General features: G+C 60.1%; 49 protein-coding genes and 1 pseudogene (2 of these 50 running past the window's edge). 27 read left to right on the top strand and 23 right to left on the bottom strand.

Annotated features, from left to right (window positions below):
- On the top strand, positions 1–433 hold the 3' portion of the coding sequence (locus tag AKV04_RS21565) for a metallophosphoesterase (RefSeq protein ID WP_054008435.1). 299 nt of this gene lie to the left of the window's left edge; 433 of the gene's 732 nt are visible here — the last part of the coding sequence; its start codon lies off the left edge, out of view; it ends in the stop codon at positions 431–433.
- 3 nt (positions 434–436) lie between these two features.
- Here the strand turns inward: AKV04_RS21565 and AKV04_RS21560 are convergent, their stop codons facing one another.
- From AKV04_RS21560 to AKV04_RS21535, 6 genes are all read right to left on the bottom strand, one after another.
- Positions 437–628 (bottom strand): DUF2783 domain-containing protein, encoded by a 192-nt coding sequence (locus AKV04_RS21560; RefSeq protein WP_054008434.1) that lies wholly within the window; start codon positions 626–628, stop codon positions 437–439.
- Between the two features lies 1 nt (position 629).
- The gene (locus AKV04_RS21555; protein WP_054008433.1) at positions 630–2,168 is read right to left on the bottom strand and encodes an FAD-dependent oxidoreductase; all 1,539 of its coding nucleotides are present in this window, start codon (positions 2,166–2,168) and stop codon (positions 630–632) included.
- 4 nt (positions 2,169–2,172) lie between these two features.
- A complete protein-coding gene (locus AKV04_RS21550; protein ID WP_054008432.1) occupies positions 2,173–3,123 on the bottom strand; it encodes an MBL fold metallo-hydrolase in 951 nt (316 codons plus the stop codon).
- Positions 3,124–4,389, bottom strand: coding sequence for a fumarylacetoacetase (fahA, locus tag AKV04_RS21545; protein ID WP_054008431.1), 1,266 nt, complete (start codon positions 4,387–4,389; stop codon positions 3,124–3,126).
- Positions 4,390–4,489: 100 nt separating this feature from the next.
- Positions 4,490–5,851, bottom strand: a complete 1,362-nt coding sequence (gene hmgA, locus AKV04_RS21540; protein WP_054008430.1) for a homogentisate 1,2-dioxygenase — start codon at positions 5,849–5,851, stop codon at positions 4,490–4,492.
- Positions 5,852–5,960: 109 nt separating this feature from the next.
- A complete protein-coding gene (locus AKV04_RS21535) occupies positions 5,961–7,088 on the bottom strand; it encodes an MFS transporter (protein WP_054008429.1) in 1,128 nt (375 codons plus the stop codon).
- Positions 7,089–7,179: 91 nt separating this feature from the next.
- Between AKV04_RS21535 and AKV04_RS21530 the strand changes: the two genes are divergently transcribed.
- Genes AKV04_RS21530 through bktB form a run of 3 tightly spaced genes read left to right on the top strand, consistent with a single transcriptional unit; the run spans position 7,180 to position 9,391 of the window.
- Positions 7,180–7,602 carry a MarR family winged helix-turn-helix transcriptional regulator gene (locus AKV04_RS21530; RefSeq protein WP_054008428.1) on the top strand — a complete coding sequence of 141 codons (423 nt, stop codon included), beginning with the start codon at positions 7,180–7,182 and terminating at the stop codon, positions 7,600–7,602.
- The gene (maiA, locus tag AKV04_RS21525; protein WP_054008427.1) at positions 7,599–8,210 is read left to right on the top strand and encodes a maleylacetoacetate isomerase; all 612 of its coding nucleotides are present in this window, start codon (positions 7,599–7,601) and stop codon (positions 8,208–8,210) included. The genes AKV04_RS21530 and maiA overlap by 4 nt, the downstream gene beginning before the upstream one ends.
- Positions 8,211–8,230: 20 nt before the next feature.
- Positions 8,231–9,391 carry a beta-ketothiolase BktB gene (gene bktB / locus AKV04_RS21520; protein ID WP_054008542.1) on the top strand — a complete coding sequence of 387 codons (1,161 nt, stop codon included), beginning with the start codon at positions 8,231–8,233 and terminating at the stop codon, positions 9,389–9,391.
- A 42-nt stretch (positions 9,392–9,433) separates the two neighbouring features.
- Here bktB and pbpC read toward each other — a convergent pair whose 3' ends face one another.
- The gene (pbpC, locus tag AKV04_RS21515) at positions 9,434–11,476 is read right to left on the bottom strand and encodes a penicillin-binding protein 1C (protein ID WP_054008426.1); all 2,043 of its coding nucleotides are present in this window, start codon (positions 11,474–11,476) and stop codon (positions 9,434–9,436) included.
- On the bottom strand, positions 11,473–16,890 hold the full coding sequence (locus AKV04_RS21510) for an alpha-2-macroglobulin family protein (protein WP_054008425.1): 5,418 nt from the start codon (positions 16,888–16,890) through the stop codon (positions 11,473–11,475). The genes pbpC and AKV04_RS21510 overlap by 4 nt, the downstream gene beginning before the upstream one ends.
- Positions 16,891–17,097: 207 nt before the next feature.
- On the opposite strand from AKV04_RS21510, the gene AKV04_RS21505 reads away from it, so the two are divergent.
- On the top strand, positions 17,098–19,641 hold the full coding sequence (locus AKV04_RS21505) for a hybrid sensor histidine kinase/response regulator (RefSeq protein ID WP_054008424.1): 2,544 nt from the start codon (positions 17,098–17,100) through the stop codon (positions 19,639–19,641).
- Here AKV04_RS21505 and yaaA read toward each other — a convergent pair.
- Genes yaaA through AKV04_RS21490 form a run of 3 tightly spaced genes read right to left on the bottom strand, consistent with a single transcriptional unit; the run spans position 19,638 to position 22,818 of the window.
- Positions 19,638–20,411 carry a peroxide stress protein YaaA gene (gene yaaA / locus AKV04_RS21500; protein ID WP_054008423.1) on the bottom strand — a complete coding sequence of 258 codons (774 nt, stop codon included), beginning with the start codon at positions 20,409–20,411 and terminating at the stop codon, positions 19,638–19,640. The genes AKV04_RS21505 and yaaA overlap by 4 nt on opposite strands.
- Before the next feature lie 34 nt (positions 20,412–20,445).
- On the bottom strand, positions 20,446–22,491 hold the full coding sequence (gene recQ, locus AKV04_RS21495) for a DNA helicase RecQ (RefSeq protein ID WP_054008422.1): 2,046 nt from the start codon (positions 22,489–22,491) through the stop codon (positions 20,446–20,448).
- A gap of 39 nt (positions 22,492–22,530) precedes the next feature.
- Positions 22,531–22,818: a YggT family protein gene (locus AKV04_RS21490; RefSeq protein WP_054008421.1), complete on the bottom strand. Its 288-nt coding sequence runs from the start codon at positions 22,816–22,818 to the stop codon at positions 22,531–22,533.
- 126 nt (positions 22,819–22,944) lie between these two features.
- Between AKV04_RS21490 and AKV04_RS21485 the strand changes: the two genes are divergently transcribed.
- The 7 genes from AKV04_RS21485 to AKV04_RS21455 all read left to right on the top strand — a co-directional run bounded on the left by AKV04_RS21485 (position 22,945) and on the right by AKV04_RS21455 (position 29,010).
- Positions 22,945–23,478, top strand: coding sequence for an acyl-CoA thioesterase (locus tag AKV04_RS21485; RefSeq protein ID WP_054008420.1), 534 nt, complete (start codon positions 22,945–22,947; stop codon positions 23,476–23,478).
- A 67-nt stretch (positions 23,479–23,545) separates the two neighbouring features.
- Entirely contained in the window at positions 23,546–24,916 is a 1,371-nt protein-coding gene (locus AKV04_RS21480; protein WP_054008419.1) for an MFS transporter, read from the top strand.
- Positions 24,913–25,800, top strand: a complete 888-nt coding sequence (gene mepA / locus AKV04_RS21475) for a penicillin-insensitive murein endopeptidase (RefSeq protein WP_054008418.1) — start codon at positions 24,913–24,915, stop codon at positions 25,798–25,800. Before AKV04_RS21480 ends, mepA begins: the two co-directional genes overlap by 4 nt.
- Positions 25,773–26,669 carry an esterase-like activity of phytase family protein gene (locus AKV04_RS21470; protein WP_054008417.1) on the top strand — a complete coding sequence of 299 codons (897 nt, stop codon included), beginning with the start codon at positions 25,773–25,775 and terminating at the stop codon, positions 26,667–26,669. The genes mepA and AKV04_RS21470 overlap by 28 nt, the downstream gene beginning before the upstream one ends.
- 97 nt (positions 26,670–26,766) lie before the next feature.
- Complete coding sequence (locus AKV04_RS21465) at positions 26,767–27,387, top strand: queuosine precursor transporter (RefSeq protein ID WP_054008416.1); 621 nt, start codon at positions 26,767–26,769, stop codon at positions 27,385–27,387.
- Between the two features lie 265 nt (positions 27,388–27,652).
- Positions 27,653–28,075 (top strand): alternative ribosome rescue aminoacyl-tRNA hydrolase ArfB, encoded by a 423-nt coding sequence (gene arfB / locus AKV04_RS21460; protein ID WP_054008415.1) that lies wholly within the window; start codon positions 27,653–27,655, stop codon positions 28,073–28,075.
- Positions 28,072–29,010 carry a phosphotransferase enzyme family protein gene (locus AKV04_RS21455; protein WP_054008414.1) on the top strand — a complete coding sequence of 313 codons (939 nt, stop codon included), beginning with the start codon at positions 28,072–28,074 and terminating at the stop codon, positions 29,008–29,010. The genes arfB and AKV04_RS21455 overlap by 4 nt, the downstream gene beginning before the upstream one ends.
- Here the strand turns inward: AKV04_RS21455 and pncB are convergent.
- From pncB to pncA, 4 genes are all read right to left on the bottom strand, one after another.
- A complete protein-coding gene (pncB, locus tag AKV04_RS21450) occupies positions 29,007–30,299 on the bottom strand; it encodes a nicotinate phosphoribosyltransferase (protein WP_054008413.1) in 1,293 nt (430 codons plus the stop codon). The two genes, AKV04_RS21455 and pncB, sit on opposite strands and share 4 nt — an antisense overlap.
- The gene (locus tag AKV04_RS21445) at positions 30,233–30,751 is read right to left on the bottom strand and encodes a response regulator (protein WP_054008412.1); all 519 of its coding nucleotides are present in this window, start codon (positions 30,749–30,751) and stop codon (positions 30,233–30,235) included. Before AKV04_RS21445 ends, pncB begins: the two co-directional genes overlap by 67 nt.
- Positions 30,745–32,445 (bottom strand): hybrid sensor histidine kinase/response regulator, encoded by a 1,701-nt coding sequence (locus AKV04_RS21440; RefSeq protein WP_054008411.1) that lies wholly within the window; start codon positions 32,443–32,445, stop codon positions 30,745–30,747. Before AKV04_RS21440 ends, AKV04_RS21445 begins: the two co-directional genes overlap by 7 nt.
- A gap of 64 nt (positions 32,446–32,509) precedes the next feature.
- Complete coding sequence (pncA, locus tag AKV04_RS21435) at positions 32,510–33,118, bottom strand: bifunctional nicotinamidase/pyrazinamidase (RefSeq protein WP_054008410.1); 609 nt, start codon at positions 33,116–33,118, stop codon at positions 32,510–32,512.
- 114 nt (positions 33,119–33,232) lie between these two features.
- On the opposite strand from pncA, the gene trhO reads away from it, so the two are divergent.
- The gene (trhO, locus tag AKV04_RS21430; protein WP_054008409.1) at positions 33,233–34,135 is read left to right on the top strand and encodes an oxygen-dependent tRNA uridine(34) hydroxylase TrhO; all 903 of its coding nucleotides are present in this window, start codon (positions 33,233–33,235) and stop codon (positions 34,133–34,135) included.
- A 26-nt stretch (positions 34,136–34,161) separates the two neighbouring features.
- On the opposite strand, the gene AKV04_RS21425 is transcribed toward trhO, so the two are convergent.
- Positions 34,162–34,938: an IclR family transcriptional regulator gene (locus AKV04_RS21425; RefSeq protein WP_054008408.1), complete on the bottom strand. Its 777-nt coding sequence runs from the start codon at positions 34,936–34,938 to the stop codon at positions 34,162–34,164.
- Positions 34,939–35,023: 85 nt separating this feature from the next.
- On the opposite strand from AKV04_RS21425, the gene AKV04_RS21420 reads away from it, so the two are divergent.
- From AKV04_RS21420 to AKV04_RS27635, 7 genes and pseudogenes are all read left to right on the top strand, one after another.
- Positions 35,024–35,926 (top strand): 2-dehydro-3-deoxygalactonokinase, encoded by a 903-nt coding sequence (locus tag AKV04_RS21420; protein WP_054008407.1) that lies wholly within the window; start codon positions 35,024–35,026, stop codon positions 35,924–35,926.
- Positions 35,923–36,528, top strand: a complete 606-nt coding sequence (locus AKV04_RS21415; protein WP_054008406.1) for a 2-dehydro-3-deoxy-6-phosphogalactonate aldolase — start codon at positions 35,923–35,925, stop codon at positions 36,526–36,528. The genes AKV04_RS21420 and AKV04_RS21415 overlap by 4 nt, the downstream gene beginning before the upstream one ends.
- Entirely contained in the window at positions 36,525–37,376 is an 852-nt protein-coding gene (locus AKV04_RS21410) for an SMP-30/gluconolactonase/LRE family protein (RefSeq protein ID WP_054008405.1), read from the top strand. Before AKV04_RS21415 ends, AKV04_RS21410 begins: the two co-directional genes overlap by 4 nt.
- Positions 37,377–37,469: 93 nt before the next feature.
- Positions 37,470–37,790 (top strand): annotated as a pseudogene (locus tag AKV04_RS27940) (beta-galactosidase).
- Positions 37,790–38,260, top strand: coding sequence for a beta-galactosidase (locus AKV04_RS27325; RefSeq protein WP_235815729.1), 471 nt, complete (start codon positions 37,790–37,792; stop codon positions 38,258–38,260). The pseudogene AKV04_RS27940 and the gene AKV04_RS27325 overlap by 1 nt, the downstream one beginning before the upstream one ends.
- Positions 38,176–38,409 carry a beta-galactosidase trimerization domain-containing protein gene (locus tag AKV04_RS27320; RefSeq protein WP_235815736.1) on the top strand — a complete coding sequence of 78 codons (234 nt, stop codon included), beginning with the start codon at positions 38,176–38,178 and terminating at the stop codon, positions 38,407–38,409. The genes AKV04_RS27325 and AKV04_RS27320 overlap by 85 nt, the downstream gene beginning before the upstream one ends.
- Positions 38,410–38,457: 48 nt before the next feature.
- Positions 38,458–38,586, top strand: coding sequence for a hypothetical protein (locus tag AKV04_RS27635; RefSeq protein ID WP_268871813.1), 129 nt, complete (start codon positions 38,458–38,460; stop codon positions 38,584–38,586).
- 379 nt (positions 38,587–38,965) lie between these two features.
- On the opposite strand, the gene AKV04_RS21400 is transcribed toward AKV04_RS27635, so the two are convergent.
- Complete coding sequence (locus tag AKV04_RS21400; protein WP_054008403.1) at positions 38,966–40,570, bottom strand: alpha-glucosidase; 1,605 nt, start codon at positions 40,568–40,570, stop codon at positions 38,966–38,968.
- Positions 40,571–40,713: 143 nt separating this feature from the next.
- Between AKV04_RS21400 and AKV04_RS21395 the strand changes: the two genes are divergently transcribed.
- The 3 genes from AKV04_RS21395 (at position 40,714) to AKV04_RS21385 (ending at position 44,275) form a co-directional block, all read left to right on the top strand.
- Complete coding sequence (locus tag AKV04_RS21395; RefSeq protein ID WP_054008402.1) at positions 40,714–41,961, top strand: MFS transporter; 1,248 nt, start codon at positions 40,714–40,716, stop codon at positions 41,959–41,961.
- 21 nt (positions 41,962–41,982) lie between these two features.
- On the top strand, positions 41,983–43,152 hold the full coding sequence (locus AKV04_RS21390) for an MFS transporter (protein ID WP_054008401.1): 1,170 nt from the start codon (positions 41,983–41,985) through the stop codon (positions 43,150–43,152).
- Positions 43,153–43,252: 100 nt separating this feature from the next.
- Positions 43,253–44,275 (top strand): aspartate-semialdehyde dehydrogenase, encoded by a 1,023-nt coding sequence (locus AKV04_RS21385; RefSeq protein WP_054008400.1) that lies wholly within the window; start codon positions 43,253–43,255, stop codon positions 44,273–44,275.
- Between the two features lie 130 nt (positions 44,276–44,405).
- On the opposite strand, the gene AKV04_RS21380 is transcribed toward AKV04_RS21385, so the two are convergent.
- Positions 44,406–46,352, bottom strand: a complete 1,947-nt coding sequence (locus tag AKV04_RS21380; protein WP_054008399.1) for an oxidoreductase — start codon at positions 46,350–46,352, stop codon at positions 44,406–44,408.
- Positions 46,353–46,470: 118 nt separating this feature from the next.
- On the opposite strand from AKV04_RS21380, the gene AKV04_RS21375 reads away from it, so the two are divergent.
- Positions 46,471–47,043, top strand: a complete 573-nt coding sequence (locus tag AKV04_RS21375) for a helix-turn-helix domain-containing protein (RefSeq protein WP_054008541.1) — start codon at positions 46,471–46,473, stop codon at positions 47,041–47,043.
- Positions 47,044–47,082: 39 nt separating this feature from the next.
- Here the strand turns inward: AKV04_RS21375 and AKV04_RS21370 are convergent, their stop codons facing one another.
- Together AKV04_RS21370 and AKV04_RS21365 are read right to left on the bottom strand one after the other, a co-directional pair.
- Complete coding sequence (locus tag AKV04_RS21370; RefSeq protein WP_054008398.1) at positions 47,083–47,541, bottom strand: tetratricopeptide repeat protein; 459 nt, start codon at positions 47,539–47,541, stop codon at positions 47,083–47,085.
- A gap of 92 nt (positions 47,542–47,633) precedes the next feature.
- Complete coding sequence (locus AKV04_RS21365) at positions 47,634–48,971, bottom strand: aspartate aminotransferase family protein (protein ID WP_082351783.1); 1,338 nt, start codon at positions 48,969–48,971, stop codon at positions 47,634–47,636.
- Positions 48,972–49,088: 117 nt separating this feature from the next.
- Here AKV04_RS21365 and AKV04_RS21360 point away from each other — a divergent pair, with 117 nt between their 5' ends.
- On the top strand, positions 49,089–50,750 hold the full coding sequence (locus AKV04_RS21360; protein ID WP_054008396.1) for a mucoidy inhibitor MuiA family protein: 1,662 nt from the start codon (positions 49,089–49,091) through the stop codon (positions 50,748–50,750).
- Between the two features lie 19 nt (positions 50,751–50,769).
- On the opposite strand, the gene AKV04_RS21355 is transcribed toward AKV04_RS21360, so the two are convergent.
- Together AKV04_RS21355 and AKV04_RS21350 are read right to left on the bottom strand one after the other, a co-directional pair.
- Entirely contained in the window at positions 50,770–51,525 is a 756-nt protein-coding gene (locus tag AKV04_RS21355; protein ID WP_054008395.1) for an isocitrate lyase/PEP mutase family protein, read from the bottom strand.
- A 149-nt stretch (positions 51,526–51,674) separates the two neighbouring features.
- Entirely contained in the window at positions 51,675–52,880 is a 1,206-nt protein-coding gene (locus AKV04_RS21350) for a winged helix-turn-helix domain-containing protein (RefSeq protein WP_054008394.1), read from the bottom strand.
- Positions 52,881–53,057: 177 nt separating this feature from the next.
- Between AKV04_RS21350 and AKV04_RS21345 the strand changes: the two genes are divergently transcribed.
- On the top strand, positions 53,058–54,293 hold the full coding sequence (locus tag AKV04_RS21345) for a cation:proton antiporter domain-containing protein (RefSeq protein ID WP_082351792.1): 1,236 nt from the start codon (positions 53,058–53,060) through the stop codon (positions 54,291–54,293).
- An 89-nt stretch (positions 54,294–54,382) separates the two neighbouring features.
- A complete protein-coding gene (gene gfa, locus AKV04_RS21340) occupies positions 54,383–54,955 on the top strand; it encodes an S-(hydroxymethyl)glutathione synthase (RefSeq protein WP_054008392.1) in 573 nt (190 codons plus the stop codon).
- A 185-nt stretch (positions 54,956–55,140) separates the two neighbouring features.
- On the opposite strand, the gene AKV04_RS21335 is transcribed toward gfa, so the two are convergent.
- A protein-coding gene (locus tag AKV04_RS21335; protein ID WP_054008391.1) for an efflux RND transporter permease subunit crosses the window boundary here: on the bottom strand, positions 55,141–57,671 show its 3' portion. Its footprint extends 580 nt past the window's final position; the window shows 2,531 of its 3,111 coding nt (coding positions 581–3,111); its start codon lies off the right edge, out of view; it ends in the stop codon at positions 55,141–55,143.

Genomic DNA, 57,671 nt, shown 5'->3' with positions numbered 1-57,671 from the left:
GATCGGCGGAGCGGCAACTTTGGAATCCTACGGCGTGAAAAACGCCGCCGATCGCCCGCTGGCCCCGGTGCATGCCGAGGCTGTGGCCGCCGTGCCCGAGGCTCATCTGCAATTCCTCGAATCCCGCTCGACGTACTACCAGCGCGGCGGGGTAATTTATGTCCACGCCGGCATCCGTCCCGGCATCCCGATTGAGCAACAGACCGAGGATGACTTGGTCTGGATCCGCAAAGGGTTCCTTGAAGACACCCGCGATTTTGGCGCGCTCATCGTGCATGGCCATACCGCGCTGGATGCCCCAATGCATTACGGCAATCGGGTCAATATCGACTCGAGCGCTGCTTACGGTGGGCCCTTGACGGCGGTGGTTCTGGAGGGTCGTGAGGTGTTTAAACTGACCATAGCCGGACGCGTGGCGTTACTGCCGGAATAGGGTTTAGCTCCCCGCCTTTGCCAGGGCCAAAGCCTGAGTTAATACCTCAGCGTCGCCGATGTGATTGGCCAAAATCAACACAAGCCGCGCGTTCATGGCATGACTTTCTGCCTCAGGCAGACCCCGATGCGCAGCTAGAAGGTCGGCGTAAAAGCCGTCTGAATCTGCAATATTTGTTTTGGTATTCAATATCATCTCAGCCTTCCCAACTTTGCTCCAAGGCTGCTTCTATCTCAGCTGCCGAGGCCGAAAGCCAGCGCGCCGCAACCACCTGATCGGGCCTGATCAAGTAAACCGCCTGTGGCTGATCGCCCAGATAGCGCCTACGGATCATATCCGTCAGCACAGGCTTTACCACTCGTATGCCGAGCTCTGGGGCATCGCAGCCCAACACCAACAGCACGAAATCGCGCCCTAAAGCCTCGGTCATCCAACCGTTTTTCAGTGGCGCATCTGGTGCCACAGCCCCCGGTCGCGCGCCTACCGGAAGATCGGCATCGGGCGCATCCAGCGGATAAATACAGGGCTTCGACAATCGCCCAGAATTCACCATTGGCCGCGCAAAATCTGCCCGTGCCGCAAGGTGCAAAACCGCATCGCGAAACAAGCGCTCTATGCCCGCTTCCGGCGACATAAAGCGCGTTGAGCGGCTGGAATTCAGCAAATTTTCATCCGCGCCGTAGCACCGTTCGCGATCATACCCCTGTAGGGTTTCAGGTGCAGCCGCACCGTTTATCACCGCCGCCAGCCGCCAACCGAGAGCGTCGACATCGCCCAAGCCGCCATTTCCGCCTCGCGCGCCGAAGGGCGAAACGACATGCGCGCTGTCGCCTACGAACAAAATCTGATTATGAACAAAGTTTCGTAAACGTCGGCATTGGAAGGTGTAGACGCTGACCCAATCCAGCTTGAAATCGGCGTGACCCACCACTTTCTCAATACGCGGGATGACATTCTCGGGCCGCTTCTCGACTTCGGGGTCAGTGTCCCAGCCAAGCTGAAGATCTATTCGGTAAATATTATCCGGCTGCTTGTGCAACAGCGCTGATTGACCGGGATGGAAGTTCGGTTCAAACCAAAACCAACGCTCGCTGGCGAAATCGCCCTGCATTTCAATGTCGGCGATCAGAAAGCGTTCTTCGAACAATTCGCCGTCAAACTCCAACCCCATCATTTCCCGGATCGGACTACGCGCGCCGTCGCAGGCTATCACCCAGTCGGCCTCCAACATGTAGGATCCGTCCGGGGTTTCCACCGTAATCGAGACGAAATCCGCATTCTGATCCACAGAAATCACCCGATTTTTCCAGCGCAGGTCAATGTTCAATTCCTGTGCCCGCTGCACCAGATATTCCTCGACGAAATACTGCTGCAGATTCACAAACGCGGGCATCTTATGCCCGTCCTCGGGCAGCAGATCAAAGTTGAACACCTCTTTATCGCGGTGAAATGTGCGCCCCACTTTCCATGTCACTCCTTTTGTGACGGATCGTTCACCTACACCAAGCCTATCCAGAATCTCAAGCGAACGCTTGCTCCAGCAGATCGCCCGAGACCCGACTGAGACCACATTGTTGTCATCCAGTACCGTCGCCAGCACGCCATGATTTGCCAGTTCAATCGCCATCGCCAACCCAATCGGACCAGCGCCAACAATGATCACTTTGTGACGCGGCTCGGGCGCCATCAATCCAGAAGGTGCAACATAATCAAAGGGTTGATGCGCATAAGCCATCACATTACCCCTGCAAGTCTGCCCACATCTGGCGGTCACGTTCAGCCGTCCAGACGCGAGGTGTCGCTATCCCGCGTGCCTCGTCAAAAGCGCGCGCGACGTTGAACGGCAAGCAGTGTTCATAGATTGCAAAATTTGCGAACTTAGAGTCACATTCAGCCCGCACCGCGTTCCAAGCCTCTTTCAAGCTGCCCCCGCGCGCCGCCACTTTTGCCGCCGGTCGGTAGGTGCTTTGCACAAAATCAGCGGTCGAGGCGATGGCTTTGCCCACCATTTCGCGCCCTATCAGCGCATCTCCACGCCCCGGCGCAATCGCCACCGGATCGAAGGCCGCAATGTTCTCCAAAGTGTCGATCCAATCGGCAAAATGCCCGTCGCCGCAGTAGCAGGCCGAGTGATACTCGACGATATCGCCGGTAAACATCACCTCGGAATCTGGCACCCAAACCACCGCATCCCCTGCGGTATGCGCACGGCCCAGATGCATGATGTCGACGCGGCGTTTGCCCAAGTAGACCGTCATCTGATCGCTAAATGTGGTGGTCGGCAGGGTCAGTCCGGGGATCTCCTCATGCCCTTGGAACAGTCGGGGAAAGCGGCCAAATTCGCTTTGCCAATCCTCTTGTCCGCGTTCCATCACCATGCCGCGCGCAGCACCAGACATGATGATTTCCCTTGCGTTATAAGCACTTGCACCCAGAACGCGTACAGCGTGATAATGCGTCAGTACCAAGTGGCTGATCGGTTTGTCGGTGACGGACCGGATACATTCCACTACTTTGCGTGCCAGTCGTGGCGTCGCTTGCGCCTCAATCACCATCACCGACTCATCGCCGATGATCACACCGGAATTCGGATCACCTTCGGCAGTGAAGGCGTATATTCCGTCACCGATTTCGACGAATGAGGTCTTTTTTTCGGTCAGATCGCCCTGCGATGCAAACGCCTTAGTCATTCAATTCTTCCTTGCATAGAGGTCCGCGAAGGCCGGGATCACCTTGCCCGAACACGCGCCAAACCCGATCCGATATCCGTCTCCCAGCGCAACTCCGCGTAGGGTCAACGTGTCATTGTCCTCGATGAAGCTCCGAGTCCCGCCGGCAATCGCGAAGGGCTCTTTGCCACCCCAAGACAGTTCCAGAAGGCTGCCCCGGCTGTCCTTGGTGGTGCCTGAAATCGTGCCTGATCCCAGAAGATCTCCGACATTCATTGGGCAGCCAGAGGTCGTGTGATGCGCCAGTTGCTGCGGTGCAGAGTAGTACATTTCCGCATAGTTGGTGCGGCTGATGATGGCTTCAGAACCACCTTCAGGCGTAAGTCCAACCTCTAGCGCGACGTTGTACAGCATCGGTCCCGGCTCTTGCAGATGCGGCAGAAGTGGGACTTCACGCGGCGGGGTCGTGGTGCGGAACGGCTCTAGCGCCGCTTTCATCACGATCCACGGGCTTAAGCTGGTGGCGGTGGCTTTGGCCTGGAATGGGCCGAGCGGTTGATATTCCCAAGCTTGAATATCTCTGGCAGACCAATCATTTAGCAAAACATAACCGAAGATCATCGCGTCGGCTTCAGCCACCGTCACTGGCAGGCCATGCTCGGAAGCTTGCCCAACAATCGCGCCGATTTCCAATTCGATATCGAAGCGGCGTGAAGGCGCAAAGATCGGCAGGTCAAACTCTGGGCCTTTCAACTGGCCCCAAGGGCGGCGGACTTCGGTGCCGGAAACCACGACCGACGAGGCGCGGCCATTATACCCGATCGGCATATGCAGCCAGTTCGGGGGCAGTGCATTTTCTGCGCCGCGGAACATGGTGCCGACATTGGTGGCGTGGTGACGGCCAGCGTAGAAATCGGTGTATTCGGCGACAATGAAGGGCAAGTGCAGCGCGGCGGCCCCCATCGCCACCAGATGATCTTCGACCACCCAACGCTTGCTGGCCCCTTCGATGAGCATTGCGGTGACGTGGGCGCGAAACTCGGCCCAGATGCTGGGGCCAGCCTCCATAAATTCATTCCAAAATGGCACGTCGAACAGCGGGTGATCGGTTAGCTTTAGCAGGCCTTCGGCTTCCAAAGCGCTCACATCGAGAATGAAGTCACCGATGGCCACACCGCAGCGCGCCGGTTCATCGGCAAGGGAAAACACACCGCAAGGCAGGTTGTTCAGCGGGAAGTCGGTTGTCGCGGAATTCGCGCTTTCCACCCAAGATTTCAGCAGTTTCATTGCGCGCTCTCCCATGCTTGCGGCCCAAAGCCTAGGGATGCGGGCAAGCCGATGTGGCTGTCAAGTCGGCAGAGTTTTCCTACCAGTGAAACCACAGCTCTCATTTCACCCCCGGCGTGCCATCGAATTTCTTCGCCAGACTCTCCCAACAGTCGATGTAATCATCCTGTAGCGGAGCTTCTTTGGCGGCGAAGGCAGTCAGATGTTGCGGGAAGCGGGTCTCAAACATGAAGGACATGGTTTCCTCTAGCTTTTCGGCCTTCAATACCGCGTTTGATGCGCCCTCGAATGCCTGTTTGTCTGGGCCATGCGGTAACATCATGTTGTGCAGGCTCATCCCGCCAGGCACAAAGCCTTTGGGTTTCGCGTCGTAGATGCCGTAGATATTGCCCATCAATTCCGACATAATATTCTTGTGATACCACGGCGGGCGGAAGGTATCTTCAGCGACCATCCAACGTTCGCGGAACAGCACAAAATCAATGTTTGCGGTGCCCTCAACGCCCGAAGGCGCGGTCAGAACCGTGAAAATCGAAGGATCTGGATGATCGAACAGAATAGCGCCGACCGGGCAATAGGTGCGCAGATCGTATTTCACCGGAGCATAATTGCCATGCCACGCCACCACGTCCAGCGGACTGTGGCCGATGCGGGTGCGGTGGAACTGGCCGCACCATTTCACAACCACCGAGGACGGCACTTCGCGGTCTTCAAACGCTGCTACCGGGGTCTTGAAATCGCGCGGATTGGCCATGCAATTTGCGCCAATCGGTCCGCGTCCGGGCAATGTGAACTTTTGTCCGTAATTCTCGCAGACAAAGCCGCGACAGGGGCCTTCCAGCACCTCAACCCGATACACCAGCCCGCGCGGGATCACGGCGATCTCCTGCGGCTCTAGGTCAATCACGCCCAATTCCGTGCAAAACCGCAGGCGACCCTGCTGCGGGACGATCAAAAGCTCGCTATCGGCGCTGAAGAAATACTCATCCTGCATCGACTGGGTGACGAGGTAAACGTGGCTCGCCATGCCGACTTGGGTGTTCACATCGCCCGCCGTGGTCATTGTGTGTATACCGGTAATCCACGTCAGCGCAGCGTCGGAGTGCGGCACTGGGTCCCAGCGGTATTGTCCGAGTGAGATCACATCCGGGTCGATATGCGGAGCGGATTTCCAATAAGGAATATCAATTTTTTCAAAGCGATGCGTGTGTTTCACCGAGGGACGGATGCGGTAGCACCATGTCCGCTCGTTCTGGTGGCTCGGCGCGGTGAAGGCAGTGCCGGACAGCTGCTCGCCATAAAGCCCATAGTTGCATTTCTGCGGAGAGTTCATGCCCTGCGGCAACGCGCCCGGCAAAGCCTCGGTTTCAAAGTCATTGCCGAAGCCGGGCATGTAGTGGGCGTGCGTGCCTACCGGTGTCACAGCGCGGGTCAATCCCGAGGGCAGGCTTTGGGTATTCATGGCGGCCTCGCGGTGCAGAATCGGGTTTAACCTATGGCAGGAAAATATTGTTGCAAGTGCAACGATGTCAAGAGGGATATCCGCCATCAGAAAAATTCACTAATGGAGGTTAGCTGTTCATAGAACGCAGATTGGCCAAAGCGCCAAGCGACAGCAGGCCAGTGGTGCAGGCGACCACCCAGAAAAACCCGCGCTGGCCCATGGTTTCCAGAAACGGCGACATCAGCAGCGGCGCAAAGACCCCGCCCACGAGGCCAGCGCCGATGATGGTGGGGGCGACGCGGGCATTGTTGCCCATCTTGCGGGTGGCAGTGACGTATTCTGTGGGGAAGAACATGCCCGCGCAGAAGCCCAAGCCGACAAAACCCACGCCGGGCAGCCATAAGGCGGCGATCAGGGCCGAGATACAGGCCCCGGCCAGCGATAGGGTGAACAGCGTGAAGGCGGGCAGCAGTCCTGCCATGAACATCAGGCAAAGACGGGCGGCTAGGAAAGCAAGGAAGAACGCCGACAGCAGTTGGGCTGCCAAGGTCTCGGATAGGCCCGCGTTGATCAGGGCAGTGGGGCCAAGCCCGGTCAGGCAGGCCTCAACGCTGATCGCCACCGCACCGAAGAGCAGGATTGGCAGGTTCAGCCGGAATGGTGTGGCTGAGTCGCTGGCCACCACCGTCGCATCGCGCCCTGCAGGCCCGGCACAGGCGGTGATCACCACGCCGATCACGGCGCAAATGGTAAAGCTGAGTACCGCATCATTGCCCAAAGCCACGAAGACCAGTGGCGCGCCAATGGCTCCGATGCCGAAAGTCGCGTTCAATAGGCTGAGCATCGCTGGCCCGCGTGCGCCAAACGCCCGCAGCATCCGCGGGTTAAACACCACCGTGGCCGCCCCATAACCCGCGCCGAACAGCACTGCCCCCAGCACCGTCAGCGCCCAACTGGCCCCCAGCGCCATCAGTGCCGCACCCAGTGTCATCGCCATCACCACATGCCGGGGCGTCGCGCGCGCGCCAACAAAGAACATCGTCCCCACACCGATCGAACACCCGATCCAATGCGCCGAAATCAGCAGCCCTGCCGTGCCGATATGGATATCAAATCCGCGCGCAAATACTGGCAGCGCCGGGCCATATAGCGCTGTGCCCGCGCCCATCAGAATGAAGCTGGCAATGCTGATCGCCAGCAGCGCCGCATTGGTTTTGATCAGGTCGCGCAAGGGGATCTCCGGTTTGCCGCGCATGGTGTCCCCCGCCCGCACTGCACTGTCAACCGTACGCGCTTGCGAAATTCCCCACCAGCAGGCAGGCTTAGGTAAAACATGAGGCTTGATGATGAGTTTCGATCTTTCCGCGTTCTTACCCTACCAGTTGGCCGTCGTCGCCAGCCGGATTTCCAAGGGCTTTGCCGAGCTATACCGCACCGAGTTTGGCCTGACGATCCCCGAATGGCGGGTGTTGGCGCACCTGGCGCAGGTGGATCAGGTGTCAGTGCGTGAGATCCAAGCGCGCGTCGATATGGACAAATCCAAGGTCAGCCGGGCTGCGGCGCGATTAGAGGCCTCGGGTCTGATCGAAAAGCGGGAAAACCTTGAGGACCGTCGCCTGCTGGATATGCGGCTGACCCCGAAAGGCCAAGATCTGATCGCCCGCATCGTGCCGATTGCCGACGCGTATCAAACACAAATCTTGGACCAGATTGGGGCGGATGCCCCGCTGTTTCGTGCTGCCTTGCTGCGTCTGTTGGAGGAAAAATGATCAAGCTCTACGACTACTGGCGCTCGTCCGCCGCTTACCGCGTGCGGATGGCACTGAACCTGCTGAACCTGCGCTATGAAAGCAACCCGGTCGATCTGGTGAAAGGTGAACAACGTGGGGCTGACAATGTTGCGCGCAATCCACAGGGGTTGGTGCCAACGCTCGACATTGACGGCCTGCGGCTGACGCAATCGCTTGCGATCATCGAATATTTGGATGAAACGCGCGGCGGCTTGCTGCCGAAAGATCCCGCGGCCCGCGCCCACGTCCGCGCTTTATCTTACGCTATTGCGATGGAAATCGCCCCGGTCTGCAACCTGACCGTTCGTGATCACGTAGGATCAATGGGCGTGATGACCAGTGAGGCATGGACCCGCCATTACATCACCAAGGGTCTGACCGCTTTTGAGGCGATGCTGACCACGGCAGGCCGCTACTGCCACGGCGATAGCGTGACGATGGCCGATCTTTGCCTTGTGCCGCAGATCTATAATGCCGAGCGTGTTGGCATTGACGTGACGTCCTTCCCCCAAACCGCAAAGATCGTGGCAAACCTGCGCGAAATCCCCGCCATCGCCGCCGCGCATCCGGATCGCGTCAAACCCTAGAGGCCCGCCCCATGACTGCCATGACTGACATTTTCATCCTCTCCACCGCGCGCACCGCCATCGGCAGTTTCGGCGGCTCTCTCGCCGCCATGTCCACGATCGACATCGCGACCCATGCCGCGAAAGCCGCCATCGCGCGGGCGGGGATCGAAGCGGGGCAGGTCGGTACAGTGGTCTTCGGCCATGTCATCAACACCGAGCCGCGCGATATGTATCTGGCCCGCATCGCCGCGATGCAGGCCGGGGTGCCGGAAACCACGCCCGCGATGAACGTCAATCGTCTATGTGGTTCCGGTGCGCAGGCCATCGTTTCGGCCATGCAAATGCTGTTGCTGGGCGACGCGGAAATTGCCTTGGCAGGTGGTGCGGAGTGCATGAGCCGCGCGCCCTATGCCGTGCAGTCTGCGCGCTTTGGCCAGAAGATGGGTGATACCAAGATGCTCGACATGATGACGGGTGCTTTGACTTGCCCGTTCGGCACCGGGCACATGGGCGTCACCGCCGAGAATGTCGCCGCACGTTACGGCCTGACGCGCGAGGCGCAGGACGCCTTCGCTTTGGAATCGCAAACCCGCGCCGCCCGCGCGATTGCGGAAGGCCGCTTTGTCGATCAGATTGACCCGATTGAACTGACGGGCCGCAAGGGACACACCCTCTTCGCGCAAGATGAACACCCCAAAGCCACCACGCTTGACGCCCTCGCAAACCTCCGCCCCGCGTTTGCCAAGGATGGCACTGTCACGGCGGGCAATGCCTCGGATATCAACGACGGCGCGGCAGCCGTGATCCTGTCGCGCGGCAATCCGGGCCACGCCCGCGCCCGCATCATGGGCTACGCGGTGGCGGGGGTTGATCCCAAAGTGATGGGCCTTGGTCCGATCCCAGCCGTTCAGGCGCTTTGTGCCAAACTAGGGGTCAAACCAGACAGTTTCGACGTGGTGGAATCGAACGAGGCTTTCGCCGCCCAAGCCATTGCCGTGACCCAAGCGCTCGGCCTCGATCCGGCTCGCGTCAACCCCAACGGTGGCGCGATTGCCTTGGGCCATCCTGTTGGTGCTACGGGTGCGATACTGGTTGCCAAAGCGCTGGCAGAACTGGAACGTGCGGGGGGCAAAACCGCACTGATAACCATGTGCATCGGCGGCGGTCAGGGCATCGCTTTGGCGATCGAGCGGGCGTAAGTTATATGGCCGCTTTCCATACTGGAAAGGTTTCGTTAGCTTTTAACGCAATCGCACCTTGGTGCGGGCCGATCTACCCATCGCATCAATCACCGAAAGCGTGACAAATCCGCGCCCCAACTGGCCCAACATCACCTCTTTTGACCCCAGCGAGATCGCCACAGGCACCCCATTTGCCAGCCAAGTGTAGGGCGCTTTGCCCCCCGAAACCCGCACCAGAAGCCCCGCTGGCAGCATCTCTACTTCTGCACCATCGGGCGGAAAAGCCACCGCTGGCGCGTCTTTGTCCGGCTGAAACGCCGCATTGCGGTTGCGAAATTTCTGCAACGGTTGCGGCAATTCCGCGTTTGAAACCAATAGCGTAGCAGGCGGTGCCTCTGGCTGCGGGTCCAAATTCCGCTTCAGCCTGGCAAAGGCTTGAAACAAGACCGGGGCCGCCAAATCTGCGCCAAACGCGCCCGGCACAGGTGTGCCATCCGGGCGGCCCATCCAGATGCCAATCACGTTGCGGCCATCAAACCCAATCGCCCAAGCATCGCGGTGGCCATAGCTGGTCCCGGTCTTGTAAGCCAGACGATTTTCCGGCGCACCGGGCGGCGGCGCTAGGCCCGCCAAAATATCCTCCACCTGCCAAGCGCTAGAGGCCGACAAAACCCGCTGCCCTTCCTCGCGTTGGCCGTTCATCTGGTGGGTCAGCGGCAACGACACCCCACCCCTAGCGATAGCTGCGTAAAGTTGCACCATATCTTCAAGACTGACCCCGATGCCGCCCAACGCAATCGCCAACCCCGGCTGCCCTCCCGGCAGCTCGTATTTGACGCCAGCTTTGTCCAAAGATGCTAGTAACTTAGCAGGTCCCAACGCATCCGTCAGCGCCACGACGGGAATATTCAAAGACTCCTGCAGCGCCTCCCTGATCCGAATAGTGCCGCGAAATTGCCGATCGAAATTCTGCGGCTTGTAGCCGTTGAAATCGGTTGGCTTATCGTCAATCAAAGTCTCAGGGTGGGCCAAGCCTTCATCAAAAGATAGGCCATATATCAAAGGCTTAAGCGTAGATCCGGGGCTGCGGATCGCGCGCGTCATATCGACAAACCCCGCGCGCCGATCCGCCACAAATGCCGCTGATCCGACCGAAGCCAGCACCTCACCCGAGGCATGATCTGCCACCACAATCGCCACTTGCAACCTGTCGCCCCGGCTGGACACCACGTCCGCTGCCAACCGCTCCAGTTTGCCCTGCAAGGCCTTGTCCAGCGTCAACTGGTGTCGCTTAAGCCCCGGTTCCTCCGCAATAATCCGGTCCGACATATGCGGTGCCAGCGCTGGGAAGGGGCGTCTGACCGACGGCACCACCTCTGTCCGCGCCGCCGCCATCTGCTCGGTGTCAATCAACCCATCCCGCAAGGCCCGCGCCAACACCCGATCCCTTGCGTCCGTCGCCCGCTCCACCGAGCGATCTGGCCTGCGCGTCTCTGGGCTTTGCGGGATCGCCACCAGCAGCGCCGCCTCAGCCGGAGTCAGCCGCAACGGTTCCTTACCAAAATAGGATAGCGTCGCGGCTCGGATACCTTCCAGATTGCCGCCATAGGGCGCAAGATGCAGATATAGTGACAGAATTTCCTGCTTGGTCAGCCGCCGCTCCAGCGCCATTGCCACCCGCATTTGCCGTAGCTTGCCGTCAATCTGCCCGGTAGTGCCTTCCTCCAACAGCCGCGCCACCTGCATCGTCAGCGTCGAACCGCCCGACACCACATGCCCATTCCAAACCGCCTGCAAAGCCGCCCGGAGCAGCGCTTGCGGATCAACCCCGCCGTGCTGGAAAAACCGCTTGTCCTCATAGGCCAGCAGCGCCGCGATATAATCGGGGTCCACATCCGACAGCGCCACATCCAGCCGCCAACGACCGTCAGCCACCGTATAGGCACGCAGCAATGCGCCGCTACGATCCAACACCTCGACGGAAGTTTCTGCCTGCAGTTGTGGCAAAACCGTCGCATCAACCCATTGATCAAGCTTGTCATTTGAAAAGGCGGCGAGCCCTAGGCCCGCCGCCAAAACAAACAGAAACCGCGCGCCCATCACTCGGAAATGGAGATGGTGCCCGCATCGGTCCGACCCGTCAGGTCGGGCCGATACATGTCTTCTACCGACGCCGCTGGCTGATGGAACGTGCCTGGCGAGATCGCGCGCACCACATAGGCCAACCGGAAGGTCTCATTGCTGTAACGGTCGATTGCGGTCAGGAACCGATCCTGCCGGAACTCGCTGTGCGCGACTTCGGTTTCCAAGCCCAGTTCCGACAGCGCTTCCGACCCCGAGGACATCAGGTTCGGGTTGTCGATTTCAAAGCCAGCAGGCAGCGGATCACTGACCATCAACCGCGCTTCACCTCGCCCAAACGGCGTGACTTCCAGCACGGTGATCAGCCGAGTGCCGACCGTCAGACCATCCAAAGTCGTCGCCTCACCTTCCATCGTGTAGTAGTTCCGCGTGATAGCATAGCCGTTGCCGCCTGCGGGTTCCGGTTCAGACGGCACGCCATAGGTGGTGACGGTCAGCGTAGTGTCGCTATCGCCGGTGTTTTTTACCACCACCGGTGCGGTATTTGCCGCATCCAACACCTTGACCAATGGCCCCGAAGCCGGTGCGCCGTCGATCAAAATACCATCCGCGCCCTTGCGATCAATCAGCGCATTGGCGGCCAGCAGCGCCCATGTCGCTTCCTGCGTTGACAAGGCCGAGGTGGTTGCGATGCGCGACGTCAGCGCCTCTTGATCCACAGCCTTTGAGCCTGACTCCGCCGCCAAAGCCAGCACCGCCGCCGCATCGCGGTAGTTGGTGCCGTAGTCGGCGCGGAAAACCTGCTCCTTCTCCGGGCCTTTCAACGCCTCTAACGCCACGCCCGCACGCCGGAACATTGCATCGGCGCGGGGTTGATCGCCGTAGCTTGCCAAAGCCGCACCCAACTGCGCCATCGCCGCAGGTGTACTGAACGCATCGCCCTTCACGTCGGCATAATAGCGCAAATCGCCCACAGCAGCGGCACCTTCGCGGGCCAGAACCATCAGCGCATAGGCTAATGCTTCGCCGCCTTTGTCAAAGTCAGCTTGGTAGTTCACTTGGTTGCGCAGGTTATCCAGCGCGCTGCGGAACGCCTGATCCGGCACCGCATAGCCGCGCGCTTTCGCCCGGCTGAGGAAGTCTGTGACAAACGCATCCAGCCAGAAATCGCCGCCATTTTCCACCGGACCCCACAGGCCGAAAGAGCCGTTGGAGGATTGGTTGGTCAGCACTTCCTCAACCGCTTGCTCCACCCGCAGCTTGATGTTGTCAGACCCCGGAAGGTCCATCGCGACTGCGACTTGATCGAAATACAGCAGCGGCAGCGCCTTGGAGGTAATCTGCTCGGTGCAGCCATAGGGGTAGGCATCCAGCGCCGCCAAAACACCGGGGGCGTTCAGGCGGGCGATCGGGCCGACAGCCATCGTGGCTTTACCCGAACCGGGGATCAGGCCTGTAAAAGCGTTGGAATCAAAGGTGAATTCCTGACCTTTCTTCAGATCAAGACGGCTGACCCGCACCACGGTAGGATCGTTGATTTCCACCGGAACCGTCAGGGTTTTCTTCAAAACCTTACCGTCTGGCGTGGTCAAAGCGATCTCAATCGTTTGGTTGCCGATGGCATCCGCCGTCACCGGAATGGCAAAGGTGGCCTTGGCCTTGTCACCGAGATCAAAGCCCGAAGGCACATCGCCCAGCTTCAACCCCGCCGAAGATACATCCAGCGACATCCGGCCTGATGGCCCAGCCGCATGGACGATTTCCAACAGCAGACGCGATTGGTCCCGCGGCTGCATGAAGCGCGGTAAGGATGCCGTCACCACAACCGGATCGCGCACCAGCACATCGGCGCTGGCTTGGCCGACACCCTTCTTCGACCACGCCACGGCCATTACCTTCACCGTGCCATTGAACGAGGGCAGGGTGAACGAGGTGCGCGCATAGCCATCGGCGCCAACCTGAACCGGGCCTGCGAAATAGGCGACCAGTTCTTCTGTCGGGGGCGGTGCTTGCAGACGCGCTTGCGCTCCCGCATCGCCACCCGAGCGGACCGAGCCTTCTGCGCCATTTATGCCGTCAATCAGGCGGCCATAGATGTCGCGGATACCGACTCCCAGTTTGCGCTGGCCAAAGTAGTGGTCTTGCGGGTGTGGTGGCTGGAAGCCGGTCAAGTTCAGAATGCCCTGATCGACGGCGGCAATGGTGACGTAAGCGGTATCGCCCGCCTCGACGCCATCCACCTTCACCGCCACATCCAATGGCCCACGCGGGGCGGCCTCGGGGGCGGTTTCGATCGAAGCTGTGAGCGCACGCGCACCGGGGGCGATGGTGGCATGGGTCAGACCCAACGCCCGGGCCGGGTTGCGACCAGCGGCCACGTCCATCGGGCGCAGCACGGATGCGGTGACGTAAACGCCAGCACCCCATTCATCGGTGACACTCAGCGGGATCACATTCTCGCCTTCCTTCACCTCAACCGCCTGCATCGACACCAGACGGTTGGACAGCACCGTGATCAAAGCCGTGCCAGCAGCACGCGGCACGATGCGCAGATTGGCGGTGTCGCCGGATTTATACTTTGGCTTGTCCAGCGACAATTCCAGCGTATCGGGCGAATCCGTGGCATCAGCGGGCGCATACCATCCCGCATAGAAGTTGGTCGAGGTGGCCGCAGGCGCGCCATCGGTGCGCTCTACCAGAACCTCGTACTCGCCCCATTGCACCGGGGCCGAAATTTTGGTGGGCTCAGAGCCAAGATCAGCTGTGCCTTCGGCCACCTTGCTGCGGGTGGTGACGGGCTCCCAGTTCCACGAGCTATTGCTCTGATACCATTGGTAATCTGTCTCAATCCGGGTGATCGTCCACTTTACCTTCATCGCAGCAGGCTTGGCATCGGCGTCAATACCGATCAGGCTGAACGCCGCTTCCGAACCTTCCGGCACCACATCGTTGAACATCGGCTTGATACCGATCAGATCAGACGACGGGGCCAGCAATTTGGTGATCTTGCGTTCCACCGGGCGGCCCGAGCCTTCGGCCACACGCACTGTCGCGCGCATTTCCAGCGGGCGGCCGGGGTCTTCAACCTCGGGCAAGGTTAGATCGACCGTGGCCTTGCCATCTGCATCGGTGCGAATGTCACCGAACGACGAAAGCTGTGCGTCAAAAGGCGCGTCATAGCGGCCAAAGACATAGCCCGGCCAAGCCTCTAGCTCTTTCGCCGCGCGCAGCAGAACTTCGCCCTCGATGGCCAGATCAGCCCCCGGCGCGCCAAACAGATATTTCGCATCCACCGTCATCTGCGCCACATCGCCCAAGCGGATCGGTTGATCGGCCAGTGCCAACTTGAAGTCGATCCGTTCCGGCAGGAAATCTTCCACCAGCACGGTTTGCGATGTCAAAGCCGCTGCTTCCAGATCGGCGTAAACCTCAAGCGTCCACAGCCCGCGCGGCGCAGAACCGCCAACAGGCAGCGCGAACACATGGCCGCCAGCCCCAGTATCGGCGACTTGCGCGCGCGCGTATTCGACCCCATCCGGGCGTTTCAAGATCGCTGTCAGCGGCAGGCCTTCAATCGCGGCGGTTTCAGCATCACGCGCCAAAGCGGTGGCATAGATCGTCTCACCCGCGCGGTAGGCGCCGCGATCAGTTGTCAGGAACACATCGACCGGAGGCGATGCCTCACGTCCCGCCACGCCACGATCCGAAAGATCAAACTCGGGATCTGTCAGCGACAGAAACGCCAGATCGGCATCACCATCCCGCGCCACAATCATCGCCGGAGCCTGCCCCCCCGTGCCCAAAGCCAAAGCGGCGTCAAACTGGGTGTAGCCTTGCGCGTCGGTCTTGGTGGTCGCCAACACTTCGTTTGTGGTGGACAGCAGATCGACCGAAACGCCATCCTTCGCCGCCGCTGTGCCAAGGCTGCGCACAAACACATGCAGGCCATCAACGCCTGACATTGTGGTCAGGCCCAGATCCGACACCACAAACCACTGCCAGCCCGCAGGCACCACATAGGGATCCACGCCGGGAACCGCCGCTTTCAGGGCATAGATGCCAGCAGGTTGGTCCTTCAACGCCTCATCCAAAGGCAAGCGGGTGGTGACATCAACGTTCACATCCTGCTTGACGGAACCGACACCCTTCCAGATTTCCGAACCGATCTGGCTCGAGAAATCATATTCCTGATAATCCGCCATCGGCGTGCCGAAATAGCCATTCTGCAAAGATCGCAACAGGTTACGGTCTGTCACACGGTACAGCGACAATTCCAGCTTTTCGGTGTTCACCGTCTCAACCGGGATCAAAGCAGCCCCAGTGCGCGGCAAAACATAGCCCCGGCCCGGAAAACGTACGCCGGGATTGCGGTCACGCACATAGGCAGTAACGTCGATGGATTTTGCGAGGGTTTGGCCATCGGCAGACGGCAGGCCCTCGCGGAAGGTGATGGTGTTGCGTGAGCCAAAGGTGACGCCTTCGACACACAGCTGCTGCCAGCCGTCAGTGGTCACGGTCAGGCCGGCGCTGGGAAGTTGCACATAAGTGGCATAATCGACGCCCGATTTCGCCAAAGCCTCCGAGAAATTCACGCAGATGCGCGGGCGGGCGGTGTCGGTGACAACCACATTATCAACAATCCGAAAGCCATATTTGCCAATCGCATCGTCCAGCGCCAAAGCGGTGTCGTCGCGTGGTTGCAACGCCTGCGCCAGCCGCAACGCCTGCACCTTGTCGCGACCCCGGTCGGTCGCCTCTAGCGCATCGCCCATCGTCAACAGAATCGTGTGTTCCTGGGCCTTGTTGTCCGAGCGCAGAAAAGCATTGACCGAGGCATAATACGCCCGATCCAAATAGCTGCGATCATTGGCCTTTTGCCCTGCCGCCAGCAACAGCCGAGCATATTCAGCCCAGCCATCAGCAGAATCGGTCAAGTTCAGCGCAGCCCCTGCGTAATTGCTGGCCAGCGCGAAATCGCCATTCGCTTCTGCATCGGCAGCAGCCCCCAGATGATCTTCGGCCGAATAACCGTTGGTGGTGTGGGTGTTGGCCAGTTGCACGGCTTGATCGGTGATGCCCGCAAGCTCCCAATCCTGCACGAAATTCAGATCAATGCGGCGGGCCTTGGCGCGATCTTCGGCACCCTTTTCGGCTTCCAGTACAGTTCCAGAATAGGCACCGTCAAACGCCGCAGCTTCGCCCACTTTGGATTTCGGGAAACATGATCCGTTGCGGGTGTTGAAGGTGAAAGCCTTGCAGAGCTTATTGGTTAGGCAGGCGCGCTGGCAAGCGTCCAGCGTGGTGTCGAAAATCGACGCGATATCGCCACCCGGCATGTCAGTGTTTTCGCTGAGAACCAAACGCTTGACGGGAATCAGATCCTGCGCCGCCGCAGGCATCGCCGACAGAATGAACAAACTTACAAAAGCGCCCATAAGGGCACGACCGAGCCTAACGTGCATCGCCAAAATCCTTCCTGAAATCAGTGGATCGACTGTCGCATGTGGGCCGCCGCGTTGGCAAGACATCTGATCCGCACAACAAAACTTGTCATCTTAATCCATGATTCATTTTGTTGCGCCAAATTGCCCAAGACTTATGTGCGGCTTGCCGCGCGGATGCACAGAATGTGACGGGGCGGCATGGATTTCGCAGAACGGCTTGCAAAAGAAAGGCGCGCGCGGTTGGCGGCAGAACGGCTGCTTGAACAAAAAAGCCGAGAGCTATTTGCGGCCAACGCTAAGCTTGGCCTGCACGCCCGGGCTTTATCTGACCAGATCGTCGAGCAACGCCAGATGGTGAAATCTGCGCTGACCGAGGCTGAGCAGTTGAAGGGTCAGCAATCCCGCTTTGTCGAAGACCTTGACCGCGCGCATACAATGGCCGTGATGGCAGAGCGGCGGCTGTGGGACAGCATCAACACCATCAAAGATGGCTTTGCGGTGTTCGATTCCAACCAGCAACTCATCACCGCCAACGCCGCCTACCTTGCCGCCTTCAATGACCCCGAAATCGTGCCGGGCCTGCCCTATGCCGATCTTTTGTGCATCGTGGCAGAGGGGGGGCTGGTGGAACTGGGCGCGCTTACCCCAGACGTCTGGGTTGCCGATATGCTGGCCCGTTGGGAAGCCGAAGCCATCGAGCCAATCACGGTACAGTTCAAGACCGGCACTTGGGTGCGCATGGTCGATCAGCGCGCCCGCGACGGCGACATGGTCAGCCTTGCGCTGGATATCACCGAACAAATGCGAATCTGGGCCGCTATCGAGGCTATTCCCGATGGCTTTGTGCTGTTTGACAGAGAGGAACGTCTTTTGACCTGCAATCAACGCTACCGCGACATCTATTCGGCTTCGGCCCCCGCCATCGTGCCGGGCGCGAAGTTTGAAGATATTCTGCTTTATGGTCTGGATCATGGCCAGCATTTGGATGCCATGGGGCGTGAAGCTGAGTGGCTGCCCGAACGCTTGGCGCAACACCGCCACCCCGGAGCGCCGGTCGAACAACAACTTGCCGATGGTCGCTGGATCAGAGCGCAGGATCACGCCACACCGGATGGGGGGCGGGTTGGTCTGCGGGTGGATATCACCCACCTGAAAGCGCAGCAGGTGGCGCTGGAGGCCGCCCGGTTGGCCGCTGAAGCTGCCAGCCGCGCCAAATCAGCCTTTCTGGCGAATATGAGCCACGAAATTCGTACCCCGATGAATGGCGTGGTTGGCATGGCGGAACTGCTCTGCGACACCACCTTGTCCGAAGAACAGCGCCTGTTCGCCGAAACCATCCGCTCGTCGGGCGAAGCTTTGTTGGTGATCATCAACGATATCCTCGATTTCTCGAAAATCGAGGCAGAGCGGCTGACGCTGCATCCCGAACCCTTTGATATGGAGCGTACAATCCACGAAATCGCCATGCTGCTGCAGCCGCGTGCGCGGGAAAAGGGACTCGATCTGATGATTGATTTCGACATGTTTTTGCCCACCCGCTACATCGGCGATCCGGGACGGTTGCGGCAGATTCTCACCAATCTGATCGGCAATGCGGTGAAATTCACCGACAAAGGCCATGTGCTGATCCGCGTTGTCGGGCTAGAGGGTGAGACGGGTGAACAAGATTTGCACGTCACTGTTGAAGACACAGGCATCGGCATCGCGCCAGAAAACCTCGCGCATATCTTCGGCGAATTTAACCAAGTGGAAAGCCAGTCAAACCGCAAGTTTGAGGGCACGGGTCTGGGTCTGGCGATCACCAAACGGCTGGTTGAACGGATGCGGGGTGAGGTCTGGGTTGACAGCGATCTGGGCAAGGGCGCTTGCTTTGGCTTCCGTATCCCGCTGCCGATTGCCGAAGACGCCGAGGAGCCGCGTCTGCCGATCACGGTGAACCGCGTGTTGGTTGTCGATGATCAGTTCATCAATCGCACCATTCTCGAGCGTCAACTGGTGCCCTGTGGCATCGCCGTGACTTTGTGTCGTTCGGGCGCTGAGGCCCTGTTAGCGCTGGAAAGCGGCAGCTTTGACGCCATCATCACCGACCACGAGATGCCCGAGATGGATGGTCTGACGCTGGCCGCCCGCATCCGTGCTAAGGGGATCGAAACCCCTATCCTGCTGCTATCGTCCAGCCCCGCCAGAGTGCGTGAGGGCGAGGGCTCGCAACATCTGGCGGCGACATTGCAAAAGCCAATTCTGCGCGCCGATCTGTATCGTCGGCTGCAATCGCTGGCGGCCCCCGTGCCCGAAGCCCCGCCGATTGTCGAAGCCGTGCCACAGGCCGAGCGTCGGCAGATGCGGGTGTTGACAGCCGAAGACAACCGCACCAACCAACTGGTGTTTCAGAAAATGGTCCGCGAGATCGACCTCGAACTGGTCTTTGCCAACAACGGGGTGGAGGCGGTGGCCCTGTTCCAAAGCTTCAAGCCGGATTTGATTTTCATGGATATTTCCATGCCCGAAATGGATGGTCGCGACGCTGCCCGCGCCATCCGCGCGCTAGAGGCGGGCAAAACTCATGTGCCGATTGTCGCCCTGACAGCTCATGCGATGGATGGCGATGCCGAAGGAATTTTGGCCGCTGGCATCGACCGCTACATGACCAAACCCTTGCGCAAGGGCGCGATTGCCGAAACGCTGACAGATTTCTGCCCCAGCTTCGTGCGCCCGATTAGCGCCGCAGAACAGGCCGCCTAAGCAGGGGCTGCGACTTGGCGCGAGAAAACCAACCGTGTCGCGTCCGATTGGGCTGGGTGATAGGTGTAGCCGCCCAGATCATAGCCGCGCAGATCGGCGGGGTCGGTCAGATGGTGCTGGCTGACGAACCGCGCCATCGCACCCCGCGCCTTCTTCGCCCAAAAGCTGACGACTTTTGCCTCACCATTGCGCTCCTCCAGAAATACCGGAGTCACCACCGACAGCTTCAATGCTTTCAGATCAACGGCGCCGAAATACTCCGCCGAGGCACAGTTGATCAGTACCTTCGCCCCCTGCTCGGCAGCCAACGTGTTCAAAGCTTTGGCGATTTTGCTGCCCCAATAGGCGTAAAGATCCGCGCCCTTCGGATTTGCCAACTTGCTGCCCATCTCCAGTCGATACGGTTGGATCGCATCCAATGGCCGCAACAGTCCATAAAGCCCCGACAAAATCCGTAAATGCCCCTGCGCCCAGAGCAGGCTATCCGGCTCCATTCGCCGTGCCTCAAGGCCCGCATAGGTATCACCATCAAAGGTAAACGCGGCGGGTTGACCGGGCGCATCGCCGCGAAATGCCTTGAACCGCGCGTGGTTCAACCGCCCCAACGCAGGCGAAATATCCATCAGCGCGCAGAGTTGCTCCACGCTCAAGCCCCCCGCAACCCTCGCCAAACGCAGCGCATCGGCGGCGAAATCCGGCTTGGTTGCGGCGACATCGGTCGGATGCGGCGTTTCATTCAGGCGTTTGGCGGGGGAAATCACGGTCAGCATGGGCGCGCTCCTTCGCGGCAAGACATAGCGGGCATTAGGCCTCGCGCAAAACATCAAGGAAAGCGGTGCCGAAGCGGTCGATTTTCTGATCGCCCATGCCCTGAATATCCGCCAATTCCGCCAAGGTGGAAGGCCGCCGCTCGGCAATATGGCGCAGGGTGGATTGGGTGCACGACAGATGCTTGCCGATACCATTCTCGCCACGCGCGAGTTCCAGTTGCACCTCGTTCAGCCGATCATACACAGCACTCGCATCCCGCCCAGCCAAAGCCCGCCGCGCCGGGTGCATAGGTACAGCTGCCGTTCCAGTGATGATATGCAAAAACGCCGAGCCATAGCTTTCCAGTTTTTTCGCGCCCACCCCAGTGATGCCCATCATTGCATCCAGAGTGGCAGGTCGGACTTCTGCCATCTCGATCAGAGTCTTATCAGCGAAGATCACATAGGCAGGCACGCCCGCCGCCTCGGCCAAAGCCCGCCGCTTGGCTTTCAGCGCCGAAAGCAGGCTGGCGTCTTCTTCAGACACCTGCGTTTTAATCGCCAAGCGCGGCAGGGCTTTGTCGATGGTATCTTTGCGCAACGTGATCGAGGCTTCACCGCGCAGGATCGGACGGGCCGCGTCGGTCATGCGCAGCGCGCCGAAACGATCCGGGTCCGGCCGCACAAGATCGCGCCCCATCATCTGGCGGAACACCGCCCCCCAAGCCGGTTTCGATAGGTCACGGCCCACGGCAAAGGTTGGCAGTTGGTCATGGCCCTTTTCGCGTACCTTTGGGGTGGAGTTTCCAGTGAGAATATCAATCAGGTGGCCTGCGCCAAACCACTCACCCGTGCGCAGCATCGCGGACAGTGCCTTGCGTACCGCATCGGTGGCGTCGAACAGTTGTGCGGGGCGCTGGCAGAGATCGCAGTTGCCGCAAGGCTCAGAGACTTCGCCAAAATAGCCCAGCAACACCTGGCGCCGACAGGCCATCGCCTCGGCCAGACCGAGCAGCGCATTCAGCCGCCCGTGGTCAGCCGCCTTACGGTCGGGCGGGGCGGCACCTTCGTCAATCTGGGTGCGGCGCAGGCGGATATCATCCGGGCCATACAGCGTCATGGTTTCCGCCGGAGCACTATCGCGCCCAGCCCGGCCGATTTCCTGATAATAGCCTTCGATAGACTTCGGCAGATCGGCATGCGCAACCCAGCGGATATCTGGCTTGTCGATGCCCATGCCAAAGGCCACCGTCGCCACCACAATCAGCCCGTCTTCCTGTTGAAAGCGGATTTCAACCCGGCGGCGATCCTCGGCATCCATGCCGCCGTGATAGAAACAGGCGGAATGCGCCTCGGCTTTCAAAGCCTGCGCCAGCGTTTCGGTTTTCGCCCGCGTCGCACAATAGACGATGCCGGATTGCCCCCGCCGCGCCCCAGCAAAGCGCAAAATCTGGTCGCGGGGGCTGTCTTTCACCGCGAAAGCAAGATGGATATTCGGGCGATCAAAGCCACGCAGGAAGCTTTCCGGCGCTTTGCCATCAAACAACCGCGTGACAATTTCGGCGCGGGTTTCTTCGTCTGCTGTCGCGGTAAACGCGGCCAAAGGCACGTTCAGGGCGCGGCGCAATTCGCCGATCCGCAGGTAATCCGGGCGGAAATCATGGCCCCATTGGCTGACGCAATGCGCCTCATCCACCGCAATCATCGTGCAGTTGATCCGGCGCAGCAGCGGCAGAGTGGCAGAAGAAGCCAACCGCTCTGGCGCCATATACAAAAGCTTCAGCCGCCCGGCATCCAAAGCCGCAAAGACTTCCTCGGTCTGCTCCTCGGTATTGCCCGAGGTCAGCGCCCCCGCCTCAACCCCCGCTTCCTTCAAACTCCGCACCTGATCCCGCATCAGGGCAATCAGCGGTGAGATCACCACAGTGACCCCATCGCGACACAAAGCAGGCAGTTGAAAACACAAGGACTTCCCGCCACCCGTTGGCATGATCGCCAGCGTGTTACGCCCCGCCATCACCGCATCGACAATTTCTTCCTGACCGGGGCGAAAGCCGGAGAAGCCGAAGATCGAATGCAGAAGGTCTTGCGGTGCGGGCATGGGCTTTCTTCGCGCGACATGGGCGCTGATGCGATCAGATCAGGAAAAGCTGAACATATTGTTATAAACCACGATCCGCAGCGCATAAATCGCCAGCAACACGATCAGCGGCGCAAGATCCAGCCCTGGTGTGTTCGGCAAAATCGACCTGACCCGGCTGTAAATCGGGTCGAGCAGGCGGTTCAGACCATACCAGATCTGCGCGACCAAAGACTGCCGCAGGTTCAGCACCTGAAAATTGATCAACCAGCTCATGATGATGTGGATCAGAATGATCCATTTGGCGATATCAAGCACCATCAGCAAAATCTGCAACACAGAGGTCATCATTGGCTCCAACCACAAGGGATTGTGGCAGAGGTAACGCTCCACCCCCAAAAGGGCAATGCTTTCCGCAGCGTTTTGGTTGACGATTGCCGCGACAAAAGGCAGTTCAGGCGGTGGAGGTGCCCGATGTATCCCTATATTCGCATGGCCAAAGAGCTTTGGAAGTTTCGCAACGCGCCACCCCTTGGCCTGTTTGACGCGCATATCAGCAGCCATCGCATCTGGCCGTGGGATTTGGACCCGTGGCGCGAGTTGAACAATGGTCGCACCCTGACCCTGTTCGATCTGGGGCGGATTCCGATGTCGGTGCGGATGGGGTTTGAAAAGGTCGCCAAGGCCAACGGCTGGGGCATCACGGTCGCAGGCAACACCACGCGCTATCGCAAGCGGGTGACAGTGTTTCAGAAGATCACGCAAGTTAGCCGCGTGGTCGGCTGGGACGATCGTTTCGGCTATATTGAGCAGAGTTTCTGGCGCGGCGATGAATGCACAAGCCATATGCTGCTGCGCTACGCGTTCATCTCGAAGGCGGGGATGGTGAAGCCATATGAGGTGATCGCGGCGCTGGGCTATCCAACCGAAAGCCCGGTTATGCCGGATTGGATCACCGCTTGGATCGCCGCCGATGCGATGCGGCCTTGGCCACCACAACGCAGCTAAAGCGCGGCGCTTGCGCGGGGGCGGTTTTTCAGGCTTGAATGGCGAAAACCGCACAAAGGGGCAGGGCATGGCAACGGCACGGCAGCGCATCTGGGGCTGGTGGTTTTACGATTGGGCCAGCCAACCCTACAACACCTTGTTGCTGACCTTCATCTTCGGCCCATATTTTGCCGAAGTCGCCCGTGGCTACTTCATGGGCACCGGGATGGAGGAAGAAGCCGCCAAAGCTGCAGCGCAAAGCTATTGGGGCTTTTGGTATGCGATATTCTCCCTGATCATCGCCCTGATGGCCCCGGTTTTGGGCGCCGTTGCCCAGGGCACCGGGCGCAGGTTGGTCTGGGTCTGGGCGTTCTCTGTGCTGTATGTTTTCGGCGCATGGAGCCTGTGGGGTCTCGCCCCCGGCGCGGAACTGAGCGGCTTGCGCTGGGCGGCGATTCTGTTCGGCATCGGCCTGATCGGCATGGAGTTTACCGCGATTTTCACCAACGCGCTGATGCCGACGCTGTCGGATGGCGACAATATGGGCAAAATCTCGGGCAGCGGTTTTGCCTTTGGCTATCTCGGCGGGTTGCTTGCGCTGGCAATCATGTTGTCGTTTTTCGTGCTGAATGGCGATTCCGAAGTCACCCGCGCTGGCATTGATCCGACCATGTTTGGTTTGGACACCGAAGCCCGCGAGGAAACCCGCATCGTTGGACCCCTAAGCGCGGTCTGGTTTGTGCTGTTCATGATCCCCTTCGCCTTGTGGGTCAAAGAACCGAAAGGCGGTGCGGGTTCGCTGCATATCGGCGCAGCGATGGCGAGCCTGCTGGACAATCTGAAAAGCCTGCGCTTCCGGCGCAGTTTGGCCGCCTATTTGGGATCAACCCTTGCCTATAGCGATGCTTTGACAGGGATTTATGCCTTTGGCGGGGTTTATGCGTCAAATGTTCTTGGCTGGGATATCGGCAAGATCGGCGTGTTCGGCATCCTCGGCGGCGTCACCGCGATGATTGCAAGCTGGCTCGGCGGCAAACTCGACAGCCGCTTTGGACCGAAACCCGTGATTGTCGGTGCGATCATCGTGCTGATCGTGGTCTGCCTTGTCATCGTCGGGATGGAGCGGGACAGCCTTTGGGGCATCGCGATGGACCCGGCCTCCAGCACGCCAGACATCATCTTCTATATCTGCGGCGGCCTGATCGGTGCGGCTGGCGGCCCCCTGCAAGCCGCAAGCCGCACAATGGTTTTGCGCCACACCACGCCAGATCGCGCCACCGAGGCGTTTGGATTGTTCGCCCTATCCGGCAAAGTCACCAGTTTCATCGCACCGCTGCTGATCACAATTGCGACAGCCGTGACCCAAAACGCGCGTTTGGGGATTTCTCCGATTGTCGCGCTATTTATCATCGGGCTAATTCTGCTGATCTGGGTCAATCCGAAAGGCGAACAGGCATGATCCGTTACCTTATTCTGTGTGCTGCCCTGTTGGCCCCGCTTCCGGCGAGTGCTGAAAAACTGGCGAACAAACTGTTTGGCGCGGTGGACCAACCCAGCCAACAAGACGCCATGCCGATTGGGTCTTACGCACGCGGTTGTGCCGCCGGATTGATGGAACTGCCTGAAACCGGGCCAACATGGCAGGCGATGCGGCTGTCGCGGCATCGCAATTTTGGCCATCCTGTGCTCGTGCAATATCTGGAAGATCTGTCGCATACCGCAACCCAAATCGGTTGGCGCGGGCTATATATCGGCGATATGGGCCAGCCGCGTGGCGGGCCGATGACCTCGGGCCATGCCAGCCATCAGATCGGCCTGGATGCTGATATCTGGATGCTGCCACCGAAATCCCTAAATCTTTCCCGGAAAGACCGCGAGAATATCAGCTCGATCCCAGTGCGCTCGGCTGATCAGAAATCGGTGACTGCGAACTGGACTCCGCGCCATGCAGCACTTCTGAAAGCGGCCGCGTCTGATCCGCGGATAGACCGGATTTTTGTCGCCGCCGCCGTGAAGATTGAGATGTGCAAAACCGCGAAGAAATCCGACAAGAAATGGCTGCAAAAAATCCGACCCATCGCGGGCCATGACACGCATTTCCACGTCCGTCTGAAATGCCCGAAAGGCGCTCGGCGGTGCGAGACGCAATCTCCAACGGTGTCAGAGCTTTCCAACGGGGGTGATGGCTGCGATGAAACCCTTGCGTGGTGGGTGTCGGACGCCTACCTGAACCCCAAGCCGTCGAAAAAACCGACCAAACCCGCCCCGCACAAGAAAGGCCCGCGTGAGTTCACCATGGCCGATTTGCCCCGCCAATGCACAGACGTGCTTTCCTCGCCGTAGCGGCGGGGATGGTGCTGATCGCGGGCCTTGAGGGCAGCGCCAGCCCGACCCCGCCGCCCGGCTTTCTCGGTGCATTCCATTGGACGATGGACGATCCGCGTTTCGGCGGGTTTTCTGGTATTGAGGTTTCCGAAAATGGCCGCAATATCATCGTGTTGTCGGACCGGGGGGCTTACACAACTGGCCAGATCACCCGCGATGAGGCTGGCCGGATCGCGTCGATTTCAGCAAAGCCCGTGCGGCCCTTGCAAGGCGCAGATGGCACGCCGTTGAAACCTGGCCTTTCGGACAGCGAAGGCATTGCTTGGGCCGCCGATGGCTCGGTCTATGTCTCGTTTGAGGGGCCCGCCCGTGTGCTGCACTATCCGAAACTCGGTGGCCCGCCGAAAGACCTGCCCTCACCCCGCGATTTCAAGGCCATGCAAAAGAACTCAGCGCTTGAGGCCTTGGCGATTGACGCCGCAGGCACCCTTTACACCCTGCCTGAACGTTCGGGTGCCGAGGATAAACCATTTCCTGTTTATCTTTTCAAAGGCGGCAAGTGGGACAAACGCCTGCAAATCCCGCGCGACGGCGGCTATCTTCCGGTTGGCGCAGATTTTGACCCTGACGGCAGGTTCTACCTGCTGGAGCGGAATTTTCGCGGCCTCGCCGGGTTTTCAAGCCGCCTGCGCCGCTTTAGCCTAGGTCCCAAAGGCTTCGACAAAGGTGAAACCCTCCTAGAGACCCCGGTCGGGCTTTATGACAATCTGGAAGGCGTCTCAATCTGGCGCGACGCGGCGAGGCATCTGACAGCGACAATGGTTTCGGACGATAATTTCAATTTCTTTCTGCGCACCCAGATCGTCGAATACCAACTGCCGGATTGACAGGCCTCTGCACCCGCGCTAGGCCACCGCGTCCCATAGTGGGCCAAGCCTATTGCTGAACCAAGTCTCCGCGACCTTGTAAAAAACGGAACATAAAATGAACAAACTGCTGCTTGGCGTCATCGCCATGGCCATTATCGTGGTGGCCTCCAACATTCTGGTGCAATATCCGATCGGCCAATGGCTGACCTGGGGCGCCTTCACCTATCCCTTCGCCTTTCTGGTATCCGAATTGGTCAACCGCTTTGAGGGCGCCAAAGCCGCCCGCCGAGTGGTTTATGCAGGCTTCGCCGTGGGTCTGCTCTGCTCGGTGATCGGCACGCAAATCGTCGGCGAATTCGGCCCACTGGTTACATTGCGCGTCGCCATCGCCTCGGGTTTGGCGTTTTTGGTAGGGCAACTTCTGGACGTGACCGTGTTTGACAAACTGCGTCGTGCCGAGTGGTGGCGCGCGCCTTTCCTCGGCTCATTTCTGGGCTCGTCCGTTGATACGTTGCTGTTTTTCAGTCTGGCATTCTCCGCCGATTTCATCTGGATAGAGCCCGCAAATGATGTGTCTTGGGCCAGCGGTCTGGTGCCGCTGTTGGGCTTTGGCCCCGAGGTGCCGCTGTGGCAATCGCTGGCTTTGGCCGACTTTTGTGTAAAAGTTGCCGTTGATTTAATCGCCCTGATGCCTTTCAGACTCGCAATTGCAAAATACGCGAACAAGACCGCGTAAAACCTTTTGACAAACCGAAAATCTATGTCAGGCTTGCCTTATCGGCAACATTTTGAAAGGAGGTGACCCAGTGTCTAGAGTGATATTGGAGAGCGGTGTCGGGACAGTCATGGGGGGTGTTTTCTAGGGGCAGCCCTCTAGCGAAACAAACCACTGATTGGGCTTTTGATACCTAACTGGCCCATCTCCTTAGATCTCGGAAAGGGTTGCCACGTACAGGCTGGCAGCCCTTTCTCTTTTCCACACACCCCGTTAGTTTGACCGAATGTTGTGGATCACTGACGCCATTTTGATTGCTGACTGGGAGCTGAGCGAAAGCTTTGTGCGCGCCTCGGGTCCGGGTGGACAAAACGTCAACAAAGTCTCCACAGCGGTTGAACTGCGTTTTGAGGCGGAACGATCCCCAAATCTGACGGCTGGCGTGAAGGCGCGGTTGAAAAAACTTGCCGGACGGCGCTGGACTTTGGAAGGCGCATTGGTGCTTCAGGTTGAAGATACACGCAGCCAAGCCCGCAACCGTGAAATCGCCCGCGAACGGCTGGCCGATCTGATCCGGGCCGCTCTGGTCGCCCCGAAACGGCGCATTGCCACCAAACCCAGCTATGGCAGCCAGTTGCGCAGGGTTGCAGCAAAGGTGCAGCGCGGTGAGGTTAAGGCGCTTCGCGGCAAGCCGGGTGAGGAAGAATGACGATTGAAGCCTTGGCTGTCGAGGCCGCAAGCCATTGGAATGGCAGCGTAACGCGGCTGTTGGGCAATCGCGAAAACGCAGTGTTCGAGGTGCTGTTGCCCTCAGGTCGCGCTGCATTGCGCCTGCATCGCCAAGGCTACCAAGACGATGCCGCAATCCGGTCTGAGCTGTGGTGGTGCGCGGCTATGGCCCGAAAAGGGGTTGCGGTGCCAGCCGCTTTGCCCAGTTGTTCGGGCGACTATCTTGTGAAGCTTTCCAACGGTCGCAATGCCTCAATCATCAACTGGATGCAGGGTGAGGGCTTCGGCGAGGCCGCCAAACCCTTGCCCTGCGCGCCGGAGGATCGCCTAACGCGGCATTTTGCCTTGGGCGAACTGCTTGCCAATGTCCATGCCGCGACGGATCGCTTGATCCTGCCCGCAGATTTCACCCGCCCGCGTTGGGATATTGACGGGCTGGTTGGCAAGGCTCCGTTATGGGGTCGGTTCTGGGACCATCCTGCCGCGAGCCCCAACCAAGCCGAAATCCTGTGGGCGGCGCGGGGTTTTCTGCGGGATCAGATCAGCAGCCACCAGAAAGACGGGGGCGATTTTGGCCTGATCCATGCTGACGTGCTGCGCGAGAATATCCTTGTGAACAACGGTTCGCTTTCGCTGATCGACTTTGACGACTCGGGCTTTGGCTTTCGGCTTTACGATCTTGGCACAGCACTCAGCCAGAACCTCTATGAACCGGATTACCCATTGATCCGCGATGCGCTGGTGGCAGGCTATGGCCAGACCCGCAGCGTCAACACCAAGATGGTTGAGGTTTTTACCCTGGCGCGTACCTGTGCTTCGGTCGGTTGGGCGGCCCCGCGCTTGGCCCCCAATGATCCCATCCATACATCCCATATAGCCCGCGCAGTGATGTGCGCGCAAACCGTGATGGCCTAAACCACCACCGCCTGCGCGACCTGCTCGCCAACCCCAAACACCCGCTTATAGCGAGCAATCTCGTCCTCTGGCCCCATCGCCTTGTTGGGATTGTCAGAAAGCTTCACGGTTGCTCGCCCATTCGCCGCGATCGCCTTGCAGACCACGCTAAAGGGCGCCAATCCGTCGTCCGGTGCCAAGCCACGGAAATCATTGGTTAACATCGTCCCCCAGCCGAACGAAACCTTCACCCGGCCGCGAAACTGTTTTTGCAGCTCCATGATCTTGTCGACATCAAGACCATCCGAGAAAATTACCAGCTTTTGCTTGGGATCTTCGCCTCGGTCCTTCCACCATTGAATGGCGATTTCTGCGCCGGTTGCCGGATCACCGCTGTCAATCCGAATGCCTGTCCACGACGCCAGCCAATCCGGCGCACGTTTCAGGAAGCCTTCGGTGCCAAAGGTGTCTGGCAGGATGATCCGCAGATTGCCGTCATGTTCCTCCTGCCAATCGGCCAGAACCTGATAGGGCGACTGTGCCAGTTCCGCGTCAGAATTGGCAAGCGCTGCATAGACCATAGGCAATTCATGCGCGTTGGTGCCGATCGCCTCCACCTCGCGCCGCATCGCGATCAGGCAGTTTGAGGTGCCGGTGAACTTGCCTTCCAACCCCTCTTGCATGGCTTGCACGGCCCAATCCTGCCACAGAAAGGAATGCCTGCGTCGCGTGCCGAAATCTGCGATCCGCAGGCCCTCAATCTCGCGCAGCTGGGTGATTTTCTCCCACAGCTTGGTCATCGCTCGGGCATAAAGCACCTGCAATTCAAACCGCCCCTGCTTTTCCAACACCGCGCGGCTGCGCAATTCCATCAGCACCGAAAGCGCCGGAATTTCCCACAGCATCACCTCGGGCCAGCTGCCCTCAAAGGTCAGCTCATACTGCCCATCGCGCTTTTCCAGATGGTAGGCGGGCAGCCGCATGCCCTCGAACCACTCCATGAAATCCGGGCGAAACATCTGACGCTTGCCGTAAAAGGTATTGCCGCGCAGCCAAGTGCTTTCGCCCCGCGTCAGGCTCAGCGAGCGGACATGGTCCAGTTGCTCGCGCAACTCGCCTTCGTCAACCAATTCAGCCAATCGCACGGACTTTGAGCGGTTGATCAGGCTGAAGGTAACGACAGTATCCGGCTTGTTCCTGAAAATAGATTGACACATCAACAGCTTGTAAAAGTCTGTGTCAATCAGCGAGCGGACGATCGGGTCGATCTTCCACTTGTGGTTCCAGACGCGTGCGGCGATGTCGACCATGACGGCCCTCCCTTTGCGTTACTGTCTAAGGCATGAACGGGGGGAAGGTCAAAACGATCCCGCGCGGCGGCAGTGCGTTCCAGCAAAGCGTAAAGTTCAGCGCGGATCAAAGGCTTGGTCAAAACCGCATCCATGCCAGCCGCAAGGCACAAAGCGGCCTCCTCAGCCGAGGCATAGGCGGTCAGCGCCACAATCGGACAGCGCGGCAAATCCGCTTCGGCCTCATCAATCGACGCGACAGAGCGTTCCAACAACTTGCGCGTCACCAGCATGTTGGTGCGATTATCTTCGGCCACCAGCAGGCGCAAATTTGTCAGCGGCGCCACAGTGAGGACGGACCGCACCACAGGATTTTGCGCCGCGCGGGGCAAACGCAGAACCAGCGTAAAGACCGACCCGACGCCCGGTTCAGACGTCACCTCAATATCGCCACCCATCTGCTGCGTCAGCAACGCGAGATCGTCAAGCCAAGACCCGTGCCGCCAAATTGCCGCGAGATCGTGGTGTCGGCTTGGGGAAAGCTGTCAAACACATGCCCGATGCGGTCGGCCGCAATGCCAATGCCGCTGTCTGTGATAGCGATACGGATTTGGTCGAGTTTGCCGTCAGGAATATTCTGCACCGATACAGTTACGCTGCCCGTCGCGGTAAACTTCACGGCATTTCCCAGCAGATTCAGCAGAATCTGACGCAGCTTTCCAGAATCTCCCAAATGCAAATGTTCTGCTGATGGCAGATCTGCTCGCAGTAGAATCGCCTTTTTCATTGCGGTCGGACGCAGAAGATCCAAAGTGCGCGCCACCGCCTCATTGATGGAAAATGGCTCGACCAACAGATCAAACTTCCCAGCCTGAAGCTTGGACAGATCAAGTACGTCGTTGATGATGGTCAGGAGCGCCCGGCTGGAATCGACGATGGTGCTGACATATTGTCGCTGCACTGGGTCAAGCGGGGTTTCCTTCAACAGTTCTGCGACACCAATCACGCCATTCATCGGGGTGCGAATCTCATGGTTCATCGTGGCAAGGAATTGGGATTTGACCTGCGCTGCCGCTTCGGCTGCGGTGCGGGCCTGGGCAAGCTCTGCGGCATGGGCTTTGGCTTGGGTGATATCCCGTTCGAACGCGATGTAAACGCTGGGCTTGCCGTCGGGACCAAGCGCGGGAGACATTGCGACTTCGACCCAAATCACCCGCCCGGATTTGGTACGGTTTTGAATGTCACGCCGCACCGGCCTGACATTTTCGCGCGCCTCTAACAGATCTTCCAAGGCGGCAGGGCCGGTCTCCTCGGTGTTCAGCAGATCGCCCGGTTGCTGACCGACGGCCTCACCAAAGCTATAGCCGGTGACCCGGGTAAAGCCTTCATTCACCCATTCGATGCGGCCATCAGGTGCAGTAAACACAATAGAATCAGTGGCATGTTCGGCCGCAAGCGCAAGACGCTTGGCCTTGTGGGCAGCATCGGCGGCGGCGATTCGCGCGCTGTCCAGGGCCACACTTTCTTGCAACAACGCCTGTTCAAACCGCAAACGCTCGGTTTGGCCGCGCTCGACTGCGCGGATGAACAAGGTGGCGGTATAGGCCATGATCAGCACGGAAATGAACAAAAACCATGATTCTGCGCGCAGTTGGTCAGTGTCCGAGCGCATGTCTGACAGCAGCATGCCCAGACAGGTTGCCGCGTAAACCACCAAGCGCAGAGACGCGCCGAGGGCAAAATGGCGTCGCACCAGCCCGGCATTGATCGCTGCAGACATCAGGAAAGCTGCGGCGAAAAATCGAGCCCCCTGCAACGGAATAAGCCGCCAGCAGATCATCACACAAGCGGCAATGGTCAGCGCTTGCACCGTGCCGGAAAGTGCCGCGCCGATACGGGCAGCCTTCGGCACGGCTGCCCCGTCAAGGCGGCGCGAAATATAGAAAAGCGCAGTGCAATCAATTGCTTCATCGATCAAAGCAAGGCAACCCGCCAAGACCCCAAGCCAAAATGATGACAGCGCCGCAATGCTAACGGAGCCGATCAGCGTCATCGTCTGCCGTATGAGAAAGCCGCGGGCACGACCCCGCGCATAGCGCAGAAACAGCCCGTCCCTACTGTTGCGGGCCAGAAACAGGCCGATTTCACTGTTGATCGCTGCGTTCATTCCCTGCGGCCTTTTGCCTCTCGCAGCGCAAGGCTAACCCGCAAAAGTTAACGTCAGATGAGCGTCAGACCACCCAATGCACGCCAGCCGCCAAACATTTCGCCTTCGCCTCGGCCATCGTGCCGTTCAGGTCAATCGCGCGGCAGGCAGTTTCCAGCAAGGTCACCGAAAACCCAAGCTTTGCCGCATCCAATGCCGAATAGGCCACGCAGAAATCCGTGGCCAACCCGACCAGAGTCAGCACATTAATCCCACGCGCGCGCAAGTAACCCTCCAACCCGGTCGGGGTGCAGTGATCATTCTCAAAAAACGCCGAATAGCTGTCGATGCCAGAGCGAAAGCCTTTGCGCACAATCAGTTGCGCGGGTTCCGTCTGCAAATCTGCATGAAATTCCGCCCCTGCAGAGCCTTGCACGCAATGCACCGGCCACAAAACTTGCGGGCCATAGGGCATCTGGATTTGCGAAAAAGCTCCCGCCCCCGGATGGTTGGCGGCGAAGGAGGAATGATCCGCCGGGTGCCAATCCTGCGTCAGCACCACGCAGTCAAACTCGGCCATCAAAGCGTTGACCTTCGGGATAATTGCATCGCCCCCCGCCACGGCCAAAGCGCCGCCGGGGCAGAAATCGTTCTGGATGTCGATCACGATCAGGGCTTCATCGGCGGGGCGCATCGGGGTCTCCTGTTCCGGCTGCTCAAGGGGTAAGCGGCAGCTTTCGCCCGGTCAACCCAAAGGCGTCCAGCTAAAGATATTGCTCTGCGCCGCACTAAGGCGTAAATCGCGGCCATGCTGACCGTCGCCGCTCTCTATCACTTCACCCGTTTCCCCGACCCCGCCGCTTTGCAGGGGCCGCTGTTGGATGTTTGCATCGCAAAAGGGGTGAAGGGGTCACTCCTGCTAGCCCACGAAGGCATCAATGGGACCATCGCTGGGCCTGCTTCCGGGATCGCTGCCGTTCTCGTGCATCTGCGTAACCTGCCGGGCTGTGCGGCGCTGGAACACAAGGAAAGCTACACCACCGAGATGCCATTTGGCCGCATGAAGGTGAAGCTTAAGCGTGAGATTGTGACGATGGGCCAGCCTGATGTCGATCCGATCACACGGGTCGGGTCTTATGTGGCGCCTCAGGATTGGAACGCGCTGATTGCCTCTCCCGATGTGGCGCTGATTGATACCCGCAATGATTACGAGGTCGGCATCGGCACCTTCCAAGGCGCGGTTGACCCCGACATTCGCAGCTTCCGCGATTTCCCGAAATGGTGGGAAGACCACAAAGACGAATACCGTGGCAAGCGGATTGCGATGTTCTGCACGGGTGGGATTCGCTGCGAGAAATCAACGAATTATCTGCTGGGGCAGGGGGTGAATGAGGTGTTTCACCTCAAGGGTGGCATCCTGAAATACCTCGAAGACGTACCCGCCGAGGCCTCGATGTGGGATGGCGAGTGTTATGTGTTTGACGGCCGCGTCTCAGTTGGCCACGGGCTAGTTCCGGGCGATTATGACAGTTGCCACGCCTGCCGTCGTCCGATCAGCGCCGAAGACAAGCATCGCCTTGAATATGAGCGCGGCGCCTGCTGCCACCATTGTGTAGCCGAGTATTCCGAGACGGATCGCACCCGCTTCCGCGAGCGGCAGCGTCAGTTGGATCTGGCCGCAGCACGGGGCGAGAAACACTTCTCGGACTGAGGTCACAGCGCAGGATCGCACTTCAGCTAAACGTGCTCGGGAAACCGCCAGCTTTCCGCCTCGGCTGCAATCTCTGCCGCCGCCAGCTTTAGCCGCCCAACATGCGCCTCCAAGGCCCGCAGACTGCTGCGTGTCGTGGTCGAGGTGACTGAAACCGCGCCGATCATCCGACCCGAACGTGCCAGAATGGGGGCGGCCACACAAATGATGCCAGCCTCATGCTCCTCATTGTCATAAGCATAGCCCCGCGCCCGGATTGCGGCCAGTTCAGCCAACAGCGCAGGGCTGTCCAACGTTTGCGCGGTGAAACGGTGAAAACTCTGCCGCGCCAAGGCTTCGGCCATTGTCGCATCGGGCATAAACGCCAGCATCGCCTTGCCGACCCCGGTGCAATAGGTTGGCCCCACCTTGCCCGCCTGCGAAAACATCTCGACAGGCCGCGCAGCGTTGCGTTTGTCAACATACAGCACTTGACCCTGATCCATCTGCGCCAGATGCACCGTCTCACCCGTCAGCGCCGCCAAATCATCCAACGCCCGCCGCGCCAATGGGGCCAGCGAGCTTTGCGCCCAAGCCCCATGCGCCAACCTGACCAACCGCAGACCCAAACTATAGCTGCCGCGATCCTCGTCATAAGCCAGCATGCCCTGATGCGTCAGGGTTTGCAGCAGACGGTACAGCGTCGCCTTTGGATAACCGCCGCGTGCCAGCAGTTCGCTGAACCGCACCGGCGCGAGGGTGGCCACCGTCTCCAGCACGTCCAGCGCCTTGCCGACGGTGCCATCTTGCTGATTATCGCGCATCGGTGCCTCGCAGGAATTGACAGGGCCTAAGGTAAATAGCATAATTCCCATTATGCAAGACTTTATTTCAAATACTGGAACTACAATGACACCCGACTGGATCGCCGTTGATTGGGGCACCTCAAACCTGCGGGCTTGGGCGATGGGACCAGAGGGTGTGCTGGCCTCGGCAGGTTCTGACGAGGGCATGGGGAAACTGGCTAGGGCCGAGTTTGAACCCGCCTTGCTGCGGCTGATCGCGCCTTGGTTGAGCCCAGAGGTGACGCCGGTGATCGCCTGTGGCATGGTCGGCGCGCGGCAAGGTTGGATGGAAGCGCCCTATCGCCACGTCCCCTGCTCCCCGGTTGCGTCGGGTGAGTTGATGGCGGTGCCAACGGCCGATCCGCGCATACAGATGATGATTGCGCCGGGGTTGTCTCAGGCCAAGCCCGCCGATGTGATGCGCGGCGAAGAAACCCAAATCGCCGGAGCCTTGGCGCTGCTGCGGGGCTTTGACGGCGTGTTCTGCCTGCCCGGCACTCATTCAAAATGGGTGCATGTCTCGGCGGGTGAGGTGGTATCATTTCAGACCTTCATGACCGGAGAAATGTTCGCGCTGCTGTCGCAACAGTCGGTGTTGCGGCATGGTATGGGCAGTGAGGGCAGCGATGAAGATGCCTTTGCGCAAGGCCTGGCCGAGGCGATGGAGCGACCCGAGAAGATTTCCGCACGTCTATTCACATTGCGCGCCGAAGGGCTGTTGAGCGGTCTTTCGCCCACCGCTGCCCACTCGCGATTATCGGGTTTGCTGATCGGATTGGAACTCGCCGCAGCCAAACCCTACTGGCTGGGTCAGCGCATTGCCCTAATCGGGGCCGAAGCGCTATCTACTCGCTATGCCTATGCACTGACCGCGCAAGGGGCCGCTTCCGAATCTCTAGACGCCACCGCCTGCACCCTCGCAGGCCTTGCCGCCGCGCGCGGTGTTTTGCAGAAAGCCAAGCCATGACTCGCCCCCTGATCGCCATTCTGCGTGGTATCACCCCTGCCGAGGCCGTGCCTGTGGCCGAGGCGCTGATTGCCGCAGGCATCACCCGCATAGAGGTGCCGCTGAACTCGCCCAATCCGCTGGACTCGATTGCGGCGATGGTTAAGGCCTTCGGATCGCAGGCAGAAATCGGCGCGGGTACTGTGCTGAGCGTGGAGGATGTGGCCGCCGTCGCGGCTGCCGGGGGTCGTCTGATCGTCTCGCCCAACTGCAATCCAGATGTGATCCGCGCCAGCAAAGCCGCTGGTATGGCGAGTTGGCCGGGGGTGATGACGCCCACCGAATGTTTCGCGGCTTTGGCGGCGGGGGCGGATGGGCTAAAGATTTTTCCCGCCAATCTGATCGGCCCCGAGGGCTTGAAAGCAATTCGCGCCGTATTGCCAAAAACCTGCGAGGTCTATGCCGTGGGTGGCGCGGGCGCCTCGAACTTCGGCGAATGGATCAAAGCGGGGGCAAGCGGTTTTGGCATTGGCACGGCGCTCTACACGCCGGGTCTGTCGGTTGTTGAAGTCAGCGCAAAAGCCCGCGCCATTGTCAAAGCATATGATGAGGCCAGCGCATGATTTTCGATCCACGCCTGTGTGAGTTGGGCGAAGGTCCACTTTGGCATCCAATTCGTGAACAAATGTTCTGGTTCGATATCAACAACCAAAAACTGCTGTCGCAAGACCGCGATGGTCCGCGCGAATGGCGCTTCCCTGAGATCGTCTCGGCGGCAGGCTGGGTCTCAGACGATGTTCTGCTGATCGCTGGAGAGCGCGATCTGTTCCTGTTTGATCTGGAAACCGAGGAAGTTGAAACCCTCTGCTTGCTCGAACAAGATAAGCCGAAAAACCGCCCCAACGATGGCCGCGCCGATCCACAAGGCGGCTTCTGGATTGGCACAATGGCGAAGGATGAGGCGGCGGGTGCGGGCGCGATTTACCGTTATTATCGCGGCGAATTGCGCAAACTTTACAGCGATATAACCGTTCCGAATGCCATCTGTTTCCCGCCCAGCGGAGCTTTCGCCCACTTTACCGATACCATTACCCACAAGGTGATGAAGGTCGCTCTGGATGCAGATGGCTGGCCAAATGCCGCGCCTGAGGTGTTTCTCGACCTGACAGCCGAGGGCCTCTACCCTGACGGCGCAGTGATTGACGCGGGGGGGGTGATGTGGCTGGCACAATGGGGCGCATCGCGCGTCGCTGCCTATGATGCTGACGGCACGTTCCTGCGATCCATTCCGATCGATGCCCCCCAGATCACCTGCCCAGCCTTCGCTGGCCCGCAGCTGAGCGCTCTGATCGTCACCTCGGCGCGCAAGAATTTGGATGCGGAAGCCCTGCGCATAGCCCCCAATTCCGGCGCGACCTTCGTGATCGAAGGCACCACCAAAGGTCAACATGAACATCAGGTCATAATTTAGTGAATTAAAAGTCATAAATATGAAACGTACCTTGGTGTTTGTGACGACCCCGAGCCTTAACCCGAATTGCGATGGGTCGAGTACGCTGCGCGGATGGCGAAGCTGGGCCTGACTTGGGTCCGGATCGGTGTATTTGCTTGGGCGCGGATGGAACCTACGCCCGGCAGCTATGATTGCGGCTGGGCTGGACCGTGCCATCGAAACCTTGGGTAATGCGGACCTGCAAGTCGTGCTCGGCACCCCACCGCTATCCCACCGCGTTGGATGCAGACCAAACATCCTGACATGCTGGCTATGGATAAGGACGGCAGGCAACGCGGCTTCGGACCGTCCCGTCACTATGATTTGAGCCATCGCCCTACCGCACCGAAAGGGCCAAGACCGTCACTGCACTGGCGAACTCGGCACATTTGATGGTGTTCTACCGCTGCGCCTCTGTCGAAGTCGCCTCCTTAAGCCGACAACAAGCTGAAATCATTCCTCGCCACTCTGCGGCACCCATCATGCATAATTATATGGGCCAAGTCACGGATTCCGATCACTTCGCAACCGGAGTCGACCTCGACCTCGCGTCACGGTATCCCTTCGCGCATGGTGCCGAAGCGATCTGCTATTTCCGTTGGCGTCAGGCGGCGTATGTACAAGAACAGATGCATGCAGGCCTGCTGCGGCCCGATCCCCTGGCCGCCCCGGCGCACAACGAAGCGGCACGGGCCACCCTCGAACTGACACTGGTTCCCGATGTTTCTAATGTCCGCGCCGAAGCTACGCTGGTGGCCGATTGTGCTTCGGCTTGGGCGTGGCGACACAGCCGCAGGGGCGTGATTTCAGCTATTTCCGCCTTGCGTTTGAGACCAATCGCGCCTTGTGCCGGTTGGGCCTGAACATCGACATCATCCCGCCGGATTGCGCCGATCTTTCGACCGACAAACTTGTGCTCGCCCCCGGTGTCGCCACCCTGTCGCAGCCTTTCCTAAAGGCACTCGCCGCGCACAAAGGCATCTCGCTGATCAGCCCGCGCAGCGACACCTAGACGTTTGAATTCGCCACCCCCGTCCCCTCACCGCCCAATCTACCCGGCTTGAATGCCCACGTCGAAAGTCTGCCGCCTGCGCTGAAGGTTCGGCTGGCCAACAGCGCTCAGTTCCTGCACTGGCGTGAGAAGATTGAGACGGCGGATGAGGTGATTGAAACCACTGCCGACGGTTGACCCGGGCTGAACTGTGCTGGGGGTATCTGCTATCTTGCCGGACGGCTCGACGATACCGGCTCGGCGCACTTCTTGACGGCACTGTGCCATAAGGCTGGGATTGAGACCAACCCACTGCCGGAAGGCCTGCGGCGCAGGGATGCCGAGGTCCACCGCTTCTTGTTCAATAACAATGGTTTAGACATCGAATAGGATGGCAAGACCATTCCCGCCGCTGGCGTGTCTTGGCAGAAATTATGAAATAAATGGGGCGATACCCTTGTGGTCGTGGTCCCCAAAACTCCTGACAACTTGACTAAAACTATCATCCTCTGTGCTCAAATATCCCACGGGGATCCGGGGGGTGAAACCCCCGGCGACCTTAATGTAGTAAGCCCGCTCAGACCCGCACCGATGCCGCCCCATCCAAAGTTAAAAACGCAAAGCCATTCGGCCCCAGTGCTAACCGCGTTCCATCCAGAACTGCACCCTGCGATGGCCCCTCTAGCCCGCTCGCACCTTCAACAGCCACCGAAACCGCTTCGGGCGACAGGTTGAAGACGCAGAGCACCGCATCGCCACGGGTGAAGGCCAAAATCGGCTCGGGCAGCTGGAAGAACTGCGTCGCACCGGCCACCAAGTCGTCCGACGCTTTCCGATAGGCCAGCATCGCGCGATAGGTTTCCAGCACCGACCCCGCCACGCCCACCTGAGACGCCACATTGCGCGCCAGTTGCGGCGCTTTCACCGGAAGCCACGGCTTGCCCGTGCTAAACCCGCCGTTCGGCGAGGCATCCCACACCATCGGTGTGCGGGTATTATCGCGCCCCACAGGCTCCGGCCAAAAGTTGATGCCCTGCGGGTCGGTCAGTTCCTCAAGCACCAGTTCAGTATCAGTCTGCCCAATCTCCTCGCCTTCCCAGAGGCAAATCGAGCCTTGGAACGACAGCAGCAACGCCCCAGCCTGTCGCGCCAAAGCGTCCTGCGACATGCCATGCTTGGCCCAACGCGACGCCTGCCGCACCACGTCGTGATTGGAAAACGCCCACATCGGCCAACCATTCGGTGCACCGGTGAAGAATTCCTCAATCTTGCCTCGGAAGAACGCAGCCGAGTAATCGTAGCCCATCATTTCAAACGAATAGCACTGATGCAGCCGGCCGGGGGCGGTGTATTCGCCCATCATCCGAATGGCATGATGCGCCTCACCCATCTCGCCCACCGTGGCGCGATCAACATATTCGTCCATCACCCGGCGGATGCGTTCCATCCAGCCCAGATTTTCCGGCTGACCCTTTGAGAACAAATGATATTGCATCTCATAGGGGTTGCCATCCGCCTTGGTTTTCACCCGGTAATCGGCGGCATCATTGCGGAACAAAGCGTCCTTGAAGAAGTAGTTCACCGTATCAAAGCGGAAACCATCCACCCCACGATCCAGCCAGAACCGCAGCACAGATTCCATATACTCCACCACCGCCGGATTGCGGTAGTTGAAGTCGGGCTGCTGCGGCAAAAACGAGTGCATGTAATACTGCTTGCGCCGCGCGTCCCAAGTGAACGCGGGGCCACCAAACACCGAAAGCCAGTTGCAGGGCGGCGTGCCATCGGGGCGCGGATCGACCCAGATATACCAATCCGACTTGTCGTTTTCGCGGTTCTTGCGGCTTTCCCCAAAGAACGGGTGCTTGTCGGACGAATGGTTCAACACCTGATCAATGATCACCTTCAGACCCAGATCATGCGCCCGCGCCACCAAAGCATCGAAATCCGCCAAAGTGCCAAACACCGGGTCAACGTCGGTGTAATCGGCCACATCATAACCCATATCCAGCATTGGCGAGGTGAAAAACGGTGACAGCCAGACCGCATCACAGCCCAGATCGGCGATATGATCCAGACGCCGTGTGATGCCGTTCAGATCGCCGATCCCGTCGCCATTGTCATCCTGAAACGACCGGGGATAGACCTGATAGGTCACCGAACCACGCCACCATTCCGCCATTCCCGCCTCCGATAACTGCTGCTTCCCAAAGCCTAAACCGCTTTGGAAGCCTTGCACAGACCGCCCGGCTTGTGTCCCACACAATTCTGCCGTTGACCCCGCCAAACCATCGGCTAACCGTGACGCCAAGCAGGAGCCGTTCCATGATCCAGACCTCCCCCAAATCCAGCATCTTCACCCCGGTCCTGATCGCAGGCTGCGTGATCCTTATGCTGGGCTTTGCCATTCGCGCCAGCTTCGGCGTGTTTCAGATCCCGATCGCCGCCGAATTTAACTGGCCGCGCGCCGAGTTTTCTATGGCCATCGCGATCCAAAATCTGGCTTGGGGTGTCGGCCAGCCAATCTTCGGAGCTCTCGCCGAACGCTTCGGCGACCGCCGCGCCATCATCGCGGGCGCAATATTATACGCATTGGGCCTTGTGCTATCGAGCTACGCCGTCACCCCCGGCCAGATGCAACTGCTCGAAATCTTGGTGGGTTTCGGCATCGCAGGTACCGGCTTTGGCGTGATCCTTGCTATTGTGGGCCGTGCTGCCAAACCGGAAAACCGCTCGCTGGCTTTGGGCATCGCCACCGCCGCAGGTTCAGCGGGCCAAGTCTTCGGTGCACCAGCCGCGCAAATCCTGCTGCAACATTACCATTGGCAAACCGTTTTCGTGATCTTCGCCGTGGTGATCCTGTGCGCCCTGTTCGCGCTGCCCTTCCTGCGCTCGCCCAGCATTGCCACCAAACATGAACTTGATGAATCCCTCGGCACCGTGCTGAAACGCGCCTTCAAAGACCCGTCCTTCACCATGATCTTCGTCGGCTTCTTTTCCTGCGGCTATCAGTTGGGCTTTATCACCGCCCATTTCCCTGCCTTCATCACCGAAAAATGCGGCGCCATCGACCCGTCGGGGTTGCTGGCGGATATCGGGATAACCTCAACCTCGATCTTAGGCGCGATTGCGATTTCAGTGATCGGGCTGGCGAACATCGCAGGCAGCATCATGTCGGGCTGGCTGGGCAAACGCTACACCAAGAAATACCTGCTCTCAGGCATTTACCTCGCCCGCACCGTGGCCTCGGCTTTGTTCATCATGCTGCCGATGACCCCGGCGAGCGTACTGATATTCTCCTTGGTGATGGGCAGCTTGTGGTTGGCCACCGTGCCGCTCACCTCTGGCCTTGTCGCGCATATCTATGGGCTGCGCTATATGGGCACGCTGTACGGAGTGGTGTTCTTCTCGCACCAAGTCGGCAGCTTCCTCGGCGTCTGGCTGGGTGGCAAACTGTATGACATCACCGGAGATTACAGCACAGTCTGGTGGATCGGCGTCGGCGTTGGCGCGTTCTCGGCCATCGTGCATCTGCCGATCCGCGAGAAACCTCTGATGGCGCAGCCTGCCTGATCAATGCCTTAAGGAGTTTTCATGCGCCCCGGAATTGCCGCCCTTGTGCTGGCCTATGTGCTCAGCCAGTTCTACCGCGCCTTTCTGGCGGTGCTGTCGCCCATCTTGGCGGTGGATATTGGGGCCACGGCGGAGAACCTCGCTTCGGCTTCGGGGTTTTGGTTTTTGGCCTTCGCGCTGATGCAGATTCCGGTGGGGGTGGCGCTGGATCGGGTCGGGCCACGGCTGACCACCGCCGGGTTGCTTGCGGTGGGCGGGATCGGGGCTGCGGTGTTTGCGATGGCAACCGGGCCGGGGGCGATCAACGTGGCGATGGTGCTGATCGGCATGGGCTGCGCCCCGGTGCTGATGGCGGCCTATTACATCTTCGCCCGCAGTTTTTCGCCCGTGGTATTTGGCACCTTGGCGGGGGTGGTGATTGGGATCGGATCACTCGGCAATATCGCGGCCTCGCTGCCCTTGTCGCTGGCGGTGGAGGCGATTGGCTGGCGTGGCGCGATGTGGGGACTAAGCGGGCTGACCTTGCTGACCGCCGCTGCGGTTTGGCTGCTGGTGCGCGACCCCGAGCGGGTCATCCACACCAGCAAAGGCTCGCTGCTCGATCTGTTGCGGATGCCTGCATTATGGCCGATCTTGATCATGATGGCGACATGTTACGCCCCCGCCGCCGGGTTGCGCGGACTTTGGGCGGGGCCCTATCTGACCGACGTATTCCAAGCCGATGCCGCCCGGATCGGCGTGGTGACCTTGATCATGGGTCTGGCGATGGTGGCGGGCAATTTCGCTTATGGCCCGTTGGATCGCCTGCTGGGCAGTCGGAAGTGGCTGATATTTGGCGGCAATGCTTTGGCTGTGGCTTGCCTGCTGGGGCTATACGCCTTCCCCGCAGCCTCCGGTTTCCTACCCGTCGCGCTATTGGCAGGCGTTGGCTTCTTCGGATCATCCTTCCCAATGGTGATGGCGCATGGCCGCGCCTTCCTGCCGCCGCATCTGGTCGGGCGGGGCGTTACCCTGATCAACTTGTTCGGCATCGGCACTACGGGCCTGATGCAGATCGCTACGGGTCATTTGCAAGCCGCCCTGCCGCAAAGCCCGCCCGAGGCCGCCTATGCCGGGCTTTTCCTGTTCTACGCCGGGTTTACCGCGCTTGGCCTGCTGATCTACCTGCGTGCCCAAGATCGCACCGACTGACCGGCTGCGGATTTCCCGCAACAAACCCTTTCCCCCCACGTCCCCATGCGCTAAGGGGGCACGTCTTTGATGGTCACTGACAGAATTCTAGGAGACCCCGATGGGCTATAAGGTCGTCGTCGCGGGTGCCACGGGTAACGTGGGCCGCGAAATGCTGAACATCCTCGCCGAGCGCGAGTTCCCGATTGACGAGATTGCCGCTTTGGCATCGCGTAAATCGCTGGGCACTGAAATCAGCTTTGGCGACAAGACCCTGAAGACTAAGGATCTCGACACTTTCGACTTCACCGGCTGGGACATTGCTTTGTTCGCCGTGGGCTCGGATGCGACCAAAATCTACGCGCCCAAGGCTGCGGCGGCGGGCTGCGTCGTGATCGACAACTCGTCGCTCTACCGCTATGACCCCGCCGTGCCGCTGATCGTGCCGGAAGTGAACGCGGATGCGATTGCGGGCTACACCAACAAAATGATCATCGCCAACCCGAACTGCTCGACAGCGCAGATGGTTGTGGCGTTGAAGCCTCTGCATGACCGCGCTCGGATCAAGCGGGTGGTGGTGTCGACCTACCAATCGGTGTCGGGCGCGGGCAAAGAGGGTATTGACGAGCTTTGGGATCAGACCAAGGGCCTCTACGTTCCCGGTCAGGAAGTGCGGCCGTCAAAGTTCACCAAGCAGATCGCGTTCAACGTGATCCCGCATATCGACGTGTTCTTGGATGATGGCTCCACCAAAGAAGAGTGGAAGATGGTGGCTGAGACCAAAAAGATCCTCGACAAGAACATCAAAATCACCGCGACCTGCGTGCGGGTTCCGGTGTTTGTCGGCCATTCGGAATCGATCAACATCGAGTTTGAAGACTTCCTGGATGAGCATGAAGCCCGCGATATTCTGCGCGAGTCTCCCGGCATCATGGTGATCGATAAGCGCGAAGATGGCGGCTACATCACCCCGATTGAATGTGTCGGCGATTACGCGACTTATATCAGCCGCATCCGGCAGGACAGCACGATTGATAACGGCATCAATCTGTGGTGCGTCTCGGATAACCTGCGCAAAGGGGCGGCTTTGAATGCGGTTCAGATCGCGGAAGTGCTGGGCAATCGGTATCTGAAAAAGGGCTGATCTGGCCGTTTTTGAATTTGAAAAGCCCTGCCGGTTGGCGGGGCTTTTTTTATGGTCCCAACTCGGGACCATTGTTTTTATTGCCAAAATCCGAGCCGTTGCCGTTTTGGTTAACGACACCTTAACAGCTTTACGCCGCGACGCCTGCTTTCAGCCCATCATAAACCGCTTCTTCGGCGGTGCGCGGTGCAAGGCAATCGCCGATTTGCGTCACCTGAATCCCCAAATCCTGCAACTCCGCAGCCAGCCCATCCACCGGGATATGGCCAAGGCTCAGCACCAGAGTATCCACCCCAGACACCTCCATCGCTTCGCCGCTTGGGGTGTGTTGCAGATAGACCGTGTCCTCGGCGGTGCCGAACAACCGTGCGTAGGGCCGCACGTCGATTTGCAAACGGTGCAGATCGGCGGCCATCGTGTCGCGGACATACAGCGGCAGGCTTTCGCCGGGGTGCAGGCCATTCACGGCCAGAGTTACACTTGCACCGTCGCGGGCGGCCATTTCGGCGATGCCGGGGGCGATCCAGTCGCAGCGCCAATCAGCCACCACGACCCGAGCGCCCAGTTTCACCTCACGCCGCAGCACCTGCCATGCGGTGACGATCTGGATTTGGCCATCGGTGGGCAGATCGGGGATGTGCGGGCGCGCCCCGGTGGCAAGGATCACCGCATCGGGGGCCTCGGCTTGCACGAAAGCCGTTGTCACCGTCACGCCGCGCCGAACCTTCACCTGCGCGCGTTCCATTTCGCGGGCAAGGTTGGTGATGATGCCGCCAAACTCCGCCCGTTTCGGTAAAAGCTGCGCCAGCAACGCCTGCCCGCCAAGCTGATTTGCCGCCTCATACACCGTCACATTATGACCGCGCTTGGCGGCGGTAATCGCGGCTTTCATGCCTGCTGGGCCACCGCCCACCACCATGATTTTCTTGCGCTTTGCCGCAGGCTTCAGGCTGCCATAAGTCAGTTCGCGCCCGGTTTCGGGGTGCTGAATACAAGAGATCGGCAGGCCGCGATGGAAATGCCCGATGCAAGCCTGATTGCAGGCGATGCAAGCGCGGATGTCGTCAATCGCTCCGGTTTCGGCTTTGGCGGGCAACTCTGGATCGCAGATCAGCGCACGGGTCATGCCGCAAACATCGGCCTTGCCGGAGGCGATAATCGCCTCAGCCTCTTGCGGCTGGTTGATGCGGCCCGCGACAAAAACCGGGATTTTCAGCGCCTTACGGAAGGCCCCGGCATCGGCGGCGAAGTAGCCCGCTGCAAAGGCCATCGGGGCTGCGATATGCACCGCGCCGCCGATGGAAGCGGACGTTCCGGTGGTGATGTTGACGAAATCCAAACCGGATTCGAGGGCTTGGCAGGCCGCCAAGGCCTCGGGGATCGTCAGGCCTTCGTCATCGCGCTCACCCGCAGAAATGCGCAGGCCGATGATGAAATCATCATCGGTGGCGGCGCGGACGGCGGCGAGCACGCGGGTCAGGAAGTGCTGACGCTTGGTATCGCTGCCGCCGAAATCGTCGTCGCGCAGGTTGACGCGGGGGTTCAGAAACTGCGCGGGCAGATAGCCGTGTGAGGCGACAACCTCGACGCCGTCAAAGCCCGCTTGGTGCAGGCGACTGGCAGCCGAAGCATAGCCCACGATGATTTCTTCAATCATTGCAAGGCTGAGCGGGCGCGGCATCACATGGAAACGCTCGTTTGGCACGGCCGAGGGCGCATAGGCGACGGCCAGCAAGCCATCGGCGCTTTCCATGATCTCGCGCCCCGGATGGAACAATTGCGACAGGATCACCGCGCCCTCGGCATGGACGGCTTTCGCGAGGTCGGTATAGCCGGGGATGCAGGCGTCGGTGGTCGCCATCAGCAAATGCGAGGTATAGCGCGCGGTTTCATGCACGCCCGCGACTTGGGTGATGATCAGGCCTACACCGCCCTTAGCGCGGGCGCGGTGGTAGGCGATCAGCGCCGGGTTGACCGTGCCATCGGTGGGCATCGTGGTATCATGACCGGTCGACATGATGCGGTTTTTCAGGGTGGTGCGGCGCAGGGTCAGCGGGGCGAACAGGTGCGGGAACATGGATGTGGCGGCCTTTGGGTTGCTGGCCTTGGATAGCAGGTCAGTAAAAAAATGGAAGATATTTTTACTATAGGCAAAACTTGTTGCGATTATTGTGCAGGCGCGGCATGGTTTCGGGATGGACGAACTGACTGATCCCGCAGGTTTCTTAGGCGAGCGGATGCGCGGATTGCGCAAGCGCCGTGGCCTGACTTTGGCGCAACTGGCCGAGGCGGCGGGGCTGTCGATTGGCTATATCAGCCAGTTGGAGCGCAATTTGGCCTCGCCCTCGATCCCAGCTTTGGTGAATATTGCCAAAGGCTTGGGCGTGACGGTGCAATGGTTTTTCGCCGGGGAAGCTCCGGTGCCCGACGATGAGCGCGGCTATGTGATTAGGCGCGGCAATCGGTTGAGCCTGCGCTATGCGGGCGGCATCGTCGATGAACTCTTGACGCCGAAGCTGAGTTTGCAGGTGGAAATGATCTATTCGCGGATGCCCGCGGGCACCGAAAGCGAGCAGTCTTACACGCATGAGGGGGACGAGGTGGGATTCGTGCTGCAAGGCCAGTTGGAATTCTGGATTGGCGCGCGGCATTTCCTGCTGCACGCCGGCGATACCTGTAGCTATTCCTCACGCGAGCCGCACCGCTATCGCAACCCCGGCCCCGAGGAGGCGGTGGTGTTATGGGCGATCAGCCCACCCAGTTTTTAGCGGCTGGCGGCTGCCCCTCAGCCGCGTGTCGGGCTGTGATCAGCCCTTCATGCCGATGGATTCCGCCAGATCCGTGGCTTCTTCGCAATCGCCACACAGACCCTGCAATGTCTTCAAATTCGCCATCGCGGCATCGGTCTGGCCAAGTTCGAGATACATCTCGCCCTGATACTCCAACGCGCCAAGATGGCCGGGATTGATCTTCAGCGCCGCCGTGTAGGACACTGCCGCCACATCCATATTGCCCAGCTTGCGATTGGCAAAGCCGCGCAGGTTCCAGGCATCGGCGTTCTGCGGTTCTTCGCGGGTGATTTTATCCAGCAACGGCAGGGCGGCGGCATAATCTTCGGCGTCGATCTTGGCTTTGGCCTCGGCATAGGTCGGGGCGGAGTCGGTCTCGCTGCTGTCGTCCGAGCTGCCTGCGGCCATCGCCGGATCCAGCGCCATCGACAACAGACCGAACAGGCCGATCAGAACATAAGCAAGGATATGGGGCATTTTGGCTTCTCCCTTTGGTCGCGTTGCTTGAGTGCTGGCACGCTACCCGATTCGGTAAATTTGCTGCATCAAGCCTACGTGAGATGGCAAAATTATGCCAAATCTTCAGAAATCAGCACCTGACGGATGGACTTTGCGGTTTTATCGACGATCTCGGTCAGTTCGGCATCGCTGCAGTTATAGGGCGGCGCGAGGATGACGATATCGCCACTCACGCCATCGACATTGCCGCTGACCGGATAGCAGATCAGGCCATTGTTCATCGCAGCCGCACGGATTTTTAGGGCCAGTTTGCGGTCGGCCTCGAACGGGCGCTTGCTGGCACGATCGGCGACCAGCTCGGCACAGATGAAATGACCGCGACCGCGAATATCCCCGATGGCATCAACACCATTCAGCGCATCGGCGAGCCAGCTTTTCAGGCGGGCCTCGTTGGCGGTGACTTTTGCCAGCAAGCCTTCGCGCGCGATGATGTTTTGCACCGCAACCCCGGCAGCGCAGGCGGCGGTGTGGCCGGTGAAGGTGTGGCCGGTGCCAAAAGCGCCGTCTTTGGCGCGGATCGCCTCCCAGATTTGTGTGGTGCAGATCGCAGCTCCGAGCGGCATGTAGCCGCCTGCCAGACCCTTGGCGATCGACATGATGTCAGGCTCTACTCCGTCACGCGCCAATGCCCGCCAAGGTCCGGTACGGCCTGCGCCACACATCACCTCATCCGCGATCAACACGACACCGTATTCGGTGCAAATCTCGCGCACGCGCTGGGCGTAGCCGTCAGGGGCGGGCACGCAGCCGCCTGCGGCCCCGACGACGGGCTCAAAGATGAAGGCGGCGATGGTTTCGGGGCCATTGGCAAGAATGGCGGCTTCCAACTCGGCCGCGCAAGCCTCGCCTGCGGACTCAGCCGTGGCCCCGGCGACGGGGCGGTAGGCGTTGGCGGGCGAGAGTTTGATTGAGGGAATGAACGCGCCTTCATAGGCGGCGGTGCGTTCGGCAAAGCCCGAGACGCCCAAAGCGCCCAAAGTGTTGCCATGCCACGAGCGTTCGCGGCTGATGAAGCGGCGGCGGGATTTCTGGCCGATGGCGGTTTGATATTGCAGCGCGATCTTCAGGCAGCTCTCAACGGCCTCTGATCCGCCGGTGACAAACACCATCTCGCGCAGAGTGCCACCGCAATGGCCCCGGATGATCTCGGTCAATTCCTCTAGCGCGTCGGTGCTGAAGTTATAGCGGTAGCCATGCGCGATCTGGCCGAGTTGTGCTGTGATGGCGGCGTTGACCTCGGCATTGGCATGGCCAAGGCAATAGACGGCGGGACCGCCCGAGCCGTCGATATATTGCTTGCCGCTGGCGTCCCACAGATAGCTGCCGCGCCCGTGCGTGACTTTCGGCAAAGCGGTGGTGGCGGTCAGGGCATCGGGTTTTGCGGTCATGGCAAGCCTTTTGATTTTGGCCAACATGGCAGGGCAGCGATGGGCCGACAAGGGGCGGCAGAGGGTTGCTTGCGGGGGGCTGCGCGCAGTAACCTTGTGGAAATTCGGGAGGAATTCATGCGTCATTTTGGTGTGTTTGCTGTTTTGTTGTCCAGCGTGTCGATCAGCACTTTAGCTGGCCTAGGTTTTGCCGGGCCCGCTTCGGCAGATCAGATCCTCGCCACCAGTCATGTGACAGCGGTGACGGTTTATCCCGAAGGCGCACAGGTGACACGGCAGGTGGATTTCACCGCACCCGTCGGGGCCAGCGAATTGCTGATTGCCGATCTGCCAGCGGAAACCCAAGCCGATCTGATGCGCGTGTCTGCTGATGGGATTGGGCTGGGGGCTTATGCCTTGCGCACAGATCGTTTGCCGCCGCGCGCGGATGCGGCTGATGATAAGCTGGTGGTGGCGAAGGCGGCGGTTGAGACGGCCGAGGCAGGGGTGCGGGCGGCACAGGCCGGGGTGGATGCGATCAACGCCAAGGTTGAGGCTGCCGAGGCGCAAGCAGATTTCTTGCGCAAGGTGAAGCCGGAAGGCGCGGCTGTGACGGTCGATGGCGTCAAGGCGCTGTCGGTGATGATCGGGGCCGAAGTGCTGGCGGCGCGGCAAACGGCGCTGGCGGCGCAAGCCGAGCTGCCGGTGGCGGTGAAGGCGCTGGAGGAGGCACAGAAGGTTCTGGGGGATGCGGTGGCCGCGCAAGACGCCGCGTTGCAGCGCGATCAGAACTACGCGGCTTTGTCGGTGACGGTTGAGACTACGACAGCGGGGATGCAGCATCTGACGGTGACGACGTTTGTGGGCGAAGCGTCTTGGGCGCCGGTCTATGACATCAGTCTTGACCGCAAGGCGGGCAAACTGGATGTCGCGCGCGGGGTGCTGGTCAGCCAAGCCTCGGGGGAGGATTGGCAGGGGGTGGATCTGACATTGTCGACGGCTCAGCCTTCGAGCAAGTCGGAACCCTATCCGCTTTACCCGAATTTGCGGCGGGCGGTGGTGCCCGAGCCCGCAGAAAGTTATGGGGCCCCGGCCGACAAATACTCTGAGGCTGGGGTAACTGAACCCGTGATGGAACCCGAAGTCGTCCAATCCAGCACCACTGCGGCGCGGATGTATTACGTCGGCGATACGGTGGTCTATCACTACCCGACGGCGGTGGATGTAGCGACGGGGGTGGAGAATCTGCGGCTGGAGCTGGACAAGTTGGCGCTCAGCGCGACGGTGGTGGCTTTGGCGGTGCCACGGCAAGACAGCGAGGCCTATATGCTGGCCAAGTTCACCAATGACAGCCCCGAGACTCTACTGCCCGGCACGGCGTTCCTGCATCGCGATGGTATGTTGGTCGGGTCCACCACGTTGGAGGCTGTGGTGCCGCAGGCCGAGGCGGAGATGGGTTTCGGTGCGATTGAGGGGATTCGGTTGAAGCGGGAGATGCCGCTGCGGGCCGAGGGGGATCGCGGGATTTTGTCCAGCTCTACGCAGGTCGAGGAGAAGGCGGTGTTGGAGGTAGAGAACCTGACCGATGAAAGCTGGCCGGTGCGGTTGCTGGATCAGGTGCCCTATTCGGAACAGGAGGAATTGGAGATCAGCTATACCGCCGATCCGGCCCCGACCGAGGTGGATGTGAACGGACAGCGCGGGATTTTGGCTTGGGAGTTTGAGTTGGCGGCGGGCGAGAAAAAGGCGGTGCGGCTGGATCATGTGATCAGTTGGCCGGAGGGCAAAGAGTTGCAGTAAGGCGGTGGTCCACGGGCGGCTAGAACAGCTTTGCGGCCCGCGCCTTCAGGTCTTCTTGCGCCACACGGTAGGGGCCGGGGCCGAAGCTGGCGCGGGCGGCCCCTGCGCGGGCGGCGGTGGACAGCGAGGTCAAGCTGCCGAGCATCATTACGTTGACCGGCAGGCTGGAGGCTTGGCAGATTTCGGCGATCAGCGCCTCATCGCCAAGGCCGGGGATGAAGAAACCGTCGGCTCCGGCCTCGGCATAGGCGGTTTGGCGGGCGAGGGCCTCGGCCACAAGGGCGGCTTGGTTGGTTTGGGTTTTCAGGAACAGATCGGTGCGGGCGTTTATGAACAGCGGCACACCTGCGGCATCGGCGGCTTGGCGGATGGCTTTGAGGCGCTGCACTTGGTCGGTGATCGGGTGCAGGCCTGTGCCGCCGACGATCTGATCTTCAAAATTGATTCCAATGGCCCCTGCGGCGATGACTCGGGTAACGTTGGCGGCAAGTTCGGCAGGATCGGTGGCATAGCCGCCCTCGAAATCGACGCTGACGGGCAGCTCGGTGCTTTGGGTGATGCGGGCGATGATTTGCAGCGCGAAATCAAGCGGGATGGCTTGGCCGTCGCCGTAGCCTTGCGCGGCTGCAACCGACCAGCTTCCGGTGGCGAGGGCTGCAGCACCTGCGCTGGCGACGGTCTTGGCGCTGCCTGCGTCCCAGATATTATACAGCACCACAGGGTTGCCGGGGATGTGCAGGGCTTTGAAGCGGCGGGCTTTATCAGCTTGGGACATGGCGGGCTCCGGCTGGGTGGGGAGTCTTGAGGGTGCAGGATAGCGGTTGGGAATGCCAGCAGGCAAGGGGGGCGATGCCCTTGCGTCGTGTGTGTCTGGGGCCGAGGAACGGTGCGTGAATCACGCACCCTACGGGCGTTTCGGTGCGATCAGCGCAACGTTTCGCGCAGCCAGCCGTCTTGGAATTCCACCCGGTCGCAATCGGTGAAGGCGGCCCAGCGGCTGAGTTCGGATTCAAGTTTGGCTGCGCGGCCTGCGCCCAGTTTCACCCCGGCTTCGGGCCAGAAGGCTTTGACGCGCAAGGTGCGTTCATCCCGGAAGGCTTTGCAATCTATCCGGCCAATCAGGCGGCTGCCTTCCAGCACCGGGAAGACGTAATAGCCGTATTGGCGTTTGGGCTCTGGCACGAAGACCTCAATGCGGTAGTAAAAGCCGAACAGGAATTCGGCGCGGTTGCGGTCGCGCAGGGCGGGGTCGAACGGCGAGAGGATGCGCAGGCGGTTGGTGGGTTCGGGGGCATTGGCGGCATGGCTCAGCACATCGGGGCGAGCATAGCTGCGTTGGCGTTGGCCGGTGGCACCTTCGATCTCAATCTCGATGATCTCGCCACGGGCGAGGGCGGTTTTAGTCCACGCCTTCACCTCATCGGGTTTCAGGGCGTGCCAGTAGGCGCGCAGTTCGGTGGCATTGGCGAAGCCGAGATTGTCGAGGGCGGAGGTGCAGGCCCAGTGGGTTGTGGTTTCCAAGTCAGGGGCGCTACGGTGCGGGGCGGGGATGACACGCGCGGTCAGGTCATAGATTTTCTGAAAGCCATTGCGGCCCGCGATAGAAAGTTGCCCGGTGCGCCATAGCCATTCGAGGGCGGTTTTCGACGGGTGCCAATCCCACCAACCGCCTTTGCCGCGCACCTCATCTTGGCCGACATCGGAGGTGGTGACGGGGCCATCGGATTCAATCCGGCGCAGGATGGTGTCGAACTGCGCCTCGTAGCCGTCGCGGAACCACGATTTCCAGTTGCTGTGCAGGCGTTCGGTGTCGCGGGCAAAGCGGTGGTGCCAGTGGCTGTGCAGATGCACCGGCAGGATCGAGGCGTCATGGGTCCAATGTTCAAAGAGGGCGCGGTCGGTTTCCAGCAGGGATTTCAGCGCGGCGGGTTTGTAGGATTGGCGGCGGCTGAACAGGATCATGTGATGCGCGCGCGCCACGGTGTTGATGCTGTCGACCTGCACGAAGCCTATGCGGTGGATGAGGTGAGCGAGGGCTTGGCCAGAGGCTGCACCTGTGGGGGCCTCGGCCAAAGCATGGCGGTGCAGGAACAAGCGGCGGGCGGCGGGGTTTGTCAAAAGCGGCAGCATGTCGCAGGGGTAGCAGGCCAAGCGCAGAGGTCAACAGCGACGTTTTTTGCCACCCCAGCGGCATGTCGTAACATAGTGACATATTGGTGTGAAAATTGTGACTAAAACGCTCGATTTAATAGGTTGATCACGGGGCGGGCAGGCCCCAATTTAAAACATATCCCCAAGGAGTTCTGGATGACGCATGACACGCCGCTGATCGCGATTATTGCCATAGGCCTTTCGATGGCCTTCGTGCTGGGCCTTGTGGCGCATCGGTTTCGATTGCCGTTGATTGCGGGTTATCTGATGGCGGGTGTCATCATCGGGCCGTTCACGCCGGGGTTTGTCGCCAATCAGGATTTGGCCAATGAACTGGCCGAGATCGGGGTGATCTTGCTGATGTTCGGGGTGGGTCTGCATTTTTCGCTGAAGGATTTGCTGGCGGTGAAGGCGGCGGCTATTCCGGGGGCTTTGGGCCAGATCGCGGTGGCGACTTTGGCCGGGATGGGCTTGGCTTGGGGTTTGGGCTGGGGGCTTGGCGCGGGGGTGATCTTTGGGTTGTCGTTGTCGGTGGCCTCGACCGTGGTGCTGCTGCGGGCGCTGCAAAGCCGTGGGATTTTGAAGGACGAGACGGGCAAGCTGGCGGTGGGCTGGCTGATCGTCGAAGATCTGGTGATGGTGGTGGTGCTGGTACTGATCCCGCCTTTGGCCGGACTGATGGGCGGGGTGGAGGTTCCGGTTGAGGGTGAGGCGGCGGCGGTGGCCAGTTGGGGCTTTGGCCCGTTGGGGGCCACGCTTTTGCTGACCGGGGTGAAGGTTGCGGGCTTTATCGGGCTGATGCTGATTGTGGGCGCGCGGGTGATCCCGATGGTGCTGCATTACTCGATGCACACCGGGCAGCGCGAGTTGTTCCGGCTGGCCGTGCTGGCGATTGCCTTGGGCGTGGCTTACGGATCAGCGGTGTTCTTTGGCGTCAGTTTCGCGCTGGGGGCGTTCTTTGCGGGTATGGTGATGGCGTCGTCCACGCTGTCCAATCAGGCGATGAAGGACACGCTGCCGTTGCGCGATGCGTTTGCGGTGCTGTTCTTCGTGTCGGTGGGGATGTTGTTCAACCCGTCGGTGATCTGGACGCAACCTTTGGCGCTGGCGGGCACGCTGGTGATTGTGTTGGGGATCAAATCGGTGGCGGCCTATGGGCTGATGCGCCGGTTTGGCTATGATCGCAGTGCGGGTCTGGTGCTGGCGGCGAGTTTGGCGCAGGTGGGCGAGTTTTCATTTATTCTGATCGGTATGGGCGTCAAGCTGGAGATCGTGCCAGTGGGCGCGCGCGATCTGGTGGTGGCGGTGGCGCTGGGCTCTATTCTGCTGAACCCGCTGCTGTTCCATTTGGCGGATCGCTATGACGGGAAAGCGACACCTGAGACGGTCTGAGCGTCGGGAACGCCGCTTGTCCGACTCTGCCACTGAGTCTAGGCTTTGCCCTGAGGCCCGGGAGGAGGGTCGATTCAGGGAGAAATTTCATGGCATCTGTTTCCATTCATCCATCGGTTGATGGTGGGGTGAAGCCCGGTAAGCCTGGGTTTGCTGGTGGCACTTTGACCTGCCATTGCAAGAGCGATCCGGTGGTGGTCGAGATCGGCTCGGATTGTCTGCACAACCATGTCTGCGGCTGCACCAAATGCTGGAAACCTGCGGGGGCGACGTTCTCGATGGTGTCGGTGGTGACGTCTGACAACGTCAAGGTCACCAAGAACGCCGATAAGCTGGCGGTGGTGGATGGCAACGCGCTGATCCAGCGCCATGCCTGCAAGGGCTGCGGTGTGCATATGCATGGGCCTGTGACGCGGCCGAACCATCCGTTCACCGGGCTGTCGTTCATCCATACCGAGTTGTCGGGGACCGAGGGCTTTGCCGCCCCAACCTTCGCGGCGTTTGTGTCTTCGGTGATCGAGGGCGGCACTGATCCGTCGAAGATGGACGCTATCCGGGCGCGGCTGAACGAGTTGGGCCTGCCGCCCTATGATGCGCTGTCGCCGGGGCTGATGGACTATATTGCCACGTTTACCGCCAAGGCGAATGGCGTGTTGAAGTAAGCGCAACGGTTGTGCTTGCCAGATTTGGCCGCAGACAAATCTGGCCGCGCCTGCCTTTCCCTGGCAGGCGCGGCCAGATTGCTAAGCGAGGGCTTGCTGTACCACACCCCTTGCTCGACGGCGTGCCGCCTTACGAGCAACGAACCGGAAAACGCTCCACTGGAGCGTTTTCTTTCGGTTCACAGTCAAACAGACTTTGCCTTCCGCATCGTCAGCTTGCGCACCACGACATAGAACGACGGCACCATGAAGATGCCCAGCACAGTGGCGGAAAGCATCCCGCCCAGCACACCGATGCCGATGGCGTTCTGCGCGCCGGCACCCGCCCCGGTGGCGATGGCGAGGGGCAGCACACCAAGGATAAACGCCAGCGAGGTCATCAGGATCGGCCTCAGCCTTGTGCGCGCGGCCTCAAGCGCGGCTTGCACCGGGGTGCGGCCATGGGTCTCCAATTCTCGGGCGAATTCGATAATTAGAATGGCGTTTTTCGCAGCCAGACCGATTGTCGTCAGCAAACCCACTTTGAAATACACATCGTTCGACTGGCCAAACAGCCACGCCGCTAGCAATGCGCCCAAGATGCCCACCGGAACCGCCAGCATCACCGAGAACGGGATTGCCCAGCTTTCATAAAGCGCTGCCAGACACAGGAACACCACCAGCGCTGACAAGGCGTAAAGGTAGGGCGCTTGGTTGCCGGATTGGCGTTCTTGATAGGACAGATCCGTCCACGCCACGCCATAGCCGCCCGGCATCGCGGAAACCAGTTCCTCCATCGTGTCCATCGCCTCACCCGACGAGGTGCCGTCGGCTTGCGAGCCGTTGATCTGCACCGCAGGCAGCGCGTCAATCCGGGCAAGGCTGGGCGCGACAGGCGCCCATTCGGTTTTCGAGAACGCCGAGAACGGCACCATCTCGCCTGCATTGTTGCGCGCGAACCATGCCAGCACATCCTCGGGCTGCATCCGCGAGGCGGCGGCACCTTGCACGATCACCGGGCGCAAAGCGGTGCCGAGTTGGAAGTCGTTGACCTCATCGCCCGCGAACACGATGGACAGCATCGCGTTCACTTCGGTCAAAGACACGCCCAAAGCGGCGGCTTTTTCCTGGTCAATCACCAGTTTCAGCGCCGCTTCATCCTCGGAGGCCCCACTGCGCAGGTTGGTGACACGGCCGCTGGCTTGGGCTTGTTTGATCAGATCGGCGGCGGCGACGAACAGGGCATCATTGCCCGCACCCGATTGATCGACCAGATACATCGAGAAACCTGCCGAGTTGCCAAGGCCCTGAATGGCAGGCGGTTGGTTGAACTGCACGGTGCCTGCGCGCAGGGATTTAAACTTGGCATTGGCACGGGCGGCAACCGCCGAGGCCGATAGATCGGCGCTGCCGCGTTCGTCAAAGCTGCGCAGTTTCACAAACACCATGGCCTGATTTTGCCCGGTGCCGCTAAAGCCAAAGCCCATGGCGACGAAGGTTGATTCCACCGCCGCTTTCTCATCCGTGTTCAGATAGTCTTCGACCTGACGCACCACATCCAGCGTGGCGGCGGTGGTAGAGCCTTGCGACAGCGAAATCCGCGTCATCAGCACGCCCTGATCTTCCGATGGCAGGAAGGATCCGTTGATCTGGCTGTAGATCACACCAACGCCACCGCTGACGAGGGCCAGCACGATCAGCATGGCGAACGGCCATTTCAGGATACGGCCCAGCAGATTGGCATAGCCACGCGTGGCCGCGCCAAAACCGGTGTTGAACCAGCGGGCGGGGGTGCTGAACCAGCCCGCCTCATTCGGTTTGTGCGGCTTAAGCATGGTGGCGCACATCGCGGGGGTCAGGATCAAAGCGACGGCGGCGGAGAGCAGCATCGCCGAGATGATGGTGACCGAGAATTGTCGGTAGATCACCCCGGTGGAGCCCGACGAGAACGCCATCGGCAGGAACACCGCCGACAGCACCAGCGCAATGCCGATCAAGGCCCCGGTGATCTGGGTCATGCTTTTCTCGGTGGCTTCAACCGGGGGCAGGCCTTCTTCGGCGATCACCCTCTCGACATTTTCGACGACGACGATGGCGTCATCGACCAGAAGGCCGATGGCGAGCACCATGGCGAACATGGTCAGGGTGTTGATCGAATAGCCCAAGACCCCGAGGATGGCGAAGGTGCCCAGCAGCACGATCGGCACCGCGATGATCGGGATCAGCGTGGCGCGCCAGTTTTGCAGGAATACGAGGATGACGAGGAACACCAGGCCGATGGCTTCCAGCAGGGTGTGTTCGACCTTTTCAATCGACAGCTCAACGAAGGGCGAGGTGTCATAGGCATAAGCGATTTCAACACCTTCGGGCAGCGCGGCTTGCAGCCCGCTGAGGGTGGCGCGTACGGCGGCGGCGGTATCGACCGCATTGGCCCCGCTGGCGAGGTTCACCCCAAAGCCCGAGGCATTGGCACCGTTAAACCGCGAATCGCCGCCGTAGGTTGCTTTGCCGATCTCCACCGTGGCCACATCGCCCAAGCGCACGGTGTTGCCTGCGGCGGTGGTGGTCAGGCGGATTTGCTCAAACTGTTCCACGGTGGACAACTGGCTTTGCGCGGTGATGGTGGCGGTGAATTGCTGGCCGGGGGTGACGGGTTGCGCGCCGAGCGAGCCGATGGACACCGTGGTGTTCTGCGCCTGCACGGCGTTCACCACATCGGCGGGGGTCATGGCAAACT

Origin of the sequence: Cypionkella psychrotolerans (assembly GCF_001294535.1) — a bacterium.
Lineage (GTDB): Bacteria > Pseudomonadota > Alphaproteobacteria > Rhodobacterales > Rhodobacteraceae > Cypionkella > Cypionkella psychrotolerans.
This window is presented reverse-complemented; position numbering and strand designations above follow the sequence as displayed.

What these genes read in the sequence shown, in the direction of transcription:
- AKV04_RS21560 (WP_054008434.1), bottom strand. Translation starts at nt 628, where the DNA reads ATGATATTGAATACCAAAACAAATATTGCAGATTCAGACGGCTTTTAC.
- AKV04_RS21555 (WP_054008433.1), bottom strand. Translation starts at nt 2,168, where the DNA reads ATGGCTTATGCGCATCAACCCTTTGATTATGTTGCACCTTCTGGATTG.
- AKV04_RS21550 (WP_054008432.1), bottom strand. Translation starts at nt 3,123, where the DNA reads ATGACTAAGGCGTTTGCATCGCAGGGCGATCTGACCGAAAAAAAGACC.
- fahA (WP_054008431.1), bottom strand. Translation starts at nt 4,389, where the DNA reads ATGAAACTGCTGAAATCTTGGGTGGAAAGCGCGAATTCCGCGACAACC.
- hmgA (WP_054008430.1), bottom strand. Translation starts at nt 5,851, where the DNA reads ATGAATACCCAAAGCCTGCCCTCGGGATTGACCCGCGCTGTGACACCG.
- AKV04_RS21535 (WP_054008429.1), bottom strand. Translation starts at nt 7,088, where the DNA reads ATGCGCGGCAAACCGGAGATCCCCTTGCGCGACCTGATCAAAACCAAT.
- AKV04_RS21530 (WP_054008428.1), top strand. Translation starts at nt 7,180, where the DNA reads ATGAGTTTCGATCTTTCCGCGTTCTTACCCTACCAGTTGGCCGTCGTC.
- maiA (WP_054008427.1), top strand. Translation starts at nt 7,599, where the DNA reads ATGATCAAGCTCTACGACTACTGGCGCTCGTCCGCCGCTTACCGCGTG.
- bktB (WP_054008542.1), top strand. Translation starts at nt 8,231, where the DNA reads ATGACTGACATTTTCATCCTCTCCACCGCGCGCACCGCCATCGGCAGT.
- AKV04_RS21510 (WP_054008425.1), bottom strand. Translation starts at nt 16,890, where the DNA reads ATGGGCGCTTTTGTAAGTTTGTTCATTCTGTCGGCGATGCCTGCGGCG.
- AKV04_RS21505 (WP_054008424.1), top strand. Translation starts at nt 17,098, where the DNA reads ATGGATTTCGCAGAACGGCTTGCAAAAGAAAGGCGCGCGCGGTTGGCG.
- yaaA (WP_054008423.1), bottom strand. Translation starts at nt 20,411, where the DNA reads ATGCTGACCGTGATTTCCCCCGCCAAACGCCTGAATGAAACGCCGCAT.
- recQ (WP_054008422.1), bottom strand. Translation starts at nt 22,491, where the DNA reads ATGCCCGCACCGCAAGACCTTCTGCATTCGATCTTCGGCTTCTCCGGC.
- AKV04_RS21490 (WP_054008421.1), bottom strand. Translation starts at nt 22,818, where the DNA reads ATGACCTCTGTGTTGCAGATTTTGCTGATGGTGCTTGATATCGCCAAA.
- AKV04_RS21485 (WP_054008420.1), top strand. Translation starts at nt 22,945, where the DNA reads ATGTATCCCTATATTCGCATGGCCAAAGAGCTTTGGAAGTTTCGCAAC.
- AKV04_RS21480 (WP_054008419.1), top strand. Translation starts at nt 23,546, where the DNA reads ATGGCAACGGCACGGCAGCGCATCTGGGGCTGGTGGTTTTACGATTGG.
- mepA (WP_054008418.1), top strand. Translation starts at nt 24,913, where the DNA reads ATGATCCGTTACCTTATTCTGTGTGCTGCCCTGTTGGCCCCGCTTCCG.
- AKV04_RS21470 (WP_054008417.1), top strand. Translation starts at nt 25,773, where the DNA reads ATGCACAGACGTGCTTTCCTCGCCGTAGCGGCGGGGATGGTGCTGATC.
- AKV04_RS21465 (WP_054008416.1), top strand. Translation starts at nt 26,767, where the DNA reads ATGAACAAACTGCTGCTTGGCGTCATCGCCATGGCCATTATCGTGGTG.
- arfB (WP_054008415.1), top strand. Translation starts at nt 27,653, where the DNA reads ATGTTGTGGATCACTGACGCCATTTTGATTGCTGACTGGGAGCTGAGC.
- AKV04_RS21455 (WP_054008414.1), top strand. Translation starts at nt 28,072, where the DNA reads ATGACGATTGAAGCCTTGGCTGTCGAGGCCGCAAGCCATTGGAATGGC.
- pncB (WP_054008413.1), bottom strand. Translation starts at nt 30,299, where the DNA reads ATGGTCGACATCGCCGCACGCGTCTGGAACCACAAGTGGAAGATCGAC.
- AKV04_RS21440 (WP_054008411.1), bottom strand. Translation starts at nt 32,445, where the DNA reads ATGAACGCAGCGATCAACAGTGAAATCGGCCTGTTTCTGGCCCGCAAC.
- pncA (WP_054008410.1), bottom strand. Translation starts at nt 33,118, where the DNA reads ATGCGCCCCGCCGATGAAGCCCTGATCGTGATCGACATCCAGAACGAT.
- trhO (WP_054008409.1), top strand. Translation starts at nt 33,233, where the DNA reads ATGCTGACCGTCGCCGCTCTCTATCACTTCACCCGTTTCCCCGACCCC.
- AKV04_RS21425 (WP_054008408.1), bottom strand. Translation starts at nt 34,938, where the DNA reads ATGCGCGATAATCAGCAAGATGGCACCGTCGGCAAGGCGCTGGACGTG.
- AKV04_RS21420 (WP_054008407.1), top strand. Translation starts at nt 35,024, where the DNA reads ATGACACCCGACTGGATCGCCGTTGATTGGGGCACCTCAAACCTGCGG.
- AKV04_RS21415 (WP_054008406.1), top strand. Translation starts at nt 35,923, where the DNA reads ATGACTCGCCCCCTGATCGCCATTCTGCGTGGTATCACCCCTGCCGAG.
- AKV04_RS21410 (WP_054008405.1), top strand. Translation starts at nt 36,525, where the DNA reads ATGATTTTCGATCCACGCCTGTGTGAGTTGGGCGAAGGTCCACTTTGG.
- AKV04_RS27325 (WP_235815729.1), top strand. Translation starts at nt 37,790, where the DNA reads ATGGTGTTCTACCGCTGCGCCTCTGTCGAAGTCGCCTCCTTAAGCCGA.
- AKV04_RS21400 (WP_054008403.1), bottom strand. Translation starts at nt 40,570, where the DNA reads ATGGCGGAATGGTGGCGTGGTTCGGTGACCTATCAGGTCTATCCCCGG.
- AKV04_RS21395 (WP_054008402.1), top strand. Translation starts at nt 40,714, where the DNA reads ATGATCCAGACCTCCCCCAAATCCAGCATCTTCACCCCGGTCCTGATC.
- AKV04_RS21390 (WP_054008401.1), top strand. Translation starts at nt 41,983, where the DNA reads ATGCGCCCCGGAATTGCCGCCCTTGTGCTGGCCTATGTGCTCAGCCAG.
- AKV04_RS21385 (WP_054008400.1), top strand. Translation starts at nt 43,253, where the DNA reads ATGGGCTATAAGGTCGTCGTCGCGGGTGCCACGGGTAACGTGGGCCGC.
- AKV04_RS21380 (WP_054008399.1), bottom strand. Translation starts at nt 46,352, where the DNA reads ATGTTCCCGCACCTGTTCGCCCCGCTGACCCTGCGCCGCACCACCCTG.
- AKV04_RS21375 (WP_054008541.1), top strand. Translation starts at nt 46,471, where the DNA reads ATGGACGAACTGACTGATCCCGCAGGTTTCTTAGGCGAGCGGATGCGC.
- AKV04_RS21370 (WP_054008398.1), bottom strand. Translation starts at nt 47,541, where the DNA reads ATGCCCCATATCCTTGCTTATGTTCTGATCGGCCTGTTCGGTCTGTTG.
- AKV04_RS21365 (WP_082351783.1), bottom strand. Translation starts at nt 48,971, where the DNA reads ATGACCGCAAAACCCGATGCCCTGACCGCCACCACCGCTTTGCCGAAA.
- AKV04_RS21360 (WP_054008396.1), top strand. Translation starts at nt 49,089, where the DNA reads ATGCGTCATTTTGGTGTGTTTGCTGTTTTGTTGTCCAGCGTGTCGATC.
- AKV04_RS21355 (WP_054008395.1), bottom strand. Translation starts at nt 51,525, where the DNA reads ATGTCCCAAGCTGATAAAGCCCGCCGCTTCAAAGCCCTGCACATCCCC.
- AKV04_RS21350 (WP_054008394.1), bottom strand. Translation starts at nt 52,880, where the DNA reads ATGCTGCCGCTTTTGACAAACCCCGCCGCCCGCCGCTTGTTCCTGCAC.
- AKV04_RS21345 (WP_082351792.1), top strand. Translation starts at nt 53,058, where the DNA reads ATGACGCATGACACGCCGCTGATCGCGATTATTGCCATAGGCCTTTCG.
- gfa (WP_054008392.1), top strand. Translation starts at nt 54,383, where the DNA reads ATGGCATCTGTTTCCATTCATCCATCGGTTGATGGTGGGGTGAAGCCC.